Annotated in this window: 41 protein-coding genes, 1 tRNA gene, 2 rRNA genes and 1 other RNA gene; 32 read left to right on the top strand and 13 right to left on the bottom strand. The window is 59.6% G+C overall.

Going from position 1 to position 49,945, the window contains the following annotated elements; translation table 11 throughout:
* Window positions 1-998, top strand: a 23S ribosomal RNA gene (locus ABHU32_RS02335); the annotation flags it as partial.
* Window positions 999-1,143: 145 nt separating this feature from the next.
* Window positions 1,144-1,259: ribosomal RNA gene (rrf, locus tag ABHU32_RS02330) — 5S ribosomal RNA — on the top strand.
* A 130-nt stretch (window positions 1,260-1,389) separates the two neighbouring features.
* Here the strand turns inward: rrf and ABHU32_RS02325 are convergent.
* Window positions 1,390-1,857: a hypothetical protein gene (locus ABHU32_RS02325; RefSeq protein WP_215693576.1), complete on the bottom strand. Its 468-nt coding sequence runs from the start codon at window positions 1,855-1,857 to the stop codon at window positions 1,390-1,392.
* 276 nt (window positions 1,858-2,133) lie between these two features.
* On the opposite strand from ABHU32_RS02325, the gene ABHU32_RS02320 reads away from it, so the two are divergent.
* Window positions 2,134-2,565: an Hsp20/alpha crystallin family protein gene (locus tag ABHU32_RS02320; protein WP_040359532.1), complete on the top strand. Its 432-nt coding sequence runs from the start codon at window positions 2,134-2,136 to the stop codon at window positions 2,563-2,565.
* Window positions 2,566-2,647: 82 nt separating this feature from the next.
* On the opposite strand, the gene ABHU32_RS02315 is transcribed toward ABHU32_RS02320, so the two are convergent.
* Window positions 2,648-3,457, bottom strand: coding sequence for an MBL fold metallo-hydrolase (locus tag ABHU32_RS02315; RefSeq protein ID WP_346978769.1), 810 nt, complete (start codon window positions 3,455-3,457; stop codon window positions 2,648-2,650).
* Between the two features lie 48 nt (window positions 3,458-3,505).
* Between ABHU32_RS02315 and tilS the strand changes: the two genes are divergently transcribed.
* The 5 genes from tilS to ABHU32_RS02290 all read left to right on the top strand — a co-directional run bounded on the left by tilS (window position 3,506) and on the right by ABHU32_RS02290 (window position 10,238).
* Window positions 3,506-5,044 (top strand): tRNA lysidine(34) synthetase TilS, encoded by a 1,539-nt coding sequence (tilS, locus tag ABHU32_RS02310; protein WP_346978767.1) that lies wholly within the window; start codon window positions 3,506-3,508, stop codon window positions 5,042-5,044.
* 147 nt (window positions 5,045-5,191) lie between these two features.
* Complete coding sequence (hpt, locus tag ABHU32_RS02305; RefSeq protein ID WP_022093938.1) at window positions 5,192-5,740, top strand: hypoxanthine phosphoribosyltransferase; 549 nt, start codon at window positions 5,192-5,194, stop codon at window positions 5,738-5,740.
* 61 nt (window positions 5,741-5,801) lie between these two features.
* Window positions 5,802-7,877: an ATP-dependent zinc metalloprotease FtsH gene (gene ftsH, locus ABHU32_RS02300; RefSeq protein ID WP_346978765.1), complete on the top strand. Its 2,076-nt coding sequence runs from the start codon at window positions 5,802-5,804 to the stop codon at window positions 7,875-7,877.
* Between the two features lie 189 nt (window positions 7,878-8,066).
* Entirely contained in the window at window positions 8,067-9,251 is a 1,185-nt protein-coding gene (locus ABHU32_RS02295; protein ID WP_346978763.1) for a pyridoxal phosphate-dependent aminotransferase, read from the top strand.
* Window positions 9,252-9,416: 165 nt separating this feature from the next.
* Window positions 9,417-10,238, top strand: a complete 822-nt coding sequence (locus ABHU32_RS02290) for a phosphatase (protein WP_138375042.1) — start codon at window positions 9,417-9,419, stop codon at window positions 10,236-10,238.
* A gap of 78 nt (window positions 10,239-10,316) precedes the next feature.
* Here ABHU32_RS02290 and rlmD read toward each other — a convergent pair whose 3' ends face one another.
* On the bottom strand, window positions 10,317-11,765 hold the full coding sequence (gene rlmD, locus ABHU32_RS02285) for a 23S rRNA (uracil(1939)-C(5))-methyltransferase RlmD (RefSeq protein ID WP_430393424.1): 1,449 nt from the start codon (window positions 11,763-11,765) through the stop codon (window positions 10,317-10,319).
* A 338-nt stretch (window positions 11,766-12,103) separates the two neighbouring features.
* Between rlmD and ABHU32_RS02280 the strand changes: the two genes are divergently transcribed.
* From ABHU32_RS02280 to ABHU32_RS02265, 4 genes are all read left to right on the top strand, one after another.
* A complete protein-coding gene (locus ABHU32_RS02280) occupies window positions 12,104-12,964 on the top strand; it encodes a transporter substrate-binding domain-containing protein (protein ID WP_346978760.1) in 861 nt (286 codons plus the stop codon).
* Window positions 12,964-13,617 (top strand): amino acid ABC transporter permease, encoded by a 654-nt coding sequence (locus tag ABHU32_RS02275; RefSeq protein WP_006235606.1) that lies wholly within the window; start codon window positions 12,964-12,966, stop codon window positions 13,615-13,617. The genes ABHU32_RS02280 and ABHU32_RS02275 overlap by 1 nt, the downstream gene beginning before the upstream one ends.
* Complete coding sequence (locus tag ABHU32_RS02270) at window positions 13,610-14,374, top strand: amino acid ABC transporter ATP-binding protein (RefSeq protein ID WP_254881781.1); 765 nt, start codon at window positions 13,610-13,612, stop codon at window positions 14,372-14,374. The genes ABHU32_RS02275 and ABHU32_RS02270 overlap by 8 nt, the downstream gene beginning before the upstream one ends.
* 310 nt (window positions 14,375-14,684) lie before the next feature.
* Window positions 14,685-16,760, top strand: a complete 2,076-nt coding sequence (locus ABHU32_RS02265; protein ID WP_346978758.1) for an elongation factor G — start codon at window positions 14,685-14,687, stop codon at window positions 16,758-16,760.
* Between the two features lie 129 nt (window positions 16,761-16,889).
* On the opposite strand, the gene ABHU32_RS02260 is transcribed toward ABHU32_RS02265, so the two are convergent.
* Both ABHU32_RS02260 and ABHU32_RS02255 read right to left on the bottom strand, forming a co-directional pair.
* Window positions 16,890-17,873 carry a DNA/RNA non-specific endonuclease gene (locus ABHU32_RS02260; protein ID WP_346978757.1) on the bottom strand — a complete coding sequence of 328 codons (984 nt, stop codon included), beginning with the start codon at window positions 17,871-17,873 and terminating at the stop codon, window positions 16,890-16,892.
* A gap of 119 nt (window positions 17,874-17,992) precedes the next feature.
* Window positions 17,993-19,003, bottom strand: coding sequence for a LacI family DNA-binding transcriptional regulator (locus ABHU32_RS02255; protein ID WP_040359542.1), 1,011 nt, complete (start codon window positions 19,001-19,003; stop codon window positions 17,993-17,995).
* Window positions 19,004-19,418: 415 nt separating this feature from the next.
* Between ABHU32_RS02255 and ABHU32_RS02250 the strand changes: the two genes are divergently transcribed.
* From ABHU32_RS02250 to ABHU32_RS02225, 6 genes are all read left to right on the top strand, one after another.
* Window positions 19,419-20,891, top strand: coding sequence for a PTS fructose transporter subunit IIC (locus tag ABHU32_RS02250; RefSeq protein WP_117800246.1), 1,473 nt, complete (start codon window positions 19,419-19,421; stop codon window positions 20,889-20,891).
* 144 nt (window positions 20,892-21,035) lie between these two features.
* The gene (locus ABHU32_RS02245; RefSeq protein ID WP_195192740.1) at window positions 21,036-22,310 is read left to right on the top strand and encodes a class II D-tagatose-bisphosphate aldolase non-catalytic subunit; all 1,275 of its coding nucleotides are present in this window, start codon (window positions 21,036-21,038) and stop codon (window positions 22,308-22,310) included.
* Between the two features lie 118 nt (window positions 22,311-22,428).
* Window positions 22,429-23,112 carry a fructose-6-phosphate aldolase gene (gene fsa, locus ABHU32_RS02240; protein WP_006235616.1) on the top strand — a complete coding sequence of 228 codons (684 nt, stop codon included), beginning with the start codon at window positions 22,429-22,431 and terminating at the stop codon, window positions 23,110-23,112.
* A gap of 63 nt (window positions 23,113-23,175) precedes the next feature.
* On the top strand, window positions 23,176-24,006 hold the full coding sequence (locus ABHU32_RS02235; RefSeq protein ID WP_346978756.1) for a transketolase: 831 nt from the start codon (window positions 23,176-23,178) through the stop codon (window positions 24,004-24,006).
* Window positions 24,006-24,944: a transketolase family protein gene (locus tag ABHU32_RS02230; protein ID WP_346978755.1), complete on the top strand. Its 939-nt coding sequence runs from the start codon at window positions 24,006-24,008 to the stop codon at window positions 24,942-24,944. The genes ABHU32_RS02235 and ABHU32_RS02230 overlap by 1 nt, the downstream gene beginning before the upstream one ends.
* A gap of 11 nt (window positions 24,945-24,955) precedes the next feature.
* The gene (locus ABHU32_RS02225; protein WP_195503788.1) at window positions 24,956-25,408 is read left to right on the top strand and encodes a PTS sugar transporter subunit IIA; all 453 of its coding nucleotides are present in this window, start codon (window positions 24,956-24,958) and stop codon (window positions 25,406-25,408) included.
* A gap of 781 nt (window positions 25,409-26,189) precedes the next feature.
* On the opposite strand, the gene larE is transcribed toward ABHU32_RS02225, so the two are convergent.
* Entirely contained in the window at window positions 26,190-27,068 is an 879-nt protein-coding gene (gene larE / locus ABHU32_RS02220; RefSeq protein WP_346978754.1) for an ATP-dependent sacrificial sulfur transferase LarE, read from the bottom strand.
* 173 nt (window positions 27,069-27,241) lie between these two features.
* Between larE and ABHU32_RS02215 the strand changes: the two genes are divergently transcribed.
* Window positions 27,242-27,892, top strand: coding sequence for an HAD family hydrolase (locus ABHU32_RS02215; protein ID WP_346978753.1), 651 nt, complete (start codon window positions 27,242-27,244; stop codon window positions 27,890-27,892).
* A gap of 113 nt (window positions 27,893-28,005) precedes the next feature.
* On the opposite strand, the gene ABHU32_RS02210 is transcribed toward ABHU32_RS02215, so the two are convergent.
* A complete protein-coding gene (locus ABHU32_RS02210; RefSeq protein WP_346978752.1) occupies window positions 28,006-29,118 on the bottom strand; it encodes a LacI family DNA-binding transcriptional regulator in 1,113 nt (370 codons plus the stop codon).
* Window positions 29,119-29,429: 311 nt separating this feature from the next.
* Between ABHU32_RS02210 and glmS the strand changes: the two genes are divergently transcribed.
* A complete protein-coding gene (gene glmS, locus ABHU32_RS02205; RefSeq protein WP_346978751.1) occupies window positions 29,430-31,277 on the top strand; it encodes a glutamine--fructose-6-phosphate transaminase (isomerizing) in 1,848 nt (615 codons plus the stop codon).
* Window positions 31,278-31,390: 113 nt separating this feature from the next.
* Here the strand turns inward: glmS and ABHU32_RS02200 are convergent, their stop codons facing one another.
* Window positions 31,391-32,092: a GntR family transcriptional regulator gene (locus ABHU32_RS02200; protein WP_226790702.1), complete on the bottom strand. Its 702-nt coding sequence runs from the start codon at window positions 32,090-32,092 to the stop codon at window positions 31,391-31,393.
* 193 nt (window positions 32,093-32,285) lie between these two features.
* On the opposite strand from ABHU32_RS02200, the gene ABHU32_RS02195 reads away from it, so the two are divergent.
* From ABHU32_RS02195 to ABHU32_RS02185, 3 genes are all read left to right on the top strand, one after another.
* Complete coding sequence (locus tag ABHU32_RS02195; RefSeq protein ID WP_346978749.1) at window positions 32,286-33,320, top strand: YeiH family protein; 1,035 nt, start codon at window positions 32,286-32,288, stop codon at window positions 33,318-33,320.
* Window positions 33,321-33,586: 266 nt separating this feature from the next.
* A complete protein-coding gene (locus ABHU32_RS02190) occupies window positions 33,587-34,804 on the top strand; it encodes a helix-turn-helix domain-containing protein (protein ID WP_346978747.1) in 1,218 nt (405 codons plus the stop codon).
* An 84-nt stretch (window positions 34,805-34,888) separates the two neighbouring features.
* On the top strand, window positions 34,889-35,464 hold the full coding sequence (locus tag ABHU32_RS02185; RefSeq protein WP_346978746.1) for a hypothetical protein: 576 nt from the start codon (window positions 34,889-34,891) through the stop codon (window positions 35,462-35,464).
* Between the two features lie 228 nt (window positions 35,465-35,692).
* On the opposite strand, the gene ABHU32_RS02180 is transcribed toward ABHU32_RS02185, so the two are convergent.
* Complete coding sequence (locus ABHU32_RS02180; RefSeq protein ID WP_346978744.1) at window positions 35,693-36,214, bottom strand: nitroreductase family protein; 522 nt, start codon at window positions 36,212-36,214, stop codon at window positions 35,693-35,695.
* Window positions 36,215-36,508: 294 nt separating this feature from the next.
* Between ABHU32_RS02180 and ABHU32_RS02175 the strand changes: the two genes are divergently transcribed.
* The 4 genes from ABHU32_RS02175 to ABHU32_RS02160 all read left to right on the top strand — a co-directional run bounded on the left by ABHU32_RS02175 (window position 36,509) and on the right by ABHU32_RS02160 (window position 41,212).
* A complete protein-coding gene (locus ABHU32_RS02175) occupies window positions 36,509-36,799 on the top strand; it encodes a hypothetical protein (RefSeq protein WP_006235631.1) in 291 nt (96 codons plus the stop codon).
* Between the two features lie 180 nt (window positions 36,800-36,979).
* On the top strand, window positions 36,980-37,480 hold the full coding sequence (locus ABHU32_RS02170; protein ID WP_195521051.1) for a MarR family winged helix-turn-helix transcriptional regulator: 501 nt from the start codon (window positions 36,980-36,982) through the stop codon (window positions 37,478-37,480).
* Window positions 37,480-39,204 (top strand): ABC transporter ATP-binding protein, encoded by a 1,725-nt coding sequence (locus ABHU32_RS02165; RefSeq protein WP_229026394.1) that lies wholly within the window; start codon window positions 37,480-37,482, stop codon window positions 39,202-39,204. Before ABHU32_RS02170 ends, ABHU32_RS02165 begins: the two co-directional genes overlap by 1 nt.
* A gap of 1 nt (window position 39,205) precedes the next feature.
* Complete coding sequence (locus ABHU32_RS02160) at window positions 39,206-41,212, top strand: ABC transporter ATP-binding protein (protein ID WP_346978743.1); 2,007 nt, start codon at window positions 39,206-39,208, stop codon at window positions 41,210-41,212.
* Window positions 41,213-41,326: 114 nt separating this feature from the next.
* Here the strand turns inward: ABHU32_RS02160 and cysE are convergent, their stop codons facing one another.
* Window positions 41,327-42,031, bottom strand: a complete 705-nt coding sequence (cysE, locus tag ABHU32_RS02155) for a serine O-acetyltransferase (protein WP_117638094.1) — start codon at window positions 42,029-42,031, stop codon at window positions 41,327-41,329.
* 224 nt (window positions 42,032-42,255) lie between these two features.
* Here cysE and ABHU32_RS02150 point away from each other — a divergent pair, with 224 nt between their 5' ends.
* Window positions 42,256-42,903 (top strand): DedA family protein, encoded by a 648-nt coding sequence (locus ABHU32_RS02150; RefSeq protein WP_346978742.1) that lies wholly within the window; start codon window positions 42,256-42,258, stop codon window positions 42,901-42,903.
* A 290-nt stretch (window positions 42,904-43,193) separates the two neighbouring features.
* Window positions 43,194-44,246: a branched-chain amino acid aminotransferase gene (locus ABHU32_RS02145; protein ID WP_022093821.1), complete on the top strand. Its 1,053-nt coding sequence runs from the start codon at window positions 43,194-43,196 to the stop codon at window positions 44,244-44,246.
* A gap of 558 nt (window positions 44,247-44,804) precedes the next feature.
* Here the strand turns inward: ABHU32_RS02145 and ABHU32_RS02140 are convergent.
* Window positions 44,805-45,356: a LemA family protein gene (locus ABHU32_RS02140; protein WP_082421874.1), complete on the bottom strand. Its 552-nt coding sequence runs from the start codon at window positions 45,354-45,356 to the stop codon at window positions 44,805-44,807.
* Between the two features lie 211 nt (window positions 45,357-45,567).
* Between ABHU32_RS02140 and ABHU32_RS02135 the strand changes: the two genes are divergently transcribed.
* Entirely contained in the window at window positions 45,568-46,152 is a 585-nt protein-coding gene (locus tag ABHU32_RS02135; RefSeq protein ID WP_346978741.1) for a TetR/AcrR family transcriptional regulator, read from the top strand.
* A 2-nt stretch (window positions 46,153-46,154) separates the two neighbouring features.
* Here the strand turns inward: ABHU32_RS02135 and ABHU32_RS02130 are convergent.
* Window positions 46,155-46,244, bottom strand: a tRNA-Ser gene (locus tag ABHU32_RS02130).
* A 51-nt stretch (window positions 46,245-46,295) separates the two neighbouring features.
* On the opposite strand from ABHU32_RS02130, the gene tadA reads away from it, so the two are divergent.
* Both tadA and ffs read left to right on the top strand, forming a co-directional pair.
* Window positions 46,296-48,077 carry a tRNA adenosine(34) deaminase TadA gene (tadA, locus tag ABHU32_RS02125; protein ID WP_346978740.1) on the top strand — a complete coding sequence of 594 codons (1,782 nt, stop codon included), beginning with the start codon at window positions 46,296-46,298 and terminating at the stop codon, window positions 48,075-48,077.
* Window positions 48,078-48,531: 454 nt separating this feature from the next.
* Window positions 48,532-48,627, top strand: an RNA gene (ffs, locus tag ABHU32_RS02120) — signal recognition particle sRNA small type.
* A 348-nt stretch (window positions 48,628-48,975) separates the two neighbouring features.
* Here ffs and ABHU32_RS02115 read toward each other — a convergent pair.
* On the bottom strand, window positions 48,976-49,945 hold a 970-nt coding region (locus ABHU32_RS02115; RefSeq protein ID WP_346978738.1), incomplete at its 5' end, for an LPXTG cell wall anchor domain-containing protein.

Here is a 49,945-nt window from a genome sequence, read left to right as displayed (position 1 = left end):
CCGGTAAACGGCGGCCGTAACTATAACGGTCCTAAGGTAGCGAAATTCCTTGTCGGGTAAGTTCCGACCTGCACGAAAGGCGCAACGACTTGGGCGCTGTCTCGACCATGGACCCGGTGAAATTGCACTGGTCGTGAAGATGCGACTTACCCGCGGAAGGACGGAAAGACCCCGTGAACCTTCACTGCAGCTTGGCATTGGCCGCTGGTCCCGCGTGTAGAGGATAGGCAGGAGGCACAGATCCGGAGGCGCCAGCCCCCGGGGAGCCGCCCTTGGAATACTGCCCTCGCGCGACCGGCGTCCTAACCCGAGGCCGTCAACCGGCTCGGGGACCGTGCCAGGCGGGCAGTTTGACTGGGGCGGTCGCCTCCTAAAGGGTAACGGAGGCGCGCGAAGGTCCGCTCGGGACGGTCGGCAACCGTCCTTTTGAATGCAAGAGTACAAGCGGGCTTGACTGCGAGGCCCACAAGCCGAGCAGGTGCGAAAGCAGGCTCTAGTGATCCGGCGGCCCCGAGTGGGTGGGCCGTCGCTCAACGGATAAAAGGTACTCCGGGGATAACAGGCTGATCTTGCCCAAGAGTCCACATCGACGGCAAGGTTTGGCACCTCGATGTCGGCTCATCGCATCCTGGGGCTGGAGCAGGTCCCAAGGGTACGGCTGTTCGCCGTTTAAAGCGGTACGCGAGCTGGGTTCAGAACGTCGTGAGACAGTTCGGTCCCTATCCTCCGTGGGCGCAGGAGAATCGATGGAGGCTGCCCCCAGTACGAGAGGACCGGGGTGGACGCACCTCCGGTGAACCGGTTGTCGACCAACGGCACGGCCGGGTAGCCGCGTGCGGCGCGGATAACCGCTGAAGGCATCTAAGCGGGAAGCCGTTCCAGGGATTAGTTCTCCTTCCGGTAAGGGCCCAGGTAGACTACCTGGTCGATAGACGGCAGGTGCAAGGACGGCGACGTCCTCAGCCGAGCCGCACTAATCGCCCGAGCTCTTCCGGAACCGCACCTCGCGGCCCGCGGGACATGCGCTCATGCGCGGTCCGGGCACGAGGATGCCCCCGAGTCACCTCCCCTATGCGCCATGCGGCCCCCAGGGCACGTGTAGAGTGAGACCCAGGACACCGTAACGGTGGGCGCCGCCCACCGGTCAGCGGCCAGAGCATGGGGGGCACGCCCGGTCCCGTTCCGAACCCGGAAGCTAAGCCCCATCGCGCCGAGAGTACTGCGGGGTCAGCCCGTGGGAGGCCAGGGCGCCGCTGACCGGTGGACGGCACCGAGCCGTACGCTTGAACTGAGAAGGGGGGAGGCCTCGCGGCCTCCCCCTTTTTGCGTTTACGGGGCGTAAATGACTCTATTACACCAGACGATCTTATTGTTTTTGGTATTGAGCTTTTATTTAAAGAAAATAAATCGAATAACAAGGGCAACTGCTATGGCCGCAATGATCAAAAGCAGGATTGTCAGTCGATGCTGCTTGCGTCGTTTACTTGACGAAACGAAGATTGATTTTCCCTGTTTTGGCGTTTCGAGATAGCGAGCCGAATGCGTTAAGGTTTGCTTTGGTCGAGGACCTCTTTGTTGATTGGCAGCGGATGCTTTCAGTGGCTCCTCACTAGCTGCGCTGTTTTTAGATAATGGTGCGTCTTTCAGATATACAGGGTCTCCCGAGGCGACGCCCATATGTTTACGCCCCGTTTGGGCATCCTCGAGTGTTTGATATCGATTTCTCGTCACATACTCGGGCTCCGGATCATTAATGGGCTCTTGCGAGATGTGGGGGCGATGGAACCGTGGCGGCTGCGTGGAAGTATCTTCCCCCTGCGTCGGCATAAACATTTTGTTCTGGTTTTGGTCGTCCATGATGCCCTTTAGCTCGTTACCAACAACGTGTACGCGCTCATTGTAAGCCCCTTGTTATTTGTAGCTGCGAACATACTCGTTATTTAAGCTCTGGTTCAAAGAGCCTTAACCTTACTAAAACCTTAGTCACACACACTTAGATATGCTTATAGTAGTGGACTCAAAAAACTTTATAGTCGATGTATATATAAGCACTGGGTGGGCATATATAAGAGCGTCAAAAGAAGTCCCAGTCACCTAGAAGATGGCTCGGCAGTCCTAAAAGGAGTGGTAAACATGGCAAGCATGGTTCCTTATCGTTCGGTTTTTGGCGTTCGTCCTTCTGCTAGCTCGCTGTTCGATCTGTTTGATGATATGACCGACCTTGCAAACAACTCGATTGCTTCCAAGGCGTTTCCCGTTGACGTTGAGGATAAGGGCGACGGCTATGAGGTCAAGGCCTATCTGACCGGTGTCGCCAAGGACGATATCGATGTCGAGCTCAATGAGGGCCGTCTGTCCATTAGCGTGAATGTCGAGGAAGACGAGGAGAACGAGGGCAAGAACTTCCTGCAGAAGGAGTTCAGCTCGTACAGCGCGACGCGTGGCGTGTATCTAAAGGACGCTTCGAGCGAGGGCCTCTCGGCTAAGTACGCTGACGGCATCCTGACCGTTACGGTTCCCAAGATCGTCGAGAAGAAGAACGTTACGAAGATCTCCATCGACTAACTTCGTTGGTGTTCTGCGCTATGAAAAGACAGCAAAAGGGGCTGGGAAGCGATTCTCGGCCCCTTTTGCTGTCTAGGACAGTCTATTGAATGGTTGCCGGCTGATACTGACTCGCAGGGCGTATCGAGAGTTTTCGCGATCCTTGGAGAAGGGTTGCGGAGCTGCCGACCTCGTCATCCAGGGTTGCGGCCAGAGCTTTGGCATAGCTTTTGACGGTAAGGCTCGGACGATTGTTATCTTGGCTGATATGCATGGCAATGAGCTGTTCGGTGCGATCGGTAACAAGTTCGCGCGCGGCTTCGGCGGCTTGGCCATTGGAGAGGTGTCCCCTTGCAGACAGGATGCGCTCCTGAAGAAAGCGGGGATATTCTCCCTCGCGCAGCATGGTCACATCATGGTTGCTCTCGAGCGCGAGGACTCGACAATCTTTGAGGGTGTTCATGGCTTGGCTCGATAGCTCTCCGGTGTCGGTGGCAAAGCCGATGGAATCATCGAGGGCGTCGAATCGATAACCGACTGGATTGATGACATCGTGTGATGTTGAGTAGGTTTGCACGTGGATGCCGGCAATGGATAGGGCGTCGCCGGGATCGAATTCCTCGACAGGCAGATGCGAAAGATTTTCTTTGTTCGAAAGAGTGCCCCTGCTGGCAAAGAGGGGGCCGTGCCAGTGCTTGCACCAGACATCGAGGCCCTTGATGTGATCGCTATGCTCATGAGTAATGAGAAGAGCCGAGACGTTGTCTGTCGAGAGCCCCAGTTCTGCCATGCGCTTTAATGTCTCGCGGCGAGACAGTCCGTCATCGACCATAATGAGCCCCTGCGGGCCCTCGATGAGTGCGCAGTTGCCTTTAGAGCCACTGCCGAGGATATGAAGGTGCAGACGAGACATAAGATTCCAAAGGATACAATGGGTGCGGACGAATAGAGGAGGAAGCAAATGCCTACGGTATCTCAGCATTATGGACACCATGCCGTGCCTGGGGCAGTCGATGAGACCCGGACGAGGCAGCAGGCTGCTCCTGTCGTGCTCATGGTATCAGGCGGCGCGGACTCGACGGCACTGCTTCTTATGGCGTGCACATCAAAGCTGGATATCCAAGACGGACGCGGTGTTGCCCCCATTGCTCGCGAGCGCCTGCATGTGCTGCATGTAAACCATCATCTGCGCGGCAAGGCGTCCGATGGCGACGAGGCCTTTGTGCGTGAGCTCTGCGCGAAATATGGTTTACCGCTGTGCGTGGAGCACGCTTATTTTGATGGGGAGTCGGGCAATATTGAGGCCGCGGCCCGCGAGGTGCGCTATGCCGCGGCGCGGAGGTATGTTCGCGAGCTCTGCGCCCAGATGGGGGCACCGCGAACGGCGGCTCGTATCTGCACCGCGCACACGTCTTCGGATCGCGCGGAAACGTTTTTGATGAACGCGATTAAGGGTTCGGGGCCCGCTGGCCTATCGAGCATTCCTCGCCGGAGGAATATCGTGGTGCGTCCCTTGCTCGACCTAACTCATGGCGAGCTCGTGGGCTATCTACAGGTACATGGTCAGCCGTGGCGTGAAGACGAGAGCAATGAGGATATCTCGTATCTGCGAAACTACGTGCGCCATCGAGTGATGCCGGTGGTGGCGCAGCGCAACGCGAGCGTCTGCAAGACGATTGGCGCCGCCTGCGAGATCTTAGGCGATGAGGACGCGTTTTTGTCTCAGCTTTCGGCACAGGCGTTTCGAAGCTGCCTGCGTAAGGAGGCGGCGGGCGCGCTGGTGCTCGATGCCAGGCGCCTTGCTGCGGCCGAGGTGGTAATCGCGCGGCGCATCGTGCGACTGGCGATTAAGCGCATCGATCCGGACGCTCGTCCAGAGATGCGACATGTGGAGCGAGTCCTTTCCTGCGTTGCCGAGGGCGCCGGCTCGGTCACGCTTCCGGCGGGGATTGACGCACGCATTGAGTTTGGCATGCTGGCGTTCAAGGCGCCGGCGGCTCGCGAGGGCCTGGTCGCGGACTGGGTTACCGTACCCGGTCGTTTGCCGTTGGGCGGGGGACGTATGCTGGTCACAGAACCGATGGCCGTTGAGCCGGGATGCGATATCGTGCGCCGCGCCCGTGAGCTTGCAGCTGCCGGGGAAGTGACAGCTTTGGTAGACGCGGCTGCCCTGGGTTTTGCCGACAGCGATAGTGAGCGGATCCTGGCGGGCTCGCGTGGCGAGATCCCTGCCGAGGCGCGATTGGCGCGCCTGTGGGTGGACGGTCCTGTACCGGGAGACGTGATGTGCCCGTTAGGGATGAGTGGTCGAAGCAAGAAAGTATCCGACTTGCTAGGTGAGGCTCGCATTCCCGTTTCCGAGCGCGCCGGCGTGCCCATGGTGAGGACGGCGCCGGGGGGCGCCGTGGTGTGGGTCGCCGGAGTTCGCGCGGACGAGCGTTTTAAGTGCACGGCCGCAACGCGCGTGGCATATCTGCTCCGCGTGGTCGATGCGGAATAGCGTCCCACGCCAGCTATTCTGTGCGACGTTGACGGTATTCCCGCGCTGATGGCGTACGGGCTGGAAAATATACCCCGTGCGCTGCTAAAATGTGAAGTTCGCGTCCATACGGCGGTGTGTGGGCGATAAGCACAAGAAAGGGTTGTCATGGCTTCTCAACATCCGGATATCGAGAAGGTTCTGTTCACGCAGGAGGATATCGACGGTATCGTCTCTCGCCTGGGCGAGGAGATTACTCGCGATTACGCGGGTAAGGATCTGGTGCTGATTGCGGTCCTGCGCGGCGCCGTGGTCTTTATGGGCGACCTGATGCGTAAGATCGAGCTGCCGACCAACATCGATTTCATGGCTGTTTCGAGCTATGGCGACGGTGTGAAGTCCTCGGGTATCGTGCGTATCATTAAGGACCTGGATATCGACATCCGCGGTCGCGACGTGCTGATCGTCGAGGACATTCTGGACTCGGGCCTGACGCTCAAGTATCTGATGAAGAACCTCGAGAGCCGCAAGCCCGCTTCTCTGGAGGTCGCCGCCTTCCTGTGGAAGGACGTTGAGGACCGCGTCTCGGCCATCACGCCCAAGTATGTTGGAACCCATTGCCCCGATGCCTTTGTGGTGGGCTACGGCCTCGACTATGCCGAGCGCTATCGTAACCTTCCGTATCTGGGCATTTTGAAACCGGAGGTTTATTCGTAAGATGCCCGACGACCGTAACGATAACAATTCCCAGACTCCCCGGGACCCAAAGATCCCGGGGATGCCCGGAGGCAAGAAGCCCACGCGTACGGGCTGGCTGTATTTTATTTTGGCTTGCGCGCTTCTGGGCTACGCCTTCTTTAACATGGGCTCCGGCTTTGCCAATTCCAGCAATACCGTTAAGCTCGCGACGAGCGAGATGGTGAGCGCCATCAAGCAGGATCGCGTCGAAGATCTGACCTATACGGTTCAAGACGGAAGCGTGACGGGTCATTACTGGAAGACGAAGAAGGACAAGGGCGATACGAGCGAGCTCAAGAGCTTCTCTTCGACCTATGTCGGCTCCGATTCGCTTGCCGAGCTCATGGCGGAGCACCCCGATACCAAATACATCGTCAACACCAACGATCCCGATTTTTGGGGCGACTTGGCGATGAGTGTGCTTCCGACGATCGCCCTTATCGCCATCATGTTCTACTTTATGCGCCAGATGATGGGCGCCAACAACAGGAACATGCAGTTTGGCAAGACCAACGCCAAGACCAACGAGGCCACACGCCCCAAGGTCAAGTTTGAAGACGTTGCCGGCGTGGACGAGGCAGTCGAGGAGCTCGAGGAGATCCGTGACTTTTTGAGCGATCCGGATCGCTATCGCAAGCTGGGCGCCAAGATCCCGCGTGGCGTGTTGCTGGTTGGCCCTCCGGGCACCGGTAAAACGCTGCTGGCCAAGGCTGTTGCCGGCGAGGCGGGCGTGCTGTTCTTTAGCATCTCGGGTTCCGACTTTGTCGAGATGTTCGTAGGTGTCGGCGCCAGCCGTGTGCGTGACCTCTTTAAGGAGGCCAAGTCCCAGGCCCCGTCGATCATCTTCATCGATGAGATCGATGCCGTGGGACGTCAGCGCGGAGCTGGCTTGGGCGGCGGTCACGACGAGCGCGAGCAGACGCTCAACCAGCTGCTGGTCGAGATGGACGGCTTTGAGGAAAGCGAGTCGGTCATCCTGATCGCTGCGACCAACCGTCCTGACATCCTGGATCCGGCATTGCTGCGTCCCGGCCGTTTTGACCGTCAGGTTACGGTCGACCGTCCGGATGTGAAGGGCCGCGAGCAGATCTTGCGCGTGCATGCCGAGAACAAGCCGATGGACGAGGACGTTAAGTTTGAGAAGCTCGCCCAGATGACCGTTGGCTTTACTGGTGCCGATTTGGCGAACCTGCTCAACGAGTCTGCGTTGCTGGCCGCTCGCCGTCATCGTTCCGTGATCTCGATGGACGAGGTCGAGGAATCGATGGAGCGCGTGATTGCCGGACCGCAGCGCAAGGGTCGCGTGATGACCGAGGCCGAGCGCACCACGATTGCCTACCACGAGAGCGGTCACGCCCTGGTGGGCCACATCCTGGAGCACTCCGATCCGGTCCACAAGATCTCGATCGTCAGCCGCGGTCAGGCTCTGGGCTACACGCTGCAGCTTCCGCAGGAGGACCACTTCCTCAAGACCAAGAACGAGATGCTCGACGAGCTCGCCGTGTTCTTGGGCGGTCGCGTTGCCGAGGAGCTCATGTGCGATGACATTACGTCGGGCGCGAGCAACGATCTGGAGCGCGCAACCAAGATGGCGCGCGAGATGGTCACGCGCCTGGGCATGAGCGAGGAGCTGGGCACGCAAGTGTTTGGCGAGGCGCAACATCAGGTGTTCCTTGGTCGCGATTACGCCGATCACCAGGATTACTCCGAGGAGACGGCGCGCCGTATCGATATCGAGGTTCAGCGCATCATGCGCGAGGCCCATCGTCGTGCGGTCGAGATCCTGGACGCCCGTCGCGATCAGCTCGATCTGATGGCGAAGGTGCTGCTTGAGCGCGAGACCGTCGAAGGTGACGCCGTGAACGCCCTGCTCGACAACGAGTGGGATGCCTACCTTGAGCGCGAGGGCGATATCCTGGCGGCCAAGGAGGAGCGCAATGCCAAGGCGGCCGGCATGCCGACCAAGAAGCGCGTGCCTCGAATGAGCGAGGAGGAGCTGGCGGCTGATGCCGCGGCCTTTGCGCAGGCGGCCATGCAGGAGGATGCCGAAGCCGCATCCGATGATGCTGACGATGACCATGCCGTCGTCGATGCCGACACCGACGCCGACAAATAGTCTTTGTGGCGAAAGCCTCCGCGGGGAAACCTGCAGAGGCTTTTTCTTTTGAGCGATATGGGGCCGTCTGTTGATTGGGGACAGACTTAAATGAGCGTTTTCACGCATTTTAGTCTGTCCCCAATCAACATTGCTGCGACACTTTGCTCGGCTAAAGCGTACAATAGCGCCTATGCGAAAGGGGAACAGATGATCAACGAAACTATGTATGCTCGCGGTGCGGAAAGCTCCATCATCCGTGAGATTTTTAGCTATGGCCTTGAGCGCAAGGCGCAGATCGGTGCGGAAAACGTATTCGATTTTTCGCTGGGCAATCCGAGCGTTCCGGCACCCGCTGCTGTGGCGGAGTCCATTAAGAAGGCCCTGGAGCTGCCGAGCGACCAGCTGCACGGCTACACGCCCGCACCGGGCCTGCCGCAATGTCGTGCCGCTGTGGCCGAATCGCTCAACCGCCGCTTTGGCACGAGCTATGAGGGCAAAGACGTCTTTATGACGGTGGGTGCCGCGGCTTCGCTCACCTGCGCGCTCAACGCCGTTACGAATCCGGGCGACGAGGTTATTGTTATCGCCCCGTACTTTCCGGAGTATCGCGTTTGGATTGAGAAGGCCGGCTGTACGTGTGTTGAGGCGCTCGCCGATGAAGATACGTTCCAGCTGAGCGTGGACAACGTGCTCAAGGCGATTACCGATAAGACGACTGCCGTTATCATCGACTCGCCCAACAATCCGACTGGTGCCGTATATACACGCGACACGCTGACGCGACTGGCCAATGCTCTGCGCGAGGCCAACGCTCAGCGCGATCCCGAGAATCCGATCATGCTCATCTCGGATGAGCCGTACCGCGAGATCGTGTACGGTGCCGAGGTGCCTTGGGTTCCTTCGATCTACGAGCACACCGTCGTGTGCTACTCGTATTCCAAGTCGCTGTCGCTACCGGGCGAGCGCGTGGGCTGGATCTTGGTTCCCAACACCAATCCGCAGGCTGCCCGTCTGATGCCGGCTGTTGCGGGTGCTGCCCGTACGCTGGGTTTTGTATGCGCACCGGCACTCTTCCAGCGCGTGATCATCGATTGCATCGATGAGCCGAGTGACGTTGAGGCCTATGCACGCAACCGCACGGCGCTTACCGACGCCTTGGCGGAGTACGGCTACACGTATGTTGAGCCGGATGGCGCGTTCTACCTATGGGTGAAAGCGTTGGAGCCCGATGCGAATGCGTTTTGCGAGCGCGCAAAGAAGTATGAGTTGCTTGCGGTTCCCTCGGACAGCTTTGGTATGCCGGGTTGGTTCCGCCTGGGCTATTGCGTGAGTTACGAAACGATTGTCAATTCGCTACCCGCTTGGAAACAGTTGGCGGACGAGTATCGTTAAAAGTAAAGCGCTCTGCCTACAATGTTTTACGTGAAACGGGGTTTGGTGTTAAGCCGGACCCCGTTGTCATGGACGTTGTGTCTTTGGGATGGAGCGGTTTTACGACTATCGAAGGCTATGCGTACAATGAATATAAGCGACGGCCGTGCCAGATAAGGAGACCCGATGCCCTACCTGCTTTCTTGTGACATTCATACCCATACGATGTTCTCTGCGCATGCATATTCGACCATTGAGGAGAATGTGTACTGGGCGGCAGAGCGTGGCCTGCAGGTGCTCGGATCTGCCGACCATCTGAGCTCTATGGTTACGGCTTGCCCCAATGACCTGCGCAGTTACCAATTCTTTATCAACCAGGATATCTGGCCGCGCATTTGGAGCGGCGTGCTGGTGCTGCGTGGTGCCGAGGCCGATATCGTTTCGCTGGACGGAAGCCTGTTTGGCGAGGACACTCCTGTCACGCTCGATATTGCCGGCGATTCGTACAGCCGTCAGCATTCACTGTTCGATTTGGTTACGCGTAATTTGGATTATTTGGTTGCAAGCGTGCATAATCCGCAGATTGCTGAGGGCGCGACGCTGGCCCAAACGACCGAGATGTATGTCAATGCCTTGGAACACCCCAAGGTGTTCATGCTGGGCCACGCGGGTCGCTCGGGCGTGCCGTTCGATATCGACGAGGTACTGTTGGCAGCTAAGGCCAAGCACAAGATTATCGAGATCAACAACCATAGTCTTGAACACGGTGTCGACACTGAGCATTGGGCCGTATGCCGCAAGATCGCCGAGCGCTGCGCCGAGCTGGGCGTGGGCATTGGCGTGTCGACCGATGCCCACATTGGCATGGCCATTGGCAAGCTCGATCACGCGCGCAAGATGCTCGACGAGATTCACTTCCCGCTGGATTTGATCGTGACGCGCGACCGCGAGACGCTGCTGCGCGAGATGGCGGCAGCCGGCGTGTGCGATCTGCGCAATGGGATGTAGCGGAGTTTATAAACCAAGCGAAGGGGGCGGCCCAGGCGGGTCGCCACCCTTCTTGTCCCAAAAATATACTGAGGTTGGTTAGCGGCGTTCGAGGACCGCTACGGTTTCGGTGTGGTCGGTGTGAGGGAACATGTCGACGGGCGTGATCTTGAGCAGGCGATAGCCTCCGTCGAGGAGCTGATGCAGGTCGCGCTCTTGAGTCACGGGGTTGCAGCTGATATAGGTGATGCGGCGCGGCTTAAGTGCGCAGGCAGCTTCGAGGAACTCGGGGGTGGAGCCGGCACGCGGCGGGTCGATGGAAAGGACATCGATCCGCTCGTTGTTGTCGGCGGCATCTAGGATGTAATCGGTGGCATCGTCGGCCATAAACCAAGCGCTGCGGGTGAGGCCGTTGAGCTCGGCATTGCGGCGTGCGTCGGCAATGCCCGCCGGGTTGCGCTCCACACCGAGCAGCATGATGCCGATCCCCTTGTTCTGGGCATCTTTAGCTGCGCAAAGACCGATGGTGCCGCTGCCGCAGTAAGCATCCATAAGCACATCGCCCTGGTGCAGATCCATGCCGTCGATAGCGAGCTGATAGAGCAGCTCGGTCTGCTGCGGATTGGTCTGATAGAACGCGGTAGGGGAGATATCGAATTCGCAACCGAGCAGCTGGTCGCGCATGCACTCGGCGCCATATACAATGCGGGTTTCCTCGCCGAGGATGGCGTTGCCGGGACGTCCGTTGATGTTTTGGGCGACGGTGACGATGTGCGGATTGAGTGCGGCGACAGCCTCAAAGAACTCCTGCGCATGCGGCAAGTCGCGCTGAGCGGTCACGAGCGTGACCATGACCTGGTCGGTACGCCAGCCGCAGCGAACGACGGCATAGCGAAGCAAGCCCAGATGCTTGTCCTCGTTAAAGGCGGGAATGCGCAGGCGCTCAGCCTCACGCGCGATGCCGTTGAGAATCTGACGGGCACCTGGCGCCTCGACAGGACACTCGGGTACGGCAACGATCCTGTGCGTGCCGCGCTCAAAGAAACCGCAACGGACAGTGCCCTCCCTACCGGGAGCAAAGGGAGTGGCAGCCTTATGACGAAAGCCACGCGGCGCAGGATATTTACCCGGATCGCCCAGGGTCACGCCCATACCGCGAATAGAATCAACGGCGATACCCTCACGCTCACAGAGCGAAGCAAAAAGCTCCTCCATAGCAGCCTGCTTGGCGGCGAGCTGCTTCTTGTAAGGACGATTGAGCGCCGTGCACCCACCGCAAGCTTTCATGATCGAACAGGGGGACTTGGGGTCCACAGCCTTACGCGCAGACGGAACCGAGTTATTATGCGAGCGCTTGGAACGAGTCTGAGACGCCTTGTCCCCGCCTCGACGAGAGTCAGAACGCTTGGTCTTAGCCCTGCTCTTGGTCAATTTGCTTTTTGCAGCTTTAGAAGACTTGGATTTCGTAGAAGATTTCTCCTCCTTCGACCCCTCAGCCGCCTCGATCAAAGCACGACGAGCCTTACGCTCCGCACGAGATTCTGCCATCAATAACTCCACTAATTCATGAATTAAAGCTGCAAGTATTGTACCGTGCCAAGCCAGCAGACGATATACAAGCGGTTTATTCGTGTTAGTGATAAGCCCAACGACGGTTGCCCGCCGCGTGAGGGGTGTGGGGGTTAAGTTTATCGCGAGTTCCGCACGAACAGGAGGCCACTTAATGTGGCCTCCGTCGTGAGCAGGACTGTAGAGCAGGAAACTTAACCCCCACACCCCTCACGCGGCGGGCAAACTCGCCTTGTACTCTATCAAGGTAAAGTGTATGATTCTGAACGTTACAAGACTCACTTTACTTAACTAAAGTGCCACCAAGGGGGAATACAATGAATGCCGATATGTCTCGTCGTCAGTTTGTTGGTCTAGCCGGCTCGCTCGTCACGGTGCTTGGCCTTGGTCTTGTCGGTTGCGGCGGTGGTGCCGGTAAGGGCTCCGCTGCCGGTTCTGCCGCAGCCAAGGACATGAAGGGTGCTGCGGAGTCCAAGAAGCTCGTCGTGGGCTTTGACAAGTCCTATCCTCCGTATGGCTTTGTAGGCGACGATGGTGAGTACACGGGCTTTGACCTCGACCTTGCCAAGGCCGTTGCCGATAAGCAGGGCTGGGAAGTCGATTACGAGGCCATCGACTGGGATGCCAAGGACACGCTGCTCAACTCGGGTGCTATCAACTGCATCTGGAACGGCTTTACCATGGAGGGCCGTGAGGACGACTACACGTTCTCCGAGCCGTACATGCTCAACGAGCAGGTGCTGGTGGTCAAGAAGGATGCGGGCATCAAGGGCTGGGACGATCTTGCCGGCAAGACTGTGATTACCCAGACTGATTCCGCTGCGCAGGACGTGCTTGAGGGTGACCAGAAGGATCTGGCAGCGACGTTTGCCACGCTCGACACGATCGGCGAGTACAACACGGCCTTTATGCAGCTCGAGAGCGGCGCGGTCGATGCCGTGGCGTGCGATCTTTCGATTGCCCAGTATCAGCTTGCCGCCAAGCCTGATGCCTATACGCAGCTTGATGAGCCGCTGTCCAGCGAGCACTACGCCGTTGGCTTTAAGAAGGGCGACACCAAGTCGGCCGATGCTGTAGCCGAGTCGCTCAAGGCGCTCTACGAGGACGGCACGGTCAAGGACCTCTGCGATAAATATTCAAGCTATGGTTTGTCTTTCGATAATTGGGTGCTCAAGTAATGTCTATTCAGGTCATGATGCAGATGCTTGGCCAGGGGTTCTTGGTCAGTTTGCAGCTGTTTGTGTTGACGCTGCTCGGGTCGATTCCGCTGGGAATTCCCGTGGCGTTTATGCGCATGAGCAAAATTGCGCCGCTTCGCTGGATTGCGCGCATCTACATTTCGGTCATGCGCGGTACGCCGCTCATGCTGCAGATGTTTGCCATCTACTTTGCCCCGTACTACGTGTTTGGCATTTCGCTCACGCCCGATTCCAAGTGGACGGCGTGCGTCGTGGCGTTCATCATCAACTACGCCGGTTACTTTGCCGAGATCTATCGCTCGGGCTTGCAGTCCATTCCGCGCGGTCAATACGAGGCTGCCGAGGTGCTGGGCTATTCGCGCGTGCAGACGTTTCTGTATATCGTGATGCCTCAGGTCGCCAAGCGTATTCTGCCGGCGATGGGCAACGAGATCATCACGCTGGTCAAGGACACGTCGCTGGCGTTTGCCATTGGCGTGGGCGAGATGTTCTCGACCGCCAAGGCCCTGGTTGCCTCGCAGGTGAGCATGGTACCGTTTGCGATCGCGGCGCTGATTTACTGGGTCTTTAACTTTGTGGTCGAGATGCTGCTGGGCGCCGCCGAAAAGAAGCTGGACTATTATCATGACTAACTCAGTGATGAAAATCGAAAACGCACGTAAGGCGTTTGGCGGCAATGAGGTGCTCAAGGATATCTCGCTCGAGGTAAAGCGTGGAGAGGTCGTGGCGATTATCGGGCCTTCGGGTGGCGGCAAGTCCACGCTGCTGCGGTGTGCCACGCTGCTCGAGACGCTCGACGGAGGCTCGCTCTCGTTTGGCGACCTTGCCGTTGCGACGGATGCGGGTTCGGGCGCGGTCTATGCGAAGGGCGATGTGCCCAGGCAGGCGCGCTCGCGATTTGGCCTGGTGTTTCAGAACTACAATCTGTTCCCGCACTATACCGTGATGAAAAACATCACCGATGCGCCGATCCGCGTTCTTAAGCGCCCGCGCGAGCAGGCAGAGGCACGTGCGTGCGAGTTGATCGCGCAGATGGGGCTTACGGGCAACGAGAACAAGGTTCCTTGTGAGCTTTCGGGCGGTCAGCAACAGCGCGTGAGTATTGCCCGTGCCCTAGCGCTCGACCCGGAGATCCTGTTCTTTGACGAGCCGACCTCGGCACTCGATCCCGAGCTGACGGCCGAGGTGCTGCGTGTCATTAAAGACCTTGCGGCGCAGAATATGACGATGGTGATCGTGACCCACGCAATGCAGTTTGCGCGCGATGTTGCCGATCGCGTGGTCTTTATGGACGGCGGTCGTATTGTCGAGGAGGGGCCCGCCGAGCAGGTTATCGACCATCCGCGCGAGCAGCGCACGCGTGAGTTTTTGAGCCGTATCGAGGGATAGGCTCAGGTATTTGCTCAACTATTAATTGAGGCGAAGCCGCCGCAGGTCTTACGGTCTGTGGCGGCTTTTTGTTTGCATCGGCGGGGTTCAATAATCGCCTCACAAGCTTGTCTCTTCCTCTCGCCGCCTGTATTCATACGTGTGCCGAAAGGTGTGCATGGACGGTCGCCCGTGAGGGTAGGGTGGTGGCATAGGACATTTGGAGGGTGAGTCGGCTCGGCTGCCGACCATGCTGCTCCCGGGATGGCACCGACCGCGAACTCTCCCCGTTGGCGTCGCGCAATGCGCGCGGCCCTGCAAGGAGGTCATCATGGGTGCTCCCAAGACCGGCAATGTAAGGAACGTGGTGCTCGTAGGCCAAGGCGGGGTGGGCAAGACTTCACTCGCCGAGGCCATGCTCCACCTTTCTGGCAAGACCGCCCGCCTGGGCGGCCACGACGGCACCAAGCCCACGCTCGACTATGACCCCGAAGAGGTCAAGCGTGCATTTTCCATCTCGACGACCATTGCACCGATCGACTGGAAGGGCGCGCGCATCAATGTGCTCGATGCCCCGTGCTACCCCGATTTTATCGGCGACGCCTTTGCCGCGATGAGTGTTTGCGAGACGGCTCTGTTTGTGGTCGACGCCGAGGCTGGCCCGCAGCCTACGACGGTTAAGCTCTGGTATGCCGCCGAGGACCTGCGCCTGGCGCGTGCGGTGTTCGTAAACCGCCTGTCGCGCCCCGAGGCCAGCTTTGCGACCACGATGGACCTGCTGCAGGAGCGCTTTGGCACGCGCCTGGGCGCCGTGACCCTTCCCTGGGGCGAGGGCGAGGACTTTGACGGCATCATCGACCTGGTGCGCATGAAGGCGCGCCATTGCAACGGCGCCGAGGCCGTTGAGTCGGAGATTCCCGAGGAGTATCGTGCCCAGGCCGAGGAGGCCCATGACCATCTGTGCGAGCTGGTGGCCGAGGCTGACGACGAACTGATGATGAAGTACTTGGAAGGCGAGGAGACGCTGACGCAGGAGGAGCTCGAAGGCCTGCTGTCGAAGGCGATCGCCGAGCGCATCTTTGTGCCGGTCTTTGCGGGCGATTGCATTAAGGAGCAGGGCGTCAACTCGCTGATGGACGACATCGCCACGTACTTCCCGGCGCCGACGGACTACGGCGAGATGCCGCTCATCGACGGTGATTCGCTCAAGATTTCGAGCGACGATGACCGTCCGGTGGCGTTTGTGTTTAAGACGCTGGCCGATCCGCAGCAGGGTCGCATCAGCTTTATCAAGGTGCTGACGGGTACGCTTGAGCCGGGTCTTGAGCTGATCAACGCGCGTACCCGCAAGAGCGATCGTCTGGCCCACCTGTATGTGATGTGCGGCCGCGACATGACCGAGGTCGGTCACGCCTATGCCGGCGACATCATCGTGGCGCCCAAGCTGGCGGCCGAGACGGGCGATACGCTCTCCATTACCGGTAAGGTCGAGGCTGCGGCGTTTAAGTTCCCCAACTCGCAGTACCGCATTGCCATCGAGGCCGAGAACCGTGGCGACGAAGAGAAGCTCTATACGTTTATCGAGAAGGCGTGCAAGGCTGATCCGACCATGAGCATCGATCGTGACGAGGAGACGGGCCAGACTATCATCTCCGCCGTTGGTGAGGCGCAGGTTTCGGTGCTGCTCAACCGTTTGGAGGATCGCACCAAGGTCGTGGCCAAGAGCGTGCCGATCCGCATTCCGTATCGCGAGACCATCCGCCGCACGGCGAGCGCCCAGGGTCGCCACAAGAAGCAGACCGGTGGCGCCGGTCAGTACGGCGACTGCTGGCTGCGCGTGGAGCCGCTTATTGGGCCCGACGGCACGAGCGACGGCTACGAGTTTGTGGATGAGGTCGTGGGCGGCCGCATTCCGCGCTCGCTGATCCCCGCCGTGGACAAGGGTGTCCAGGAGACCATGAAGGACGGCATCATTGCCGGCTACCCGCTCACGGGCATTCGCGTTGCTGTGTACGACGGCTCGTATCACAGCGTCGACTCCAACGAGATGGCGTTCCGCGCGGCGGCTCGCATCGGCCTGCGCAAGGCATGCGCCGATGCCGACCCGGTGGTGCTGGAGCCCATCGAGGAAATCACGGTGACTATTCCCGAGAGCTACGCCGGCGCCGTGATGGGTGACATCTCGGCATCGCGCGGTCGCGTGACGGGCATGGAGACCGATGAGCGCGGCGACACCGTGGTCATCGCCCAGGCACCTCTCGCCGAGCTGACGGATTACTCGACGCGCCTGCGCTCTATCACGCGCGGCACGGGTGACTTTACCATGAAGCCCGCTGGCTATGAGCAGGTTCCCTATGACGTTCAGGCCAAGCTGGTCGAGCGCTATGAGGAGGGTCGCGCCAAGTAGCGTGTGGCGTTGCCTGCAACATACATGCCGATGCAAGGGCCGCTCTGGGTAACCCAGGGCGGCCCTTTTTGATCCCTGGGGGACGGAGGAAAACAGATCATCTTTGGGTTACGGGTGGCGCGGTCGGCACTAGTCTCCGGATGCCTGGTTGCGACCGGTGGCGTAGTCGATCTGCACGTGCGGCTGCAGGTTGTAGCAATATACGTGGAAGCAGAGGGTCTTGCCGTGGTCCTCGATCGATTGCGCCTCAAGGCGCACGCCACGGCAGACAAGTTCCTCTTCGTTATACATGGGCGTGACGCGGTAGAGCACATGGTTGCCCGTATCGCGAATATAGTTGAGAATCTGCTCCTCAAACGGCAGCATGCCCGTTTCGTTGAGATAGCGCGTGCCGGTGAGGAGATTTTTGCGGTTGGCGTTTTCGCCGCAGAGCGACCAGGCGATGAGATGGCAGCGGTTGTAGAGGCTCTGGCCCGGAATAAAGTCGTAGCGCTGCTGGTGCCAACCGGCAGGATGGATACGCGAGATATCGCCGCGCTCGCCTTGACCGAGTGATTCGGGGCCCACGCAGGCGAGTGCTTTGCGGGTGCGGCCCAGGCTGTCGAGCTTGGAGAATTTCTTAAAGCAGCCCTCTTCTGTAGCGCGATCGTATTCATCGAGTGTGAATGACGGCGTGCCGAGCGGGTGCGTGCTGTCGGCGCGAAGGGCAACGTAGGGGTTGCCGGCGTAGTCGGGAATGCTGCTGAGATAAACACCGCGGGCGCGGTTGAGGTCGGGGTTTTCGACCTCGTCGATGGGGGTGGCGGCGCTGTCCGCGGAAACGTCGTCATCGGTGTCGGTCGCGGCGGAATCGGAGCCATCGCCAGAGTCCTGGCTGTTTTGAGGGTCCGAGGAGCTCGCCGTTCCCGATTCGAGCCGAGCGACCAGGCCTGCCTCGTCCTCGGTGCGGCTGGGACTCTCGTTTTGCTTTTCGGCCAGAGCCGCCGCCTGTTCATTGCTTTGCGGCGACAGCAACTTGGGCGCTCCGTCGAGCGATCCCGTAAACAGCGCAAACCCGAGCACCACGGCGGTGCCGATGGAAAGTACTTGCTTGTAGGCGGGCTTGCGCGACATTGAGGCTCCTGGATGGACGGTTGGGAATCTACCAGTCTAGCAGGAGCCGGCAGGGGCCGTTCTATCGAACAAATACTTAAGATTTGGGACAAACACTACTGATTAATTTGTCCCGCGGTCTAGATCGAGGTGGAGTCGAGCCAGTTGAGCTTGCACTCGAGAATGCGCTGCTCGCCGGGTTCGCTGCTGCCGTCAAGTAGGGCGAGCAGCATCTCGGCTGCTTCGCGACCTTCCTGGTCGACGGGCTCGATGATGGTGGAGACAGTCGGCGTGGTGAGATTAGTCCAGTCTTCGCAGTTGAGTCCCAAAAGGCCGATTTGCTGCGGAAGCAGATGGGCCATGGGCTGAAGCGCCTTGTAGACGCGGGGGAGCGCCCATTGGTTTTGGACAAAGATGAGCGTACGCTTGGCGGGATTGAACTTGAATTTAAAGTATTCGGTGAGCTCGTTGATTGACGGCTTGTTGTGATCGATGGGAATCGCTTTGTAGAGCTGTCCGTTCGCTGCCAGTGCCTCGGCATACCCCTGAAAACGCTCCATGCGGGTGCGCATCTCGGTCATGTTGGCGGCAATGGAAAAGAAGTCTTCGTAGCCGGCGTCGAGGAGTGCCTGTGTGGCGTTGTACACGCCGTCGTAAAGGTTGGTTTTGATCCAGCTGGTACCTGGGCTATAGATGGCCGCATCGAAAAAGACGACCGGCTTGCCGGCGCGTCTAATGCGGTCGTGCACGGCTTTGAAGTTTGCCGTGGGCTGGATGATAAAGCCATCGACGCCCAGCGAGAGCATCTTGTCGACGTACATGAGCTCGGTCTCGGGGTTAAAGTTGCTCGTGCAAACGACCGTCTGGTAGCCCGCGGGGAGCATGACCTGCTCCATGCCATTGAGAACGAGCCCCGCCCATTTGTTGGTGTTATCCAAAATGATGATGGCGATGACGTGGGTTTGTTTGCCGGTGAGCGTTTGCGCCTGGGCATTGGGAACGTATCCGAGTTCCTTAATTACGCGCGCGATTTTGTTCTGCGTCTTCTCGCTAAGCTTTTCTCGTTTGTCGTTGAGGTAATACGAGACGCTTGCCGTCGAGGTTCCCGCCTCTCGAGCGACGTCTGCGATCGTAACGCGCTGTTTTGCCACAGCGACTCCTTCCGACAGATGAGCATTTTCCAACATGATGACTTTGAGTCTTGGTGGGGGATACGCTTCGGTGAGCGACCTTTTCCTTTCATATGAGTATGCAACAAATGCGGTATACGGGTGGGGTCGAAATTTGTGACCGGCATGCGCATCTGCCGTCTACCGAGAAAATCAAATACTTCTTGACTTTTGAAATCGAGGGTAAAATCGCAGGATTCATTTTTGGTTAAACGCATAACTAAATCGCATAACCAACGCTCTGACCTGCGCGTTTACCGAAATAAGCTGGCATTAAGAAAAACGAGCACCTATATTGGTCTTGTCGAAAAGACAGCAAGTCCAAACGGCAGGGGATGCTCCGGAGGCCTCCGCAAACGGTGTCTTGCGCACGCAACTCTATGAAAAGAGGGAAGCAATGAAGATCGTAGGCGTTGCCGCCTGTACCGTGGGTATCGCCCACACGTATATGGCCCAGAAGGCGATTCAGGATGAATGCGCCGCCCGTGGCATCGAGTGCAAGGTCGAGGCTCAGGGTGGCCTGGGTATCGAGAATGAGCTCACGCAGGAAGACGTTGACTCCGCCGACCTGGTCTTGGAGTCCGTCGACGTGGGTGTCGAGAACGAGGACCGTTTTGAGCAGAAGATGGCCGAGGGCAAGTTCCTCAAGGTCGGTACTTCCGATGTGATCGCCGATCCGGTCAAGATCATCGACCAGGCTGTTGAGATTATCAAGGCGACGGGTGGCGCCGTTGACGCGCCCAAGGCCGAGGCCAAGGCAGAGAAGAAGGCCGTCTCCGCTGCCCCGCAGGCCCCGACACCGGCGTCCAAGCAGTCTATCTTTGCCGATCCTGGCAAGACGCTGCTCAATGCATTCAATACCGGCGTTTCCTATTTTATCCCCATTGTCGTTATCGGTGGCGTGTTCCTCGCCTTCTCGTTGGCATCCGGTACCGCCGGCGCCAACGGCATGGAGGTTACGAATCCGCTGATGGTGAGCCTTAACACCATCGGCATGGCCGGCATCTCCATGATGATCCCGGTGCTTGCGGCTTACATCTCCTACTCGATGGCCGGCAAGCCCGCGCTCGCCCCCGGTTTTGTCCTGGGCTACCTGGTCAACAACGCGGTCGTTACCCCTAACGGCAACAGCGTTTCGACCGGCTTCTTGGGCGCCATGATCATGGCAGTTATCTGCGGCTACTTTGTCCGCTGGATGAAGACCTGGAAGGTCAACAACACCATCCAGACCATCATGCCCATCCTGATCATTCCGATTCTGACCTCGCTTGTCCTGGGCATGGCCTATATCTACATCCTGGCCACGCCGCTTGGCTTTGTGATGGACTGGCTCACCGGCGTGCTCGGCAGCCTGCAGGGCGGTTCCGCAGTTGTCCTGGGTCTGGTCATTGGCGTTATGACCGCCTTCGATATGGGTGGCCCCATCAACAAGACCGCCTCGACCTTCACCATGGCCATCATGGCCTCCGGTATCTACGGTCCTAACGGTATGTTCCGCGTCGCCGTCGCCGTTCCCCCGATCGCCTGTGGCCTCGCTGCGCTCATCGCCAAGAACAAGTTCGATGACGCTGACCGCCAGATGGGCATCTCCGCGCTGTTCATGGGCTGCATCGGTATTACCGAGGGCGCTATCCCCTTCGCGGTCAAGGACCTCGGTCACACCCTGCCCGGCATTTGCATCGGCTCTGCCGTGGGTGCGGCACTTGCCGCCTTCCAGGGCATCGACTGCTACGTCCCGCACGGTGGCTTTATCGTCGCCCTTGCCACCAACAACGTCGCGCTGTTCTGCCTGGACATCGTGATTGGCGCCGTGGTCGCCGCTGCAATCCTGATTGCCATGAAGCCCACGCTCGATAAGCAGGCCAAGTAAACCTTTAAGGACTCCGGTTGTGCGGAGGGATGGATTTGACTCCGCACAACCGCCCCTACACAACAAAATCCATCCGTACTGATAGGGCCCACATCTGGGTCCCAGGGAACTTTTGTCAAAAATCCTCTGGAGAAGGAGAACAAAATGTCCAACCTCACCATCCGTCAGGCCGTTCAGGGCATGCTCAAGCTGCAGGATAGCGGCGATCACGCAACCATGGTCGGCATTGGCCCCATGAGCCCCAACCTGATTCAGGCCGTGTTCGAGCTTGCCAAGGACGAGGATTTCCCGCCCATGTTTATCGCCAGCCGCAACCAGGTCGATATGGACGAGATGGGCGCCGGCTACGTCAACGGTTGGGACCAGACGCGCTTTGCCGCCGACATCAAGAAGGTTGCCGACGAGGTGGGTTACACCGGTCCGTACTACCTGTGCCGAGACCACGGCGGTCCGTGGCAGCGCGACGAGGAGCGTAACGCCCACCTGCCCGAGGACGAGGCCATGGAGCTCGCCCGCAAGTCCTTCGTCGCCGACATGGAGGCGGGCTTTGACCTGCTGATGGTCGACCCTACCAAGGACCCCTATCAGATCGGCAAGGTTATTCCGCTCGACGTGGTGCTTCGCCGCACGATTGATCTTATCGACTACCTTGAGCAGTACCGTCGCGAGCATAACCTGCCCGAGGTTGCCTATGAGGTCGGTACCGAGGAGACCAATGGCGGCTTGACCTCTACCGATAAGTACGAGGAGTTCATTTCTCAGCTGCAGCCCGAGCTCGAGAAGCGCGGCTGCCCCATGCCCACCTTTATCGTCGGCCAGACCGGTACGCTCACCCGTTGGACCGAGCAGGTCGGCCATTACAACTTCAAGAATGCCCGCGAGCTCGCCGACATGGCTAAGCGCTACGGCGTGGGCCTGAAGGAGCACAACGCCGACTATCTGGACGACGCGACGCTGCTCGAGCACATCCCGGCACACGTGACCGCCTCCAACGTTGCTCCGCAGTATGGCACCGAGGAGACCCGCGCCTACCTCAAGCTCTGCGCCACCGAGCAGATCCTGGTCGACAACGGTCTGTGCGATGACCCCTCCGACCTGTATCACACCCTGCTGGTCAAGGCTATCAAGACCGAGCGCTGGCGCAAGTGGATGACTGGCGACGACGTCAACCTGCAGGTCGACGACATTCTTGCCGACGATGAGCTCAGCCTGAAGATCCTGGATGTCTCCGGTCACTATGCGTTCAACGATCCTGAGGTCAAGGAGCAGGTCGAGAAGCTCTACCGCAACCTCGCCGCTCAGGACATCGACGGCAAGCGCTTTGTCATCGAGCACATCAAGCGCCCGATCAAGCAGTACGTCGTCGGTCTTAACCTCAAGGGCGTCACGACCCGCATCGAGGCCGCTCTTGCCGAGTAAGTAGCTTTTCCTACGCGACGCCGGGCCTGGGGCATGTCCCAGGCCCGGCACATGGGACAAAGGGGCAGTCCCTTTGTCCCATTCTTTTGAGTTTTAGCTTCCTTTGAAGGGGTTCACCATGAAGTTCTTTATCGATACCGCCAATCTGGACGAGATTGCCGAGGCCAAGAGCTGGGGCTGCCTGGCCGGTGTTACCACCAACCCGTCCCTGTACGCCAAGACCGGCGGCAAGCTTGCCGACTTTGAGCCGCATATGCTCAAGATTGCCGAGCTCTGCGAGGGCCTGCCCGTGTCCGCCGAGTCTACCGCGACCACTGCCGAGGGTATGATCGAGGAGGGCAAGCGCCTTGCCGCCCTCGCCCCCAACATCGTGGTCAAGCTTCCCGTGTGCGAGGCCGGCCTTGCCGCCTGCCGTGCGCTGGCCGATGCTGGCGTGCGCGTCAACATGACGCTCGTCTTCTCGCCGACGCAGGCCCTTATGGCCGCCAACGCCGGTGCTCGCTACATCAGCCCGTTTGTCGGTCGTTTCGACGACATCGCCGAGGACGGTATCTCGCAGCTCGACAACGTCGTGACCTGCATTAAGAACTACGACTGGACGGGCAAGAACGTCGACGACACCGTCGAGATCATCACCGCCTCGGTTCGTACGCCCAACCACGTAACCCAGGCCGCGCTGCTTGGCGCCGATATCGCGACCGTGCCCATGGCAGCCCTTAAGAAGTGCCTGCACCATCCGCTGACCGATCAGGGCCTTGCCTCGTTCGAGGCCGACTGGCAGAAGGTCGTCGCTCAGGCTTAACGAGTGGATTGCCCCGGCATCGTGTCATCCGGTGCCGGGGTTGTTCTCAAGAGAGGAATTCGTATGACCAACCAGGAGCTGGCGAAGGTCGCCAATGAGGTCAGGAAGGGTGTCGTGACTGCGGTTCACGCGGCCAAGTCGGGACACCCGGGTGGATCGCTCGGTGCTGCCGACATCATGACGTATCTGTACTTTGAGGAAATGAATATCGATCCTGCCGACCCTCACAAGGCCGATCGAGATCGCTTTGTGCTCTCCAAGGGTCACGCGGCGCCGGGCCTGTATTCGGTGTTGGCAAATCGCGGCTATTTTCCCGTCGAAGAGCTCGAGACGCTCCGCCATATTGGCAGCCGACTGCAGGGCCATCCCAACATGAACGACGCCTCTGGCATCGATATGTCCACCGGATCGCTCGGTCAGGGCATCTCTGCTGCAGTTGGAATGGCGCTTGCCGCTAAGCACTGGGGCGACGGCTACCGTGTCTACACGTTGCTGGGCGACGGTGAGTGCGAGGAAGGCCAGGTGTGGGAGGCGGCCATGTTCGCCGGCAACCATGCACTCGACAATCTTGTTGCCGTCGTCGACCACAACGGCTTGCAGATTGACGGCACGATCGATGAGGTCAACTCGGCCATGCCGCTCGCTGACAAGTTCCGCGCCTTTAAGTGGCATGTGATCGAGCTCGCCGACGGTAACGACATGGCGCAGATTGCCGCCGCCTTTGCCGAGGCCCGCAAAGTGAGCGACTCGCCCGTGGCCATTATCGCCGAGACGGTGAAGGGCAAGGGCGTCTCCTTTATGGAAAACCAGGTGGGCTGGCACGGCAAGGCACCCAACGATGAACAGTTTGAGCAGGCCATGGCCGAGCTCGCAGCAGCAGGGGAGGAGCTCTAATGGCAGACGTCAAGAAAGTCGCCACGCGCGTTAGCTATGGCGAGGCACTTGTCGAGCTGGGCAATGAGCGCGATGACTTTGTGGTTCTCGATGCCGACCTGGCCGCCGCCACGCAGACCGGTAAGTTTAAGGCTGCGCACCCTGAGCGCTTCTACGACGCCGGCATTGCCGAGAGCAACCTGATGGGGCTTGCCGCCGGCATTGCGACCACGGGTCACGTCGCCTTTGCGAGCACCTTTGCCATGTTCGCTGCCGGCCGCGCGTACGAGCAAGTGCGTAATTCCATCGGCTATCCGCACCTCAACGTCAAAATCGGTGCCACGCATGCGGGCATATCGGTCGGTGAAGACGGTGCCACGCATCAGTGCTGCGAGGACATCGCGCTCATGCGCACGATCCCGGGTATGACGGTGATTGTTCCCGCCGATGACATCGAGGCTCGCGCATGCGTGCGCGCCGCCTATGAGTTTGAGGGGCCGGTCTACATGCGTTTCGGACGCCTGGCAACACCGGTCATCAACGACTGCGAGGACTATGAGTTCAAGATTGGTCGCGGCGTGGTCGTGCGCGAGGGGTCCGATGTGACCATCATCGCTTGTGGCCTTATGGTCGCTGAGGCGCTTGAGGCTGCCGAGGCGCTCGCTGCCGATGGTATCGATGCCGAGGTCATCAACATGCACACGATTAAGCCGCTTGATGAGCGCCTGGTGGTTGCCAGCGCCAAGAAGACTGGTCGCGTGGTCACCGCCGAGGAGCATTCGATTATCGGTGGTCTTGGCGAGGCCGTGGCCTCGGTGCTCGCAGAGCAGCATCCGGTGCCGATGCGTCGCGTCGGCGTGCGCGATGTGTATGGCGAGTCCGGCCCTGCGGTCGATTTGCTGCACAAGTACGGTTTGGACGCCGACGGCATCGAAGCTGCGGTCAGGTCCGTGTTGTAAGGAAGGTTTCCATGGGATTTGTATCTGCCAACCAAGTGACAATCGGGTATACCGCCGCCTCGCGCGAGGATGCCCTGCATTATTTGTCCGAGCAGGCCATCGAGCTCGGTTTTGCCGATGACGCATCTGCCGTAGAGGCCGCCTTCATTGCTCGCGAGAACGAGGCCGAGACCGGCCTTGTCGCCGGTTTTGCCGTTCCGCATGCCAAAAGCGACGCGATCCACACGCCGGGCGTTGCCGTGCTTAAACTGGCCGAGCCCGTTGAATGGCCGAGCTTCGATGGGGTGCCCGTCGATGTTGCGCTCGCGCTGTACGTGCCCGCCGGCGAGGCTGGAACCACGCATCTGCGCCTGCTCTCCAAGGCTGCCGTGATGCTGATGGACGCCGGCTTCCGTGACAAGGTGCGCGCGAGCACCGATCCCGTTGAGATTGCGGAGCTCATCAATAGCGGACTCGAAGACTAGAACGGTCATCCCGTTCAATCAATTGATCCTTCTCCAAGGAAAAGGGCCGCGACGCCGTATGGGTGTCACGGCCCTATTTGCGTTTCCCCAGATAAAACCTGCCAAAATAAACCTGTCCCTTTTTGGCAGGCTAATCGTGAGTTATTTCACCGCAACTTAGGGCACGGTTAGGAAGTGTGCACCTTAAAGAGTGGAGCCCTTGATTAGAGAGATTGCGCTCGTCTCTCTAAATGTTTCTCTAAAGAGAAAGCTAGTTAAAGAGATAACATTGGGCAATCTAACAGTGAATTCGATACATCTCTCTAAATGTCTCTCTAAAACAAGGCGCTTATCTCTCTAAAGTTAGAGAGATAAATCTATTGTTTTAGAGAGACGGAATGCCAAAATTCGTCCGTCAACTACCATCTGCCAAAATGGCGGATAAAGGGCTCATCGAAGTAATGGGTTCATCGACGAGTCGTAACCGCCGATATCGGAAGAAGTAGATGCAGCCGGGTCGCCTCTCTAGTGTCTCTCGAGGCCAGATGGGTGTTGGAGGGGCGATTGTCTCGCGATATTTCCCCAGATAAAACCTGCCAAAATAAACCTGTCCCTTTTTGGTAGGTCAGTTAACGCAGTCCAGGTTGAGCATATGCGAGCGAGCAGGCTCCGGGTGCGGTAAGGTGACGTGAAACAAGCGGACGCTGACCTTTTGGTCGCGCCCGTGCAGTTGAACGTCAGATTGCCGAGCCCGGGGCCTGCGCAGCGCCGAGCGGTTACGCCGTTTGTAAAACGGCGTAACTTAAAGGTTCATGTTGCCGTGGATGTAGGGGGTAACCTCGGGGGAAATATGGTCGCAGCCCAGCTCGCGCAGCGCGGACTCGATAACGGCGGGCAGCGGGGTCTTGCCCTTGTCGTCGACAGCGGCACCGCCGAGGGCGGCAATCTTGGCGACATCTGCGGGTGCGGCCTCGATATGCATGCAGCCACCGATCAAGCGCGCGCGTACCTGTGCCAGGTCAAGATCGTGCAGGTAATCCTCGCAGGCGCGGATCAGGGAGACCTTCTCGAACGTAAGCTCCTCGCCCGTGGGGACGCGCGTGGCAAGACATGCTCCCGCCGGCAGGTTCCAAACAGGATAGCCCCATGTGCGTAGTAGCTCGCGCTCTTCGTCCTTGGTAAAGCCGACCTCCATAAGAGGGGAGCGTACGCCGAGCTCTTCTGCCGCACGCATGCCGGGGCGGTAGTCACCGCGATCGCTTGCATTGCTGCCATCGATGACGGTGGGAAAGCCGAGCGACTTGGCGTGGTTGACGATGGCGGTAAAGCCGGCGTGCTTGCAGTGGTAGCAGCGATTGGCATCGTTGCAGATTACTTGGGGGAGCTGCAGCTGATCGACCGAAAGATTGAGCACGGGGAGCTTAAAATGCGGCCCCTCATTGGCTTGACCGTCGACGGACCGCTCAAACGAAGCCTGTTCGGGCGTGCCGATGAGCGGCGTGGTGAGGTGAACGAGGAGGGTATTGGTAGGCATGATGCGGGCGCATACGGCGGCCAAAAAGCTGCTGTCAACGCCGCCGGAAAACCCGATGGCCACGCGCCCGTATGCCAAAAGCAGCTGCTCGAGTGCCGATAGCTTGTCTTGAAGCTCCTCTGCGGGTGCCGTGGTGTCTAAAATCATGAAACGTTCCTTATCGTTGAGTACTCGATCGAAAACTATAATCCTAATGCGTTACTTGCCATAAGACTTCTATCTATGTAACGAAAGTGCAATATGGTATATACGTTATATACAAGTTGCCAAATGCGGTAGAGTTGCGGCAATGCGACAGTGAGAGTCGATGGGGGACCGATATGATCAAGGCTGTTATTTTTGACATGGATGGAACGCTGGTCGATACCGAGCGTTTGGGGATTAAGGCCTGGAAGGCAGGCGCCGCTGAGCTGGGGCTCGCAATTGATGATGCGCTGATCCATCAGTTTATCGGCCGCACGCTGCCTGATGTCACGGGCATTCTCGAGGAGCATTACGGCAGCCACGAGACCGCCGAGGCGATCTATGTCCGCCACAAGGAGATTCGCGACGAGATGGTCAAGACCGAGCTGGAGCTTAAGGCCGGCGCCGCCGAGTGCCTAGACGAGCTGCTGGCTGCGGGCTATCACGTGGGTCTAGCGACGTCGTCGCGCCGCGTTACCGCCGAGCGCAACCTTAAAGCATTCGGTCTCTTTGACAAGTTTGAGACCGTGACCTGCGGCGAGGACGTCGTGCACGGCAAGCCCGACCCCGAGATGTATCTGCTCGCCTGCGAGCGCGCGGGCTTTGCTCCCGAGGAATGTGCCGTGGTCGAGGATTCGCGCAACGGCTGCGTCTCGGGCATTACGGCCGGCTGCCACGTCTTTGCCGTTCCTGACATTGTTCCGCTGCCGCAGGACGTGGTGGATGGCTGCGAGGCCGTGCTCGATACGTTGTTCGACCTTTCGGCGGCAGTTAAAGCCGCGCGCTAGACAATTGCGGCGTTGAAACGAGCAATTGCCCACGTTTGCGCTTAAGCAAAAGGGGCCCGGCAATGGTCGGACCCCTTTTGCTTAAGCGGCGACATAGCATACTTGCGGGCGTGCTACAGATACGCGCCTAGGTTGATGGCCGTGGCGTCGGTCTGGCTGCTTGCCTGGGTGCTGGCGCGTTCCAGCAGGAACGGCCGCACGAGTTCTTGGCGGTTGATATCCTCGGTGGCGGTGACTGCGGTGACGGTGCGCGCGGCAGAGCCGATGTGGACGTGCTTGGGCTTCGCCGGCGCCTTGTTCTCGATTTGCTCCATCAGCAATTGAACGCCCTTGCGGCCAATCTCGTAGCCCGGGGGCGCTACCGTAGTGAGCGGGACCGATCCGCTCCAAGCGAGCGGGTTGCCATCGCAACCTGCTACGCGTACCTGCCCGGGGACAGAGATGCCCTTGTCGACCAGTGCCGAGATAACGCCCGAGGCCAACACGTCGGTCAGGCCGACGACAAAATCGGGGCGTTCGTCGGCGGGGCGCGCGGCGATTTGGGCGCCGATGCCGTAGCCGTCGGCGGCGGTATTCCATTCGCCGGCGTCGATGACTTCGATCTTGATATCGGGGTGTAGGGCGAGTGCCTTATGAATGCCAAGGACGCGCAGGGTGAGTTGCATAAATGCTGCTCGGCCGACGACGACAATATGGTGCGCGCCGCGGGCGATGGCGAGTTCGGCAATGATGCGACCCTGGGCCTCGTTGTCGGCCGCTACGTAGTAGCCGGGCTCGGAGCAATGGATGTCCAGATGGACGATCGGCACGGGCATCTTGGTCATGGCGGGGTGCCAGTCGGGGGATGCCATGGGCTGAACCATGACGCCGGACATCTGGGTGCCCATAAAGTAGCGCAGGTAATGGTCCTCGAGAATATCGTCGTTATCGGCGTTGGCGATGAGCAGGTCGTAGCCGTGCTTGCGGGCCTCGTTGTGGGCGCCGCTGGCGATTTGGAGTGAAAAGCCGTGGTCGAGACGGGGGAGCACCAGGCCAAAGGACTTGGTGGCGCCGCCCGCGAGCTGACGAGCGCTTTGGTTGGGCAGGTAGCCCAGTCGATTGATGGTTTCGTTAATGAGCTTGAGGGTCTCGGGACGCAACTTTTCGGGATGGTTGAGCGCGTTGGAAACCGTGCCCAACGAAACCCCGGCTTCGCGCGCGACGTCGCTGATTTTAACCTTTGCCATAGCGGCCCCTTTGATGCGTTTCAAGTACAAGCCAGATTGTAGCATCCTAAACCTACCAAAAAGGGACAGGTTTATTTTGGCAGGTTTATCTGGGGAAACGCCGTTGCCAGCGCGACTGCCACGAAGGTGCCTGTCCCCATTGTGGTGGTTTGGACCGGCTGGACGTGTGTGCATCGGGTGGTATCTAAGTTGAGATACCACTTCTGGTATATCAGCTTGCGTTTGCGTGAGTACAATACTCGAACGTTATGCGTCTCAGCGCCCCCTGTGCGTGGACGTTTTGCAGTCAAGCGGACGAAGGGATTTATCCTATGTGCGGAATTGTCGGCTACACCGGCTCTGATATTGCAAAGAACATCCTGGTCACAGGCCTCAAGCGTATGGAGTATCGCGGCTATGACTCCTCGGGCGTCGCGCTCGAGGTGGGCGAGGGCGCCGCGGCGCACCTCGACGTCATCCGCCGCGTGGGCAAGGTCGCGGGCCTGGAGAGCGAGCTTTCCAACATCGACAGCGACGCTACCTGCGGTATCGGCCACACTCGTTGGGCCACCCACGGCAAGCCCTCCGTCGTTAACGCTCACCCCCACACCAGCTGCGACGGTCGTATCGCCATCGTCCACAACGGCATCATCGAGAACTTCGCCGAGCTGCGCGAAGAGCTGGAGGGCCGCGGCCACCACTTTAAGAGCGAGACCGATACCGAGGTCTTCGCGCATCTGATCGAAGAGGCTTATGCCGAGACGCACGACCTGATGGCCTCCGTGCGCGAGGCTTGCACCCACGTGGTCGGTGCCTATGGTCTGGCCGCCGTGTGCGCTGACGAGCCCGGCGTGATCGCCGTGGCCCGCAAGGATTCCCCGATCGTGGTCGGCGCGGGCGAGACCGGCGCCTATGTCGCCTCCGATGTCATCGCGCTCATCGACGCCACCCGCGATGTCGTGGTGCTCGAGGACGGTCAGTTTGCCAAGCTCACGCCCGCAGGCGTCGAGTACACCGACGAGGCCGGCAACGTTATCGAACCCAAGGTCACTCACATCGACTGGGACCTGGACATGGCAGAAAAGGGCGGTTATCCCGACTTTATGCTCAAGGAAATCCACGAGCAGCCGCGCGTCGTGCGCGATACGCTGGTCGGTCGTATGACGCCGGCCGGCGAGCTCGACATCGACGAGCTGGGCCTTTCGCTCGAGGAACTCAACGACATCGACCGCGTCTACGTGATCGCTTGCGGAACCAGCTATCACGCTGGCCTCATTGCTAAGAATCTCATCGAGGGCTGGGCTCGCATCCCCACCGAGGTTGAGGCGGCCAGCGAGTTCCGCTATCGCAACCCCATCATCACGCCGACGACGCTCGTCGTGGCCGTGTCCCAGTCGGGCGAGACGGCCGACACTCTCGCCGCCATCCGCGACGCGCGCATCAAGGGCGCCAAGGTCTTCGGCATCACCAACGTGGTGGGCAGCCCCGTGGCGCGTGAGAGCGACGGCGTCATCTACACCAAGGCCAACAAGGAGATCGCGGTCGCCTCGACCAAGAGCTTCATCGGCCAGGTTGTGAGCCTGACGCTGCTGGCCCTGCTGCTGGCGCAGGTCAAGTACCGCCTGACCACCAAACAGGCACGCATGCTGTTCCGCGAGCTTTCCGATACTGCCGAGCAGATCCAGTGGATTTTGGACACGCAGACCGATGCCGTGCATGAGGCTGCCCTGCTGTGCAAGGACGCGCAGTCGGCGCTGTTCGTGGGCCGCGGCATGGGTGCCGCTATTTCCTACGAGGGCGCGCTCAAGCTCAAGGAAGTCAGCTACCTGCACGCCGAGGCCTACGCCGCCGGCGAGATGAAGCACGGCCCCATCGCGCTGATCGACCCGGGCTTCCCTGTCATCGCCGTGGCCACCAAGAGTGCCACCTACGACAAGACCGTGTCGAACCTTATGGAGTGCAAGGCGCGCGGCGCCAAGGTCATCGTCGTTGCCACCGAGGGCGACGAGGAGATCAACAAGATCGCCGACTGCATCATCCGCGTGCCGGCAGTCCGCGACGTGTTCAGCCCCATCACGGCGAGCGTCCCGCTGCAGCTGCTCGCCCGCGAGGTCGCCATCCTGCGCGGTTGCGACGTCGACCAACCCCGAAACCTGGCGAAAAGCGTCACGGTCGAGTAGTTGGTTCCGCCGTTCTAGCGACTAAGGCCCGGCTCCGCATCAAGACGGAGCCGGGCCTTGTTGCATTTGCTCGGATAAAACCTGCCAAAATAAACCTGTCCCTTTTTGGCAGGTTAGCGGAGCTTGCTGGTCTCGAAGTACTCGGGGAACTGGTCCAGAACCTCGGTTTGATTGCGGAACATCATGTGCAGGTGCTTGCTGACCAAAAAGCTCGCTTCGATGGGGTCGCGACCGGCGATAGCGCGGCGAATCTGCTTGTGCTCGTTCACGATGTCCTGATTGTCGAGAACCTGCGTGGCGGCGCGCAGCCAGCGGAAGCGCTCCAGGTCGGCATTGGTCTCTTCGAGCCACGACCACACGGTGCTGCGACATGCGATGCTAAAAATCATGTGATGCATGAGGTTGTCGCTCAAAAAGAAGCCGATGCGATCCTCTTCGGCCATGGCCTTTTCCTGCAGCGCGATGGCGCGGTCGAGCTGCTCGATGCCGGCCGACGTGGCGCGCGCACAGCACTCCACAATCACCTGCTTTTCCAGATGCTCGCGGATGTAACAGGCACTCTCGGCAAGGGTGAGGTTGATGGGCGAGACGTAGGTACCACTCTGGGGCACGGTGCGCACCAGGCCTTCCTGCGCCAAGCGAACCAAAGCTTCGCGCACGGGCGTGCGACCCATATCCAGGTCATCGCAAAGTTGCTTGACGCCCAGCTTTTCGCCCGGCTTGTAGTCCAGGTAGACGATTTTGCGTCGAATGGTGTGGTAGGACTGGTCCTGTAGGCTCGTTTCCTGCTCGCCGACGTGCATCGATTCTTCCATAGCGCCTCGCAACTGTTCTATCAAACTCATATGTCAGTTGTTAATTATGCCGCGAATCAGCTCTCCGCGGTGGGTAATTCGGCTGATGCCTGAGAACTATTGCGGCATCTTAGTCTGTGTTTGCGCAAGGCTGTGCCCAATGTTGCCGTATCATAAGCCGTCGCAAACGTGAAATAGAAAGAAGGAATCCCATATGCAACTGGCAAATATCGTACGCGAGCGCTGGAAAGGCGTCTTGTTCTGCCTGATCATCGCCATTCCCACGACGTTGCTCGGCAAACAGGTTGAGGTGGTCGGCGGGCCGGTATTTGCCATCCTTTTTGGCATGGTCCTGGCGCTCGTCTTTCCCAAGAATCGTCGCGAACCGCTCGCCGCCGGCGTTACCTATACGTCCAAAAAAGTCTTGCAGTACGCGGTTATCCTGCTTGGCTTTGGCATGAACCTCTCCCAGATTCTGTCCAAGGGCGCCCAGTCGCTGCCGATTATCGTGGCGACAATCTCGACCTCGCTCGTCATCGCCTTTGTGCTCTGCCGCGTTATGAACGTGCCGGGCAAGATCGCGACGCTTGTGGGTGTGGGTTCGTCGATTTGCGGCGGTTCTGCCATCGCCGCGACCGCACCCGTCATCGATGCCGACGATCGCGAGATTGCCCAGGCTATTTCGGTCATCTTCCTGTTTAACGTTATCGCGGCGCTCGTGTTTCCGACGCTCGGCGGCATGCTCGGGCTGACCAATGAGGGCTTTGGCCTGTTTGCCGGTACCGCCATCAACGACACCTCGTCGGTAACGGCTGCGGCGAGCGCCTGGGACAGCATGCATCCCGGCGCAAATGTGCTCGAAAGCGCCACGGTGGTCAAGCTCACCAGGACGCTGGCTATCATTCCCATCACGTTGGTCCTCGCATGCTGGCAGATGCATCTGGCACGCAAGGCCGGCGGCGACGCCAAAAGCACGTTCTCGCTTAAACGCGCGTTTCCCATGTTTGTGCTGTTCTTTGTGCTGGCGAGCGTGATCACCACGGTGTTTCAGCTTCCCGTGTCCATCACGGCGCCCATCAAGGAGCTGTCGAAATTCTTTATTGTGATGGCCATGGCGGCTATTGGTTTTAATACCGATATCGTTGAGCTGGTCAAAAAGGGCGGCAAGCCCATCGCGCTGGGCTTTTGCTGCTGGATTGGCATTGCGTGCATGAGTTTGGGAATGCAACACGTACTGGGAATCTGGTAGAGAAGTAGCTTGTTTGCGTGCTGCGTGCTGGTGAGCGCATCCTCGCGGTGGAGCGATAGGAGCTCTTGCGGGTATGGCTTGTCCGCAGGTTTATAAGTCCCGAAGAGCTCTTATCGCCCCGCCAGGATGGCGATGCGGGGCAACACCTATACTCGCAGGACGGCGCTTTCTGCCCTATAGTGTTTGGTGAGCAATATCGTTCAATTTTGAAACACTCGGTCGTGCGACCGCCGGCGGTTGCACGTCGCTGCAGACAGGGGCAAATCATGGATAGCGATGCCAAGCTGAACATCTTGACCGATGCCCTAGCTGCTGCCGGGGCATCGGCATTGGCAATCGATGCGCGTGGGGACGTCGCGATCTCGACCATGAATGACGCGGCGCTTGAGCGGGATGTGGCGGCTTTTGTTGCCGAACGCCTCGACCGTATAGGAGACGGCGCGCGTCTTGTTATGGGGCGTGCGGGTACGCGCCTGAGCCTGACCGTTCGCCCTACCGACAAAGAGGGCGGGGGCCTTTGGGCCGTCGTGGTCCGCGAGGTGCGCGGCGCCGCGGCGCATTCGGGCATCGAGTGGCTCAACGCCGACGAGGTTGAGGCCCGCTACGAATCGAGCGCGTACGGCATCGTTGAGGGGGCGGCCTCGGTGGCTGCGCCGGTTGCCGAGAGCTACGCGCGCGGTGTGCCCCTTATGCTCGAGGGCGAGCTGGGAGCGGGTCAGGTCGAGATCGCCAAGCGCCTCTATCTGGACGGTCCTTTTGCCGATCAGCCCTTTGTTTCCATCGCGCTCGATGAACTCACCGATCGCGGTTGGCGCCATGTGCTCAAAAGCGCCGAATCGCCGTTGTTCCAAACGGGGCTGACCCTTTGCATTGAGGGCTGGAACGCGGTTGGCCCCCAGCGCCTCCGCGAGCTGGTCTCCACGATGACCGACACCGCGTTGGCGACGCGCTGCCATGTGGTGCTGACAGCGAATGACATGCCGGGCGGCAGCGAAAGTGATCAAGCCGCCTTTGTGACCGAGCGCTTCGCCTGTGCGGTGAGCGTGGCGCCGGCAATCGCCGAGCAGGGAGCCGCGTCGACGAAGGTTGCGCGCTATTTGGAATATCTCGCTGACGCATTTGGGACGGCAGCGCCCACGCTGTCTTCCGCGGCGACGAAGACGCTCGATGCTTACCGCTGGCCGCGCAATTATCTGCAGCTCCGCGAGGTCTCGGAACGACTGTATATATTGGTGGGGGCGGGCGCGGTGGACCGCGCTGTGGCGGAGGAAGTGCTCGCCCAAGAGGACGTGATTAAGACCGCAGCCTTTGGCGCCCCGACGCTCGAAAGCGACCTGTATATCCTGCGACCGCTGGCCGATACCGAGCGAGATATCGCGCATCTGGTTGTAGATCATCTCCACGGCAACCGAACCCGTGCGGCGGAGGTACTGGGCATAAGCCGTACAACGCTGTGGCGCTTGCTGAAGGACGATGACCGTTGAGCGAGGCGCCCGTGACCGCGCGCGACGCGTGTGCTACAGTCCAAAGCGTTATTGTTTCGATTTGGTTACGGCGTGCGAGGGCATATGGCTGAGACTTCAAAACCGAGCCGCAGAAGGCGGAGTGCCGCGCCGGTCAACCGACGCACGACATCGGTGACGTGGGGCAAACACGCCTCGGGGTTTGATGGCTCGTTCAAGCGCACTAAATACGGCTATCCTTCGGCAAGCGCCCGCTTGGCAATGCAGGCAGAGTCCTCGCTGTGGGGCCGCAAACGCGTGGTGGGCTCAAAGCTCAAGCACGACGGAACGCTCGGTTACATCAGCCGCGGGGCGGCTCGCCGCAGTGGACTCAATCCGGCTGGTTGGCATCGTTATGTTCCGATCGTGGCCGTCGTTGCAGTGATCGTCATCGCACTCGCTGCGCTTGGCTACGCCGGCGGTGGCGCCAACTTGGACGCAGTGTTTAAATCGCCCGAGCTCGCGCATGCAGGCACAGAAGTTATCGAGGGCGCTCAGACCCAGACAGGCGTCGCGCCCCAGCGTGGTATCGTTGCGGCGGCCTCCACCATCGCAGATGCTCAAAAGGACGAAGGCGAGCAAGGTAACGACGCCGAAACGACCCAGACGAACGAAACGACGACAACGGCGACGTCAATATAAGTTACGAGTGGGGTAGCTAATTTGGGACGGGGCTTTTTTAGCTGCCCAAGACAGTGGCTCATTCGATGTCAGTCGCCAAAAGCGAGCGAGCCGCATTTGCGCCAAGGTGACGTGAAATGAGAGGGCGCTGACCTTCTGGTCGCGCCCTCGAAATTGAACGTCAGATTGGCGTGAATGCGGCCCGCGCAGCGTCAACGAGCCCGCCGTTCGGTAGAACGGCGGAACTAATTACCTTACGTAGACGACGTTGTCGCGGCGCGGTTTTGCCTCGGGTGGCGTGTCCTCGGCGTAGCCAAGAATGCAGTTACCGACACCGCGCAGGTTGCCGTCGGCGGGCAGGCCCCAGCTGGCCAGCAGCTCCAGGCCCTCGGGCGAGTCAAAGACCTCATGCGCGCGGTGAATCCAGCACGAATCGACACCCAGTGCATAGGCGGCGTTGAGCAAGTTGCCCATGGCGAGCGAGCCGTCTTCCAGATGTGTGGGCACGCTGCGGTCAACCAGCACCACCACAACGGTCTTGGCGCCATAGAAGGGGTCGCTGTTGCTGTCCATGACCTGGGCGTTGAGCTGTGAGAGACGCTCGACGGTCGCGGGGTCGGTGACGGCGACAAACGTCACCGGCTGGCGGCCCATGCCGCTCGGTGCATATTGGCCGGCTTCGATAATCCGTGCAAGCTTTTCGGCCTCGACGGGACGATTGCTGTATTTGCGGCAGCTGCGGCGGTGAATGAGTGCTTCGATAGTCTCCATGGTGTCTCCTTGCGGTGGCGTTGCAGATGCCCCGTTCATACCCGTCGGGCTTAAACGATAGACGGTCAATTGCCCGGCCAAAAGGATAGATTCCAATTGGGAAAGTAGGTTTGCATAAAAGTACCTTCAGAATGTGACAAACAAATGGGATGGTTAAACGTTTTATCCCGTCTACCCTGCGCTTTTTTACCACTTGCCTAAATGACGAACGCATAACCTTTGATAAAGGTTTTACTAAAGGAGTACCAACGTTTATCAATGCGCCGTGGTGGCGCCGGGCCAGGAGGTAACATCATGTTCCAGGCTGGAGATGTCGTCGAGACCGATTTCGAAGGATTTCTGAAGCTGCTGCGTTCCAAGACGCGCGCTTTCGTGTCGATCAACGATCACGAGTACTACATCACGCACACCGATGGCTATTGGCGTGTTCAGGATTGCGAGGCCCTCAACGACAAGGGCCACTTTACTGACTGCTCCGAGCTGGTCAACACGGTCTGCGAGGTCGTCGAGCTGCCGTGGATTGCCGGCAAGAGCCTGCATGACAGCTTCTCGGGTGCTACGGTCTATGAGGCCGTCGCTGCTTAACAGCCAACACTCGATATTCTCTCGCAACCGCCGGCGCCGCCCCCCGCGCCGGCGGTCTTTTTTGTCGATATGCTTATGTAGAGCCGACCATAAACAACGAGCTTGTTGACGATAGTCAAAACTCGGACTAATGTAGAGATATTAATTGGTCAAAACTCGGACTATCGAATGGTGGGAGAGATGAATAGTGCAGTTAGCCCGGTCGATTTCGACCGGATGCTCAACGGGCTTGACCGTATCTATTCGGAGTTCGCGCGCGCCTGCGGTCTTTCGGACTGCGCCTACTGGATGCTCGTCGACACGAGTGCGGCGGGCGGAAGCGTTGCCGTGAGTCGGCTGACGAGTGAATGGTTCTACAGCAAACAGACCATCAATTCGGCGATCAAGACGCTTAGGGCGCGAGGGCTTGCGACGTTGGAGTTTGCCGAGGGCAGTCGTAAGAACAAGGTTGTGCGACTGACCGAAGAAGGCGTGCAGTTTGCCAAGCGCTACGCGTTGCCGGCGCAAAAAGCCGAGCAACAGGCATTCGAGGCGCTCGAGCCGTGGGAACAGCGCGAGATCATGCGCTTGGTCGGTAAGTTCTCCCATGTTCTTAACGAAGAGTGCGAGGCATTTAAACGGCAAGTGGCCGCCGAGAACGAGGCTGACGATAAGGGCGAGGGGGACACATGCGACTCTTAATGAGGTTTATGAGGCCGTACCGCGGTCTGATTGCGGTGACGCTGTTTGCGGTGCTGATAGATAACGTCGGTACGCTGTTGGTTCCCACGATGCTGGCGAACATGGTCAACACCGGTATTACCACGGGCGACATCGACTATATTTTACGCAACGGCCTGTACATGCTTATCGCGACCGGCATGGCCAGCGGCGGCACGGTGTTGGGCTGCTATCTTTCGGCGCGCCTGGCCGCCAACGTGGCCTGCGATATCCGCAATGCCGTGTACGACAAGTCGCTCGAGCTGTCCGCCAGCGACTTTGAGCGCTTTGGCACGGGTTCGATGATCACGCGCTCACTCAACGACATCAACGTGATTCAGCAAGCTGTCCTTCAGACGATTCAGTTGGTGCTGCCGGTGCCGTTCTTGGCCGTGGCAGGCATCATTTTTGCTTGGTTCATCGATCCCGCCATGGGCACGCTGCTTGGTGTGGTCGTTGCGATCGTGCTGGTGGCGGCGGTCTTTACGGTGGCTAACGCCGCGCCGATCTTTATGCGCCTGCAGAGCTTTATCGACCGCATGAACGTGGTGCTGCGCGAGAACATCGTGGGCGTGCGCGTCATCCGCGCATTTAACAAGGAGCGCCACGAGGAGCAGCGCCTGGACGAGGTGTTTAGCGATTACGCGGCCAACGCCATCAAGGTCAACCACCTGTTTGTGGGTCTCGACAGTTCCAGCTTCTTTTTGATGAATATCGCCGAGGTGGCGGTGCTGTGGGTGGGCGGCAACCGCGCGGGCGTCCACGCCATGCAAATCGGCAGCATCTCGGCCGTGTTGGAATACGCGATCTTGATCCTGTTCTTTGTGATGATGGCGCAGATGGTTATTCTGACGCTTCCGCGCGCTGCGGCGTGCCTCAACCGCGCGCAACAGGTGCTCGAAATCGAGCCGAGCATCGTGGACGGCAAGGCAACGCTGGGCGACGGGGCGCCTGAGTCCGCAGATGGTGCCGACGCGGTTGCCGTGTTCGACCATATGTCGTTCCGTTTTGACGATGCCGACGAGGATACCCTGTGCGACCTGAGCTTTGCCTGTCGCCGTGGCCAGACCACGGCGATTGTAGGCTCAACGGGCTCGGGCAAGTCAACGGTGGCCAAGCTCTTGTTGCGTTTCCACGATGCCACGAAGGGCGCCATTCGCCTGAACGGCGTTGACCTGCGCGACCTTTCGCAAGGTGAGATTCGCGGGCATATCGCTTACGTGCCGCAGAAGGCGTGGCTGTTCTCGGGTACGGTGGCGAGCAACCTGCGCTTTGGCAACGAGGGCGCGACCGAGGCTGACATGCTCCATGCGCTGGAGGTTGCCCAGAGCACCTTTGTGCTCGATCAGCCCCAGGGGCTCGATACTCCGGTATCCCAGGGCGGCACGAACTTCTCGGGCGGTCAGCGCCAGCGCCTGGCCATTGCTCGCGCACTCATGAAGCGCGCCGATCTATATATCTTCGACGACAGTTTTTCGGCCCTAGACTTTAAGACCGATGCGGCACTGCGCCATGCGCTGCAGGACGAGACGCGCGATGCCGCGGTGCTCATCATCGCCCAGCGCATCTCGACGATCTTGCACGCCGACCAGATCGTCGTGCTCAAGGACGGCGAGGTTGTGGGCTTGGGCACGCATGGCGAGCTTATGGAAACCTGCGAGGTGTACCGCGCCATCGCGGAATCGCAGATGAAGGGAGGTGAGTAGCATGACCGAGGAGCTCAGGAAGCAGGCCAGCGTTGATGACGCCGTTGCCGCGGGACTGGTTGAGGAAACGGCTGCCGTAGCACCCGAGCTGGACGAGGCCGCCAAGGCTGCAGCCGAGCGCGAGGCTCGCCGCCAAGCGCTCTACGAGGAAAACGAACGCGCCGAGGATGAGCGCGCCCGCGCTGAGGCAGAGCGCATGCGCGATGTGGACGACGAGGACGAGGACGAGAAACCCCGCGACACCTGGGCGACGGTGCGCCGCCTGTGGAGCGAGGCTGCCGGTGACCATTGGCGCTTCTATATCGTGTTCGCGAGCATCGTGTTCTATGCCATCTTTAACACCGCTGCGCCGGCATATAGCGCCCGCGTGATCGATGAGCTGTGGGGCCACATTCAGGTGGCGTTTGCCAACGACACCACCTTCAACATCACCTGGGAGAACTGCGGCAGGACCATCTTCATCTACTTTATGATCTGGACGGCCGCTGCCTCGTTCTACGCGCTCCAGAGCTTTTTGATGTCGAGCGTGGCCGAACGCCTTAACCTGCACCTGCGTAACCGCATCGCTCAAAAGCTCAACCGTCTGCCGCTTGCCTTCTTTGATGCGCATCGTCCCGGCGAGGTCGTCAGCCGTGCGACCAACGACTTAGACAAGATGTCTGAGAGCATGCAGCGCGGCTTGCTGCAGCTTCTGGTGTCGATCGGTACCGTGGTGGGCGCCGTGAGCGTGATGTTCGTGTTTAGCGTGCCGCTCACGCTTGTCTTTTTGTTCTTTACGGCGCTTTCGCTGCTGGTGACGAAGGTCGTTTCGCGCCGCACGCACGATGTGACGGGCGAGCGCCAGGAGTGGGTGTCCAAGATTACGAGCGCGGTCGAGGAAGGCTACTCGGGCCGTCTGGTGATCCGTGCGTTTAACCGCGAGCGCCAGAGCTCTGCCGAGGTGCACGAGGCTTCGAAGGAGCTGGCGCGCGTGAGCACCAAGGCCGACTTTATGATTAACGCCGTCGGCCCCGCGGTGCGCTTTATCGGCCGCTTGGCGCAGATCGTGATTGCGCTTGTGGGCTGCAGCATGCTGGTTGCCGGGCATATGACCGTCGGCGTGTTCCAGGCGTTCTTCCAGTTTATCTATGAGGCATCCGAGCCCATGACGCAGCTGTCGTTTACCTTTAACTCGCTGCAGAGCGCGCTGGCGAGCGCCGAGCGCGTGTTCGACCTGCTCGACGAGTCCGAGATGGAAGCCGATCCGTTGCCGGCGGCCGCCGCCAAGCTGCCGGGCAAGGTTGAGGGCCGTGTTGCCTTTGAACACGTGCGCTTTGGTTATGCGCCCGACAAGCCGCTCATGCGCGACGTGTCGTTTGCCGCCGAGCCGGGCCAAAAGATCGCGGTGGTGGGAACCACGGGCGCGGGCAAGACCACGCTCATCAATCTGCTCATGCGCTTCTACGAGATCGACGGTGGTCGCATTACCCTTGACGGTGTGGACACGAGCCGCATGGATCGCGGCGAGCTGCGCCAGCAGTTTGGCATGGTGTTGCAGGACGCCTGGCTGTTCGATGGCACCATTGCCGAGAACATCGCCTACGGCTGCCCCGAGGCAACGCGCGACGAAATTGTGGCCGCCGCTCGTGCCGCGCAGGTCGACTTCTTTGTGCGCACCATGCCGCAGGGCTACGACACGCGCGTGGCCAACGATGCCGAAAGCATCAGCCAGGGCCAACGCCAGCTGCTGACCATTGCGCGCGTGCTGCTCAACAACCCGGCGATTCTCATCCTGGACGAGGCGACCTCGAGCGTGGACACACGTACCGAGCTTGCCATCGGCCGTGCCATGGACGCGCTTATGCGCGGACGCACGAGCTTTGTGATCGCGCACCGTTTGTCGACGATCGTCGATGCCGACCTGATCTTGGTCATGGACCACGGCAATATCATCGAGCAGGGTACGCATAAGGAGCTGCTGGCTGCCGAGGGTGCCTACGCCGACCTCTATCTGAGTCAGTTCGCATAATGTGACAAAGGGACAGTCCTTCATGTCACATCAAAAAGAAAGGCGCGCCGGGGATGAATTCCCTGGCGCGCCTTCTTGCGTTGATGCCGATGTCGTTTTGTGCCGCTTGCGTTCCTAGCGTTCGTCTACGAGCTTGGCGACGAGGGCCTTGAGCTCGGCCACTTCTCGCTCGAGTTCTTTGACGCGGCGGGCATTCTCGGTGATGCCCTGGCGGTTGAGGGCACTCTGCTCGGCGGCGTCATCGGGCATGTACTCGCGATGCTGCTTGGCGTCGAAACTTTCCTCGAACACACGGCAGCCGTTGCGTTTGATGATGCGTCCCGGCACGCCCACGACGGTGCAGTTGTCGGGCACGTCTTTGACGACGACCGAGTTGCCGCCGATCTTGACGTTGTTGCCGATGCGGATGTTGCCGAGTACCTTGGCGCCCGTGCCCACGGTGACGTTATTGCCGAGCGTTGGGTGGCGTTTGCCGGTCTCGTTGCCGGTGCCGCCAAGCGTGACGCCCTGGTAGAGCACGCAGTTGTCGCCCACGATGGCAGTCTCGCCAATAACGACGCCCATGGCGTGGTCGATAAAGAAGTGCTTACCAATCTGCGCGGCAGGGTGAATCTCGACGCCGGTGATGTGGCGGGTGAGCTGCGAGAGCACGCGGGCGAGCGAGCGATGTCCATGCTCCCACAGCCAGTGCTCGGGCACGTGGTTCCACTTGGCGTGCAGGCCAGGATAGGAAAGGAAGATGACCAGACCGTTTTGCGCGGCGGGGTCCTGCGCTTGGACGGTCTTGATGTCCTCGCGAATGGTATTGATAAAGCTCACCGGCCGCCCTCCCTTAGCGCCGTGACAATGCGATTCAATAAAGTATAGCGATTCGCTAGGGATTAGGAAGGGCGATCTTGCTTCGCTTTGGGCGACAAGTGTCAGTTATGCAAACTTGCTGGTAATGAAGTAAGACTTTTGAGGGGTTTGGCCCGTGCTCGCGCCGCAACCGTATACTGGTCAACTTGGACGTGTCCGCGCCCACAACTGAGAGGTTTTACTTCATGGGTTTCATCAATTTTATCGCCGAGCTGCTTAAGGACCCGCGCACCGCGATCGCCAGCTGGATCGCCGCCGGCCCGCTTATGGCCTACGGCTGCGTGTTCCTAATCATCTTTATCGAGACGGGCGTGGTGTTCTTCCCGTTCCTTCCCGGCGACTCGCTGCTGTTTGCCTCGGGCTTCTTTGCCCACAACGGCGGCTTTAACATCGTGGCGCTTCTGGCCACCGCATGGGCCGCAGCCATCCTGGGCGATCAGTGCAACTTTATGATCGGCCACTTCTTTGGCCGCAAGATCATCGCCTCGGGCAAGGTAAAGGCCATGACGCCCGAGCGCATCAAAAAGTCCGAGGATTTCCTGGATAAGTGGGGCCATCTGGCCATCTTCCTCGGTCGCTTCTTCCCGTTCATCCGCACCTTTGTGCCTTTTATCGCCGGCATGGGCGGCATGCACTGGCGCAACTTTGTCATCTTTAACGTGCTGGGTGGAATTACCTGGTCAACGGTCTTTACGCTGCTGGGTTACTTCTTTGGTGGCATTCCGTTTGTGCAGGAGCATTTTGAGCTGCTGATTATCGGCATCGTCGCCGTGTCGATCATCCCGACCGTGGTCGGCCTGGTTAAGGCTAAGCTCGGTAAAAAGAACGCCTAGTCCGAGTTTGTTTTCGGACGTTAATTCCAAGGCCCGTCATCGGATTCGATGGCGGGCCTTTTGTGTTGAAGGCAAATGAAAATACTTTACTTAGTTAAAGAAAAACGTTTTATCCAAGGCGTGCGGGGAGTACAATCACCTGCATGCGAATCGACGTGCCATCGGCTTCGATGCTGCCCGCGTGTCCTGCCCGGCTCTACGCTTCCGGGTATGCGACGTTGCGACGCGGCCGGCTTCGGTCCTTGCGTGCGGGTTCGCGAGTATGCAACCGTGTATGTAAGGAGCGACATATGACTGTCGAGAAGAAGGATATCGATTGGGGTAGCCTCGGCTTTGGCTACATGAAGACCGATTACAGCTACGAGGCCCATTGGAAGGATGGCGAGTGGGACGAGGGCGGCCTGACCACCGACCACACCCTGCATGTCTCCGAGTGCGGTGGCATCTTCCATTACTGCCAGGAGGTCTTTGAGGGCCTGAAGGCCTACACCGCCGAGGACGGCAGCATCGTCTGCTTCCGTCCCGACATGAACGCCGAGCGTATGTATAACTCCGCGCAGCGCCTCGAGATGCCCCCGTTCCCCAAGGACAAGTTTGTCGAGGCCGTCAAGCAGGTCGTCTCTGCCAACGCCGCCTGGGTTCCGCCCTTCGGCTCTGGCGCAACCCTGTATGTGCGTCCGTTTATGATCGGCTCCGGTGACGTGATCGGCGTGGCTCCCGCTCCTGAGTACACGTTCCGTATTCTCGTGACCCCGGTCGGTCCGTACTTTAAGGGCGGCCTCAAGCCTGTCAAGCTGCGCGTTTCCGAGTACGACCGCGCCGCACCGCACGGCACCGGCAACATCAAGGCCGGCCTCAACTACGCCATGTCCCTTAAGCCCACGATGGAGGCTCACCGCGAGGGCTATGCCGAGAACCTGTATCTCGACTCCGAGTCCCGCACCTATGTCGAGGAGACCGGTGGCGCCAACGTCCTGTTCGTGAAGGAGGACGGCACGCTTGTCGTCCCGCAGTCGCACACCGACTCCATTCTTCCCTCCATCACCCGTCGTTCGCTCGTTCAGGTCGCTGAGGACCTGGGCATGACCGTCGACCAGCGTCCCGTCGAGTGGGCCGAGGTCAAGGCCGGCACCTTTGTTGAGTGCGGTCTGTGCGGCACCGCTGCCGTTATCTCCCCGGTCGGCGAGATTGACAACAAGGTCTACGGTGCCGACGAGACTGTGACCTTCCCGGCTGGCTACACCGAGATCGGTCCTGTGATGAAGAAGCTCCGCGAGACCCTGACGGGCATCCAGTCTGGTGCTGTTGAGGATAAGCACAACTGGGTTTACACCGTCGCGTAAGCTGTCTTGTATGTCCGGTCCGAGGGCGACCTTCCTTTCCGGCGCGTCCTCGGACATGAAAGAACCCCCGCTGCGCACTACGTGCGGCGGGGGTTCTTTCGTCCTGCGGAGTGCGCCGGGAGGGAACTTGTTCTCTGCCCTGCGGGTTCGGCGATGTCACAACGGGCAATGATTAATCTGAATAAAGATGGTGCGCGGCCTTTTAGGCTGCGCTTTTGCTTTGCTTCGCGCCATGTGGGGGCGGTGGCGACGTGCATTTTTGCGAGTATTCTGCAATCGAAGGCCCCTGCATACCGACCTCGGGCAAAAAATCGGGATTTCTCGATGTTTTCTACGGATGATGGGCGGGGTTATGGGCTGACAGCGTTTGATTTGCAGGGACATTCGCGGTCTTTGGCATTTATCGTGGCGCCCGAAGCTCTTGGTTATGTTGAATACTCCTAAAAATGCACGGCGCTTAGAGGGGGACCTTCGCGAAAAAGGAAACCGCCCCGTCGAAGTATGCATTCGACGGGGCGGTTTATACATTTGGCCGATTAAGGATACGCTGTCAAACTACTAGAACTTGACGGTCGGGGCCTGGCGGGCTGCTTCGGCGGCCTCGAAGCCCTGGCGCTCCTTAAACTGGAAGATGCCGGCAAAGATGACAGCCGGGAACGTCTGAATGGCGTTGTTGTAGCTGAGCACGCAATCGTTGTAGCTCTGGCGTGCGTAGCTAATCTTGTTCTCGGTATCCTCGAGCGATGCCTGCAGCTGCGTAAAGTTGGTGTTTGCCTTAAGATCGGGGTAGGCTTCGGCTACGGCGAAGAGCTGACGCAGCGCACCGGTCAGCACGTTGTCGGCTTCCATCTTGGCCTCGGGCGTGGTGGCCTTGACGGCGGTGTTACGCGCGCTGATCACGGCGGAGAGCGTCTCCTGCTCGTGCTTGGCGTAGCCCTTGACGGTCTCGACCAGGTTGGGGATCAGGTCGTTACGGCGCTGCAGCTGCGTATCGATGTTCTGCCAGGCGTTATCGATGCGGTTACGCTTGGTGACCATGTTGTTGTAGATGCCGGCGATGGCGCAGACAATCACAATGACAACAACGATGCCGATGATGACGGTAATCATGATGTCTCCGTTTCGAATGGCCGCGGCGGCATGCGCCAGCTGCCGTTGGTATAACGCTACTAGTATACCCGCAACGTTTTACCGTGCCGAACTTTCCGGTAAGCGTTGTGTTTTCGGCGGGGTTGGCACCGGGGCAAAGCGCGCGAGGTACAGGTGTAAGATATGCGACAGATTGACGAGTGTTGTCTTTGCCCTGAGGATGGCGATACCAGTGGACCTTCGCATCAAGAAAACCTACCGCGCCCTGTTCGATGCCTTTACCGAGCTTCTCGAGGAGCATCGTTTTGAGGACCTGACGGTTGCCATGCTGTGCGACCGCGCCATGATTCGCCGCACGACGTTCTACAAGCACTTTCGCGACAAGAACGATTACTTTGCCTTTTATATCGATGAGCTCATGTCGGGCTTGCCGCAAAAACAGCCCGATGAGGCCGGCGCAGTGTCTGTCGAGGACGTGCGCGCGCTTCGGCACGCGATTTTGGACGATGCCATGGATTTGATTCTGACGCACGAGCGGCTCATGGATAACATTTTGGCAAGCAGCATGTCGGGCATGTTGACCAACGTTATTTGCGACCGCATTGCCCGCTCCATCCGCGAGCGTGTGATGAACGTGCTTGCCGAGGACGCCCTGGCCCCCGTGTCACTCGAGACGACGTCTGAGTTTGTCGCCGGCGGTATTATTCGTCTTTTCACGATATGGTGGGAATCGGGCCACGATCTTGAGCGTCGACCTGAGATAGCCGACGTGGTCGATGCGCTGTTTGAGCGGACCATGACACCGGTGAATCACTAAAGTGGCGGAGAGAGGGGGATTCGAACCCCCGGAACGCTCTCGCGCTCAACGGTTTTCAAGACCGCCGCATTCAACCGCTCTGCCATCTCTCCGTGAGTCGTAATGATAGCATCGTTTTGAATTTGCAACAGGGAAGGCGAACGATGACGATCACCGAAATCGACGAGAAGTTCATGCGCGAGGCACTGGCCGAGGCGCGCGCCGCCGCGGCGGTGGGCGAGGTGCCCATCGGAGCCGTAGTGGTGCGCGACGGTGAGATCGTCGCGCGGGCGCATAATCGTCGCGAACTCGACCAGGACCCTTCGGCTCATGCCGAGTTTGCGGCCGTGTGCGCCGCTGCCCAGGCGCTTGGCCGCTGGCGCCTTTCCGACTGTACGGTCTATGTGACGTTGGAACCCTGCTGCATGTGCGCAGGCCTTATGGTTAACGCGCGCGTGGGGCGCTGCGTGTATGGCGCGAGCGACGCCAAGGCGGGCGCGTTGGGATCCCTATACGATTTGAATGCCGACTCGCGCCTGAATCATCGGTTTAACGTGACGGCTGGGGTCCTGGCGGCTGAATGCCGCGAGCTGCTGAGTAGCTATTTTGGCGGTCTGCGCGGAGCGGGCGGCGCTGATTGCGGTTGTGGGGCCGATCTTGAAGCACACGCCGCTCACGCCGCAGCGCTTGCAGGTGCCGGTGAGGATGCTGGCACGGCGGTTGACTTTGGTCCTGCGTGCCGCCGACCCCGCCGTGTGCTGTTGGCGATCGACTCCTTTAAGGGCAGCGTTTCGAGCGCGCAGGCGGAGGCGGCGGTTGCCGAAGGCGTGCGCCGCGTTTGGCCCGATGCCGAGCTGAACGCTTTGCCGCTGGCAGATGGTGGCGAGGGAACGCTCGACGCCATCGCCGCGCGTGGTGGCGAGCTTGTGACCTGCGAGGTTGCGGGACCCTTTGACGATGGTGTGCCTGCCCGGATGTTAGTGGACGGCGAGCACGAGTCGGTTGTTATTGAGATGGCCGAAGCAGCAGGCATCGGGTACTCACCTTGCACGGAATCGGCGGCGCTGGCTGCTACAACCTATGGCGTGGGCGAGCTGATGCTCCGTGCAGCTCGTGTCGGGGTAAAGACTATCTATATTGGCTTGGGCGGCAGTGCCACCAACGACGGTGGCGCCGGCATGCTGCAGGCGCTGGGCGCGCGTGTGGTCGATGATCAGGGATGCGATGTCGCCCCCGGTCTTGCCGGCCTTGAGCAGGTGGCGAGCGTTGATTTGGCGCCAGCGCTGCAGGCTTTGGATGATGCTCGTATCGTTGTGCTTTCCGATGTCGAGAATCCGCTCGTGGGGCGTCGAGGCGCACTGGCGGTGTTTGGCGGGCAGAAGGGCCTGCCGGCGGATGATGTCGAGGCGCTGCGCAGATACGACGGCTGGATGGTCGGCTACGGTCGCCTGCTCGATGCGGCAATTTTCGAGGCGCGAGCCCAGGGGTTGTTGCGCACACCCGAGGGCGCACGGACATTTGGCTCGGTGCTCGGCGTGCCCGGCGCGGGCGCTGCCGGTGGCTTGGGCGCCGCGTTGCTGGCGCTCGGTGCGGAGCTGCGCTCGGGTGTAGAGACGGTGCTCGATCTCGTGGGGTTTGACGAGCGCGTGCGCGATGTCGACCTGGTCATAACAGGCGAGGGCAATATGGACGAGCAGTCCGCCGCCGGTAAGGCGCCGGTGGGTGTGGCTCGCCGCGCCAGGCGATATGGCAAGCCGGTGGTCGCCGTCGTGGGCGGCCGTGCTGACAACCTGAACGCGGTATATGAGCAAGGTATCGACTTGGTACTGCCGATCTGCCGCAAGCCCATGCCTCTCGACCAGGCGCTCAATCCTCAGGAAGCCACAACCAACCTCATCTTCGCCGGTGAGTCAGCCGCCCAAGCCTACGACCTCGCTCGCCTCTAAAACCCATCTCTCTTTAAGTTGCGGTGAAATACGGAGTGTTTTTGCCTTTAAGGTGCCAATTCAGTCCGTATTCCACCACAGCTTCGAGAATGGCCATTCGAGGTTGGCTGCCTTGGGTCTTGGATCGGACCGTTTGCCACGAAACGTGGCCATCTACTACGTTAAACCGGCCACCCTCGACCATCCCGGAATTTACAAAAACAAAACCGCAGGTAGAGAGCTTGCCGATTTTCGAAAAAGCCGGCTATGGTTGACCCCTGCGGCCTAAACGTAGTAGATAGGTCCTTTCTGTGGTGCGGCACCAAGCCGGTCATTTTGGGATGGGACTATTTTGACTACTCATTGGCTGCTCTGGCAATCGGGCTGCAAAAGTAGTCAAAAAAGCTCCGTCCCAAATTAGCTACCTTGCTCTGGCGGGCGGGAGCAGGTAAGATATACCGAGCGCCTAGCGCGTTCGATGGGTTCGGATGACGACATGTTCCGAATCTGGTCAGGTCCGGAAGGAAGCAGCCATAAGGAGCCTCTGTCGGGCATCCGAATCCATCGAGCGCACGGGCGCTTTTTTGGTGCCGCGGCTACCCGCGAGTGCCGGCAGGGCGCTTGGTGTCTCGCTGGTCCTCGGCTTCGCCTGCGGGATCGCTCGACTACCAAGCGCCCTGCCGGCACTCGCGGGTAGCCGACCAAAACCACCCGAAGGGTCACATTTATCTGAATTATTTAATCCCGTGTCTTTTGCTGCTCGTTGGCGTTGTCTGGAGCGCGGCGGCTACGTGGTTCAAGAGACGGCGGCATTACCATCTGTTTTTACAAGTAAGGAGGCTCGTTTCCCTAGGTTGGGGAAACGAGCCTCTTTTTGTCTCTGGGCTTGTGGATTGGTGAAGGCAGAATGCTCTGTCGGCTATTTTGAGTTCTTGATGCGGCGTGCGGCTGTGGCGGTTATTCCGAGTCCCATGGCGGCGATTCCTGCGAGTGCTATTGCGCTCGGTGCTGTGTCGCCCGTGTTCGCGAGCTTGCCGGCGGTCGTATTTGCTTGCTTGCCGCTGCTCGAGTTCGCCTGCTTGGTGGAGCTTGGTAGGGCGTCTTTGCCGGCTGCAGGTGAGGCAACGGGCGGTGTCGCCTCGGCGGGTTGCGTTGAGCCGGAGGGAGGCGTCGTCTCGGTCGGTTTCGTTATCTCGGGCGGGGTGGCCTTGTCTGCCGCGGCCTTTGCCTCTTCGTATGCCTTGCAGGCGTCGTCATAGGCCGCTTGCGCCTTTTCCAAATCGCCGAGGAGCGCATTTCGCTTGGCTATGTCCTCGTCGATGTGGGCTTTAGCTTCCTCTGCCTCACTTTCGAAATACTGAACCTGTTTTTCCTGGCTTTCGAGCCGGCGTTGGTAGCGGTGAAGATCATCTTCACAAGATTCTTCTCGCCTTTGTGCCGTCATGATCTCCATGCGCAACTGCTTAATATGCTCCTTAATAGCTGTGCTGGGCTCCTCGCCGCCGAGTGCTTCAAGTGCCTTATCTAATTCTGCCTGAAGGCCGCTTGTCCGGTTGTGGGCCTCATCGTATTTGGCTTGGGCTGCATCGACGTTCGCTTGCATGGCGGGAAGGGGTTCCCTCCGTTTGGCGGCTTCCGCCACCACCATGTCGTAGAGTTCTTGAAATGCGGCAATGTCATCATCGATTTCCGCAAGTTTCTCGGGACTTGCGGCGTCTTTTGCGGCCTCGAGGGTTTTGAGCGCTTCCTGCATGGCTGCATACGCTTTGTCTTTTGCGGCGGCCGCGTCTTCCGTTTGCAAGGCAACTGCACCGGTGGGGGAGCTGGTTTCTGCCGCGATCGCCGCTACGGGGGCGATTCCCGCGACAAGTGCCGCGGAAAGGGCGATG

It is taken from the genome of Collinsella aerofaciens, from assembly GCF_039758965.1.
Taxonomy (GTDB): Bacteria; Actinomycetota; Coriobacteriia; order Coriobacteriales; family Coriobacteriaceae; genus Collinsella; species Collinsella aerofaciens_BR.
The sequence above is the reverse complement of the archived record's forward strand: the minus strand, read 5'-3'. Positions and strand labels throughout refer to the sequence as shown.

Coding starts and splice junctions, on each gene's coding strand:
- ABHU32_RS02325 (WP_215693576.1), bottom strand. CDS start 1,857: ATGGACGACCAAAACCAGAACAAAATGTTTATGCCGACGCAGGGGGAA.
- ABHU32_RS02320 (WP_040359532.1), top strand. CDS start 2,134: ATGGCAAGCATGGTTCCTTATCGTTCGGTTTTTGGCGTTCGTCCTTCT.
- ABHU32_RS02315 (WP_346978769.1), bottom strand. CDS start 3,457: ATGTCTCGTCTGCACCTTCATATCCTCGGCAGTGGCTCTAAAGGCAAC.
- tilS (WP_346978767.1), top strand. CDS start 3,506: ATGCCTACGGTATCTCAGCATTATGGACACCATGCCGTGCCTGGGGCA.
- hpt (WP_022093938.1), top strand. CDS start 5,192: ATGGCTTCTCAACATCCGGATATCGAGAAGGTTCTGTTCACGCAGGAG.
- ftsH (WP_346978765.1), top strand. CDS start 5,802: ATGCCCGGAGGCAAGAAGCCCACGCGTACGGGCTGGCTGTATTTTATT.
- ABHU32_RS02295 (WP_346978763.1), top strand. CDS start 8,067: ATGATCAACGAAACTATGTATGCTCGCGGTGCGGAAAGCTCCATCATC.
- ABHU32_RS02290 (WP_138375042.1), top strand. CDS start 9,417: ATGCCCTACCTGCTTTCTTGTGACATTCATACCCATACGATGTTCTCT.
- rlmD (WP_430393424.1), bottom strand. CDS start 11,765: ATGGCAGAATCTCGTGCGGAGCGTAAGGCTCGTCGTGCTTTGATCGAG.
- ABHU32_RS02280 (WP_346978760.1), top strand. CDS start 12,104: ATGAATGCCGATATGTCTCGTCGTCAGTTTGTTGGTCTAGCCGGCTCG.
- ABHU32_RS02275 (WP_006235606.1), top strand. CDS start 12,964: ATGTCTATTCAGGTCATGATGCAGATGCTTGGCCAGGGGTTCTTGGTC.
- ABHU32_RS02270 (WP_254881781.1), top strand. CDS start 13,610: ATGACTAACTCAGTGATGAAAATCGAAAACGCACGTAAGGCGTTTGGC.
- ABHU32_RS02265 (WP_346978758.1), top strand. CDS start 14,685: ATGGGTGCTCCCAAGACCGGCAATGTAAGGAACGTGGTGCTCGTAGGC.
- ABHU32_RS02260 (WP_346978757.1), bottom strand. CDS start 17,873: ATGTCGCGCAAGCCCGCCTACAAGCAAGTACTTTCCATCGGCACCGCC.
- ABHU32_RS02250 (WP_117800246.1), top strand. CDS start 19,419: ATGAAGATCGTAGGCGTTGCCGCCTGTACCGTGGGTATCGCCCACACG.
- ABHU32_RS02245 (WP_195192740.1), top strand. CDS start 21,036: ATGTCCAACCTCACCATCCGTCAGGCCGTTCAGGGCATGCTCAAGCTG.
- fsa (WP_006235616.1), top strand. CDS start 22,429: ATGAAGTTCTTTATCGATACCGCCAATCTGGACGAGATTGCCGAGGCC.
- ABHU32_RS02235 (WP_346978756.1), top strand. CDS start 23,176: ATGACCAACCAGGAGCTGGCGAAGGTCGCCAATGAGGTCAGGAAGGGT.
- ABHU32_RS02230 (WP_346978755.1), top strand. CDS start 24,006: ATGGCAGACGTCAAGAAAGTCGCCACGCGCGTTAGCTATGGCGAGGCA.
- ABHU32_RS02225 (WP_195503788.1), top strand. CDS start 24,956: ATGGGATTTGTATCTGCCAACCAAGTGACAATCGGGTATACCGCCGCC.
- larE (WP_346978754.1), bottom strand. CDS start 27,068: ATGATTTTAGACACCACGGCACCCGCAGAGGAGCTTCAAGACAAGCTA.
- ABHU32_RS02215 (WP_346978753.1), top strand. CDS start 27,242: ATGATCAAGGCTGTTATTTTTGACATGGATGGAACGCTGGTCGATACC.
- ABHU32_RS02210 (WP_346978752.1), bottom strand. CDS start 29,118: ATGGCAAAGGTTAAAATCAGCGACGTCGCGCGCGAAGCCGGGGTTTCG.
- glmS (WP_346978751.1), top strand. CDS start 29,430: ATGTGCGGAATTGTCGGCTACACCGGCTCTGATATTGCAAAGAACATC.
- ABHU32_RS02200 (WP_226790702.1), bottom strand. CDS start 32,092: ATGGAAGAATCGATGCACGTCGGCGAGCAGGAAACGAGCCTACAGGAC.
- ABHU32_RS02195 (WP_346978749.1), top strand. CDS start 32,286: ATGCAACTGGCAAATATCGTACGCGAGCGCTGGAAAGGCGTCTTGTTC.
- ABHU32_RS02190 (WP_346978747.1), top strand. CDS start 33,587: ATGGATAGCGATGCCAAGCTGAACATCTTGACCGATGCCCTAGCTGCT.
- ABHU32_RS02185 (WP_346978746.1), top strand. CDS start 34,889: ATGGCTGAGACTTCAAAACCGAGCCGCAGAAGGCGGAGTGCCGCGCCG.
- ABHU32_RS02180 (WP_346978744.1), bottom strand. CDS start 36,214: ATGGAGACTATCGAAGCACTCATTCACCGCCGCAGCTGCCGCAAATAC.
- ABHU32_RS02175 (WP_006235631.1), top strand. CDS start 36,509: ATGTTCCAGGCTGGAGATGTCGTCGAGACCGATTTCGAAGGATTTCTG.
- ABHU32_RS02170 (WP_195521051.1), top strand. CDS start 36,980: ATGAATAGTGCAGTTAGCCCGGTCGATTTCGACCGGATGCTCAACGGG.
- ABHU32_RS02165 (WP_229026394.1), top strand. CDS start 37,480: ATGAGGTTTATGAGGCCGTACCGCGGTCTGATTGCGGTGACGCTGTTT.
- ABHU32_RS02160 (WP_346978743.1), top strand. CDS start 39,206: ATGACCGAGGAGCTCAGGAAGCAGGCCAGCGTTGATGACGCCGTTGCC.
- ABHU32_RS02150 (WP_346978742.1), top strand. CDS start 42,256: ATGGGTTTCATCAATTTTATCGCCGAGCTGCTTAAGGACCCGCGCACC.
- ABHU32_RS02145 (WP_022093821.1), top strand. CDS start 43,194: ATGACTGTCGAGAAGAAGGATATCGATTGGGGTAGCCTCGGCTTTGGC.
- ABHU32_RS02140 (WP_082421874.1), bottom strand. CDS start 45,356: ATGATTACCGTCATCATCGGCATCGTTGTTGTCATTGTGATTGTCTGC.
- tadA (WP_346978740.1), top strand. CDS start 46,296: ATGACGATCACCGAAATCGACGAGAAGTTCATGCGCGAGGCACTGGCC.